The sequence below is a fragment of the Neobacillus jeddahensis genome (assembly GCF_000612625.1).
Classification (GTDB): domain Bacteria; phylum Bacillota; class Bacilli; order Bacillales; family Cytobacillaceae; genus Neobacillus; species Neobacillus jeddahensis.
In genome coordinates this window covers 115,343-158,753 of record NZ_CCAS010000004.1, presented here as the reverse complement: position 1 = coordinate 158,753, position 43,411 = coordinate 115,343, and the positions used below count along the sequence as shown (strand labels likewise).

48 protein-coding genes (1 of these 48 only partly in view) are annotated in these 43,411 nt (G+C 38.0%); 40 read left to right on the top strand and 8 right to left on the bottom strand.

Translation table 11 applies throughout. From position 1 onward, the window contains the following. A partial coding sequence (locus TY15_RS03330) for a biotin/lipoyl-containing protein (RefSeq protein ID WP_148335996.1) occupies positions 1-486 on the top strand: 486 nt, incomplete at its 5' end. Positions 487-520: 34 nt separating this feature from the next. Here TY15_RS03330 and TY15_RS03325 read toward each other — a convergent pair. After that, complete coding sequence (locus TY15_RS03325) at positions 521-1,429, bottom strand: COX15/CtaA family protein (RefSeq protein ID WP_040204768.1); 909 nt, start codon at positions 1,427-1,429, stop codon at positions 521-523. Between the two features lie 667 nt (positions 1,430-2,096). Between TY15_RS03325 and cyoE the strand changes: the two genes are divergently transcribed. The 7 genes from cyoE (at position 2,097) to TY15_RS03290 (ending at position 8,856) form a co-directional block, all read left to right on the top strand. Beyond that, positions 2,097-3,035, top strand: a complete 939-nt coding sequence (gene cyoE, locus TY15_RS03320; RefSeq protein WP_040204769.1) for a heme o synthase — start codon at positions 2,097-2,099, stop codon at positions 3,033-3,035. A 203-nt stretch (positions 3,036-3,238) separates the two neighbouring features. Next, complete coding sequence (gene coxB, locus TY15_RS03315; protein WP_040204770.1) at positions 3,239-4,297, top strand: cytochrome c oxidase subunit II; 1,059 nt, start codon at positions 3,239-3,241, stop codon at positions 4,295-4,297. A gap of 31 nt (positions 4,298-4,328) precedes the next feature. Beyond that, entirely contained in the window at positions 4,329-6,194 is a 1,866-nt protein-coding gene (gene ctaD, locus TY15_RS03310; RefSeq protein ID WP_040204772.1) for a cytochrome c oxidase subunit I, read from the top strand. Then, on the top strand, positions 6,194-6,820 hold the full coding sequence (locus TY15_RS03305) for a cytochrome c oxidase subunit 3 (RefSeq protein ID WP_040204773.1): 627 nt from the start codon (positions 6,194-6,196) through the stop codon (positions 6,818-6,820). Before ctaD ends, TY15_RS03305 begins: the two co-directional genes overlap by 1 nt. A gap of 1 nt (position 6,821) precedes the next feature. After that, entirely contained in the window at positions 6,822-7,157 is a 336-nt protein-coding gene (gene ctaF / locus TY15_RS03300) for a cytochrome c oxidase subunit IVB (protein ID WP_040204774.1), read from the top strand. 138 nt (positions 7,158-7,295) lie between these two features. Beyond that, positions 7,296-8,204, top strand: a complete 909-nt coding sequence (gene ctaG, locus TY15_RS03295; RefSeq protein WP_040204776.1) for a cytochrome c oxidase assembly factor CtaG — start codon at positions 7,296-7,298, stop codon at positions 8,202-8,204. A 187-nt stretch (positions 8,205-8,391) separates the two neighbouring features. After that, positions 8,392-8,856: a DUF420 domain-containing protein gene (locus tag TY15_RS03290; RefSeq protein WP_040204778.1), complete on the top strand. Its 465-nt coding sequence runs from the start codon at positions 8,392-8,394 to the stop codon at positions 8,854-8,856. 84 nt (positions 8,857-8,940) lie between these two features. On the opposite strand, the gene TY15_RS03285 is transcribed toward TY15_RS03290, so the two are convergent. Next, on the bottom strand, positions 8,941-9,300 hold the full coding sequence (locus TY15_RS03285) for a YugN family protein (RefSeq protein WP_040204781.1): 360 nt from the start codon (positions 9,298-9,300) through the stop codon (positions 8,941-8,943). Between the two features lie 191 nt (positions 9,301-9,491). Between TY15_RS03285 and TY15_RS03280 the strand changes: the two genes are divergently transcribed. Both TY15_RS03280 and TY15_RS03275 read left to right on the top strand, forming a co-directional pair. Then, on the top strand, positions 9,492-9,926 hold the full coding sequence (locus TY15_RS03280; RefSeq protein ID WP_040204783.1) for a CBS domain-containing protein: 435 nt from the start codon (positions 9,492-9,494) through the stop codon (positions 9,924-9,926). Between the two features lie 177 nt (positions 9,927-10,103). Then, complete coding sequence (locus tag TY15_RS03275) at positions 10,104-11,174, top strand: CAP domain-containing protein (RefSeq protein ID WP_040204784.1); 1,071 nt, start codon at positions 10,104-10,106, stop codon at positions 11,172-11,174. Positions 11,175-11,254: 80 nt separating this feature from the next. Here the strand turns inward: TY15_RS03275 and TY15_RS03270 are convergent, their stop codons facing one another. Both TY15_RS03270 and TY15_RS03265 read right to left on the bottom strand, forming a co-directional pair. After that, a complete protein-coding gene (locus tag TY15_RS03270; RefSeq protein ID WP_040204785.1) occupies positions 11,255-11,614 on the bottom strand; it encodes a hypothetical protein in 360 nt (119 codons plus the stop codon). Between the two features lie 13 nt (positions 11,615-11,627). Beyond that, a complete protein-coding gene (locus TY15_RS03265) occupies positions 11,628-12,113 on the bottom strand; it encodes a PaaI family thioesterase (protein WP_040204786.1) in 486 nt (161 codons plus the stop codon). Positions 12,114-12,286: 173 nt separating this feature from the next. On the opposite strand from TY15_RS03265, the gene TY15_RS03260 reads away from it, so the two are divergent. From TY15_RS03260 to TY15_RS03240, 5 genes are all read left to right on the top strand, one after another. After that, positions 12,287-12,694, top strand: a complete 408-nt coding sequence (locus TY15_RS03260; protein ID WP_040204787.1) for a YlbD family protein — start codon at positions 12,287-12,289, stop codon at positions 12,692-12,694. Positions 12,695-12,714: 20 nt separating this feature from the next. Further along, positions 12,715-12,954, top strand: coding sequence for a YlbE-like family protein (locus tag TY15_RS03255; RefSeq protein ID WP_040204788.1), 240 nt, complete (start codon positions 12,715-12,717; stop codon positions 12,952-12,954). A gap of 95 nt (positions 12,955-13,049) precedes the next feature. Continuing rightward, on the top strand, positions 13,050-13,496 hold the full coding sequence (locus TY15_RS03250) for a hypothetical protein (RefSeq protein ID WP_040204789.1): 447 nt from the start codon (positions 13,050-13,052) through the stop codon (positions 13,494-13,496). A 59-nt stretch (positions 13,497-13,555) separates the two neighbouring features. After that, positions 13,556-13,993 (top strand): YlbF/YmcA family competence regulator, encoded by a 438-nt coding sequence (locus tag TY15_RS03245; RefSeq protein ID WP_040204790.1) that lies wholly within the window; start codon positions 13,556-13,558, stop codon positions 13,991-13,993. 203 nt (positions 13,994-14,196) lie between these two features. Next, on the top strand, positions 14,197-14,472 hold the full coding sequence (locus tag TY15_RS03240; protein WP_040204792.1) for a YlbG family protein: 276 nt from the start codon (positions 14,197-14,199) through the stop codon (positions 14,470-14,472). A 29-nt stretch (positions 14,473-14,501) separates the two neighbouring features. Here TY15_RS03240 and TY15_RS03235 read toward each other — a convergent pair whose 3' ends face one another. Then, on the bottom strand, positions 14,502-14,891 hold the full coding sequence (locus TY15_RS03235) for a DUF7147 family protein (RefSeq protein ID WP_040204793.1): 390 nt from the start codon (positions 14,889-14,891) through the stop codon (positions 14,502-14,504). A 385-nt stretch (positions 14,892-15,276) separates the two neighbouring features. Between TY15_RS03235 and rsmD the strand changes: the two genes are divergently transcribed. Then, positions 15,277-15,837, top strand: coding sequence for a 16S rRNA (guanine(966)-N(2))-methyltransferase RsmD (gene rsmD, locus TY15_RS03230; RefSeq protein ID WP_040204794.1), 561 nt, complete (start codon positions 15,277-15,279; stop codon positions 15,835-15,837). Between the two features lie 12 nt (positions 15,838-15,849). Beyond that, a complete protein-coding gene (coaD, locus tag TY15_RS03225; RefSeq protein WP_040204795.1) occupies positions 15,850-16,332 on the top strand; it encodes a pantetheine-phosphate adenylyltransferase in 483 nt (160 codons plus the stop codon). A 76-nt stretch (positions 16,333-16,408) separates the two neighbouring features. On the opposite strand, the gene ylbJ is transcribed toward coaD, so the two are convergent. Beyond that, positions 16,409-17,620, bottom strand: a complete 1,212-nt coding sequence (gene ylbJ / locus TY15_RS03220; protein ID WP_040204796.1) for a sporulation integral membrane protein YlbJ — start codon at positions 17,618-17,620, stop codon at positions 16,409-16,411. Positions 17,621-17,828: 208 nt separating this feature from the next. On the opposite strand from ylbJ, the gene TY15_RS03215 reads away from it, so the two are divergent. Both TY15_RS03215 and TY15_RS03210 read left to right on the top strand, forming a co-directional pair. Further along, positions 17,829-18,608 carry a patatin-like phospholipase family protein gene (locus TY15_RS03215; RefSeq protein WP_040204797.1) on the top strand — a complete coding sequence of 260 codons (780 nt, stop codon included), beginning with the start codon at positions 17,829-17,831 and terminating at the stop codon, positions 18,606-18,608. 8 nt (positions 18,609-18,616) lie between these two features. Then, positions 18,617-19,639: a SepM family pheromone-processing serine protease gene (locus tag TY15_RS03210; protein WP_040204798.1), complete on the top strand. Its 1,023-nt coding sequence runs from the start codon at positions 18,617-18,619 to the stop codon at positions 19,637-19,639. A 28-nt stretch (positions 19,640-19,667) separates the two neighbouring features. Here TY15_RS03210 and TY15_RS03205 read toward each other — a convergent pair whose 3' ends face one another. Then, on the bottom strand, positions 19,668-20,885 hold the full coding sequence (locus tag TY15_RS03205; protein WP_042374060.1) for a nucleotidyltransferase: 1,218 nt from the start codon (positions 20,883-20,885) through the stop codon (positions 19,668-19,670). Between the two features lie 244 nt (positions 20,886-21,129). On the opposite strand from TY15_RS03205, the gene TY15_RS03200 reads away from it, so the two are divergent. From TY15_RS03200 to TY15_RS03185, 4 genes are all read left to right on the top strand, one after another. Continuing rightward, the gene (locus TY15_RS03200; RefSeq protein WP_040204799.1) at positions 21,130-21,654 is read left to right on the top strand and encodes a YceD family protein; all 525 of its coding nucleotides are present in this window, start codon (positions 21,130-21,132) and stop codon (positions 21,652-21,654) included. An 83-nt stretch (positions 21,655-21,737) separates the two neighbouring features. Next, positions 21,738-21,911: a 50S ribosomal protein L32 gene (gene rpmF, locus TY15_RS03195; RefSeq protein ID WP_040204800.1), complete on the top strand. Its 174-nt coding sequence runs from the start codon at positions 21,738-21,740 to the stop codon at positions 21,909-21,911. Positions 21,912-22,068: 157 nt separating this feature from the next. Beyond that, complete coding sequence (locus TY15_RS03190; RefSeq protein WP_244440876.1) at positions 22,069-22,830, top strand: enoyl-CoA hydratase/isomerase family protein; 762 nt, start codon at positions 22,069-22,071, stop codon at positions 22,828-22,830. An 82-nt stretch (positions 22,831-22,912) separates the two neighbouring features. Beyond that, positions 22,913-23,542: an RsfA family transcriptional regulator gene (locus TY15_RS03185; protein ID WP_040204802.1), complete on the top strand. Its 630-nt coding sequence runs from the start codon at positions 22,913-22,915 to the stop codon at positions 23,540-23,542. 73 nt (positions 23,543-23,615) lie between these two features. On the opposite strand, the gene TY15_RS03180 is transcribed toward TY15_RS03185, so the two are convergent. Next, positions 23,616-24,089, bottom strand: coding sequence for an N-acetyltransferase (locus tag TY15_RS03180; RefSeq protein ID WP_040204803.1), 474 nt, complete (start codon positions 24,087-24,089; stop codon positions 23,616-23,618). Positions 24,090-24,328: 239 nt separating this feature from the next. Here TY15_RS03180 and TY15_RS03175 point away from each other — a divergent pair, with 239 nt between their 5' ends. The 17 genes from TY15_RS03175 to murG all read left to right on the top strand — a co-directional run. Further along, on the top strand, positions 24,329-25,663 hold the full coding sequence (locus TY15_RS03175; RefSeq protein WP_040204804.1) for an acetyl-CoA carboxylase biotin carboxylase subunit: 1,335 nt from the start codon (positions 24,329-24,331) through the stop codon (positions 25,661-25,663). Positions 25,664-25,675: 12 nt separating this feature from the next. Then, positions 25,676-25,888 (top strand): acetyl-CoA carboxylase biotin carboxyl carrier protein subunit, encoded by a 213-nt coding sequence (locus TY15_RS03170; RefSeq protein ID WP_040204806.1) that lies wholly within the window; start codon positions 25,676-25,678, stop codon positions 25,886-25,888. Positions 25,889-25,910: 22 nt separating this feature from the next. Beyond that, positions 25,911-27,452: an acyl-CoA carboxylase subunit beta gene (locus TY15_RS03165; protein WP_042374057.1), complete on the top strand. Its 1,542-nt coding sequence runs from the start codon at positions 25,911-25,913 to the stop codon at positions 27,450-27,452. Positions 27,453-27,611: 159 nt separating this feature from the next. After that, positions 27,612-28,511: a 2-dehydropantoate 2-reductase gene (locus TY15_RS03160; protein ID WP_040204839.1), complete on the top strand. Its 900-nt coding sequence runs from the start codon at positions 27,612-27,614 to the stop codon at positions 28,509-28,511. Next, the gene (locus TY15_RS03155; protein WP_040204840.1) at positions 28,508-28,903 is read left to right on the top strand and encodes a DUF3397 domain-containing protein; all 396 of its coding nucleotides are present in this window, start codon (positions 28,508-28,510) and stop codon (positions 28,901-28,903) included. Before TY15_RS03160 ends, TY15_RS03155 begins: the two co-directional genes overlap by 4 nt. Before the next feature lie 87 nt (positions 28,904-28,990). Next, the gene (gene bshC, locus TY15_RS03150; protein WP_040204841.1) at positions 28,991-30,625 is read left to right on the top strand and encodes a bacillithiol biosynthesis cysteine-adding enzyme BshC; all 1,635 of its coding nucleotides are present in this window, start codon (positions 28,991-28,993) and stop codon (positions 30,623-30,625) included. 153 nt (positions 30,626-30,778) lie between these two features. Continuing rightward, positions 30,779-31,210, top strand: a complete 432-nt coding sequence (gene mraZ, locus TY15_RS03145) for a division/cell wall cluster transcriptional repressor MraZ (protein ID WP_040204842.1) — start codon at positions 30,779-30,781, stop codon at positions 31,208-31,210. A 62-nt stretch (positions 31,211-31,272) separates the two neighbouring features. Further along, complete coding sequence (gene rsmH, locus TY15_RS03140; RefSeq protein WP_040204844.1) at positions 31,273-32,205, top strand: 16S rRNA (cytosine(1402)-N(4))-methyltransferase RsmH; 933 nt, start codon at positions 31,273-31,275, stop codon at positions 32,203-32,205. Positions 32,206-32,265: 60 nt separating this feature from the next. After that, complete coding sequence (gene ftsL, locus TY15_RS03135; protein WP_040204846.1) at positions 32,266-32,622, top strand: cell division protein FtsL; 357 nt, start codon at positions 32,266-32,268, stop codon at positions 32,620-32,622. A 2-nt stretch (positions 32,623-32,624) separates the two neighbouring features. After that, entirely contained in the window at positions 32,625-34,865 is a 2,241-nt protein-coding gene (locus TY15_RS03130) for a penicillin-binding protein (protein WP_040204847.1), read from the top strand. Positions 34,866-34,998: 133 nt separating this feature from the next. Then, the gene (locus tag TY15_RS03125; protein WP_040204849.1) at positions 34,999-36,918 is read left to right on the top strand and encodes a stage V sporulation protein D; all 1,920 of its coding nucleotides are present in this window, start codon (positions 34,999-35,001) and stop codon (positions 36,916-36,918) included. A gap of 177 nt (positions 36,919-37,095) precedes the next feature. After that, on the top strand, positions 37,096-38,556 hold the full coding sequence (locus TY15_RS03120; protein ID WP_040204850.1) for a UDP-N-acetylmuramoyl-L-alanyl-D-glutamate--2,6-diaminopimelate ligase: 1,461 nt from the start codon (positions 37,096-37,098) through the stop codon (positions 38,554-38,556). 2 nt (positions 38,557-38,558) lie between these two features. After that, positions 38,559-38,996, top strand: a complete 438-nt coding sequence (locus tag TY15_RS03115; protein ID WP_040204852.1) for a hypothetical protein — start codon at positions 38,559-38,561, stop codon at positions 38,994-38,996. Between the two features lies 1 nt (position 38,997). After that, positions 38,998-39,975, top strand: a complete 978-nt coding sequence (gene mraY / locus TY15_RS03110; protein WP_040204854.1) for a phospho-N-acetylmuramoyl-pentapeptide-transferase — start codon at positions 38,998-39,000, stop codon at positions 39,973-39,975. Then, positions 39,976-41,328, top strand: coding sequence for a UDP-N-acetylmuramoyl-L-alanine--D-glutamate ligase (gene murD, locus TY15_RS03105; protein WP_040204855.1), 1,353 nt, complete (start codon positions 39,976-39,978; stop codon positions 41,326-41,328). Positions 41,329-41,387: 59 nt separating this feature from the next. Beyond that, positions 41,388-42,488, top strand: a complete 1,101-nt coding sequence (gene spoVE, locus TY15_RS03100; RefSeq protein ID WP_040204856.1) for a stage V sporulation protein E — start codon at positions 41,388-41,390, stop codon at positions 42,486-42,488. 167 nt (positions 42,489-42,655) lie between these two features. Further along, a protein-coding gene (gene murG / locus TY15_RS03095) for an undecaprenyldiphospho-muramoylpentapeptide beta-N-acetylglucosaminyltransferase (RefSeq protein WP_040204858.1) crosses the window boundary here: on the top strand, positions 42,656-43,411 show its 5' portion. It continues 348 nt past the right edge of the window; only the first 756 of its 1,104 coding nucleotides appear in the window; its start codon is at positions 42,656-42,658; its stop codon lies off the right edge, out of view.

Genomic DNA, 43,411 nt, shown 5'->3' with positions numbered 1-43,411 from the left:
TATATGAAGACGGTCGAACAATTTGGCGATATTTCGATGCTCGATACACCGACATTTTTATATGGAATGAGGCTTGGAGAAGAAATAGAAGTTGAAATTGAAAAAGGAAAAACACTAATAGTAAAGCTCGTATCAATAGGCCAACCACAAGCTGACGGCACAAGGATCGTCTACTTTGAGCTTAATGGACAACCCCGTGAGGTATTAATAAAAGATGAAAGTATCAAATCAACCATTGTAACAAGGCTGAAAGCAGATTTGAAAAATGAGCAACACATCTCTGCCTCTATGCCAGGAACAGTCATTAAAGTAATAGTAGAAAAAGGGGAGAAGGTTGAACGTGGTGATCATTTAATGATTACGGAAGCAATGAAAATGGAAACTACTGTTCAGGCCCCGTTCTCTGGGATTGTTAAAGAGGTATTTGTTTCAAATGGAGATACAATTTTGACAGGTGACCTGTTACTGGAATTGAAGAAATCATAATAAAAAAGTTGCCGGAGATTCACCGGCAACTTCTTTATTTGTAATTCCGCTTTGATCTTGAGTGTAAAAGCAGAAAATAACTTAATACCCCGAACAAACAAGTTATAAAAAAAGCATGTAAGAGAGCGATATATAGATTTAGTCTGCTGAAAATAATCAGAGCCCCAGCAATTACTTGTAAAGAAACAAGGATGAAAGCGATCATCCATCCCCAATAAAGGACCTTTTGTTCTTTGTAATGACGAATTGTTAAATAAAAAATATAGCCTATCCAGATAAAGATGAGACCAGCTGCAGCCCGATGGCCCATTTGTACCCATTCATACATGTTGGTTGGTAATGATGGGGCATCATTAAGACATAATGGCCAATCGCGACATACAAGACTTGCCTTCGTATGGCGGACTAAAGCACCTGTGTAGATTACAAGGTAGCTATAGATCGACACCCCCATAATGTGAAACCCCATTCGCTTATCAATGTAAAGTTTTTCGGCATCAAACTTCTTATCGATTTCAAAAATAAGAATGGTTAATAAGAAAACGGCTGCAAAAGAAACGAGAGAGATACCAAAATGAAGTGCAAGTACAAAACTGGATTGTCCCCAGATAACTGCCGCTGCACCGATCAATCCTTGTAAAACTAGAAAGAAGAAGGATAGTAAGGATAGAAACTTTGTTTCCCTAATATGACCAATTGCCTTCCAGGACCAAACTGATAGGACAAGAACCATGATGCCGCCAACACCGGACACTAGGCGGTGTGCCAATTCAATGACTAATGCTGGTGTTATTTCTGATGGGACAAGCTTCCCTTCGCATAATGGCCAAGACCTACCGCAGCCCATTCCAGAATCAGTCTTTGTGACTAAGGCACCACCAATTAAAATAAATATCATTCCGATTGTAGTGGCAACAGCCAACCACTTCAAAGAACGTCGCAAATAATTCACCTCTTATTAAAGTTCAATAATTTGTCATTGGATAAACTTGACAGTATAATGAATGCAAAAGTAACTAGATTTGAAAGTCCTTATTTATCATAACGAATTAAGGTCAAAAAGAACAGAATTTCATCATAGTTTTTTAGATATCTTTTTTAATTAAATAGTGGTAGATGAATAATATAAATATTTCACTATTATTATAGTGAAAACAGTTGAAACTTCAGTTTAATTCTGTTAGAAATAAAGATAAAACTAGTTATTTAGAATGATTCTATTTTAGAAGCTATAAAATAAAATAATATGAAATGAATGTCTTAAGCACCTGATTCAATGAAAAACTGAGAATAAGTACAATTATCTACACAGCAATAAATGTTAATTGGAAAGAAATCAATCGAATTCAGCTGTTGTCACAATTTAGTTTAAAATTATTCAAAAAAAGTTCACAAAAACATCAAAAAGTGTGATTTAATATACAGAGAAAGTGTTTTAAAAATCACTACTTACAACTGAATTTTCGGATTGCTCATTGTCACGAGTAATAAGAGAATCTTCATGAACTTTTAAATATTTTTGCTTTCTATTAGAGATGACGTAAATTAAGTGAGTATTGTTCACACTAGAATAGTGAATATTTGTTAGTAAGGATTAGGAGGAGAGATTTATGTCCAACACTAAAGGCTTTGGGGATCCTGCCATAGAAAATGGCACTGCCAGCCTTCATGCAACGATAGAAAAGACAACTGCTTGGAAAGATTTTATGGCTCTTATCAAAATTGGAATTGTAAATTCTAATTTAATTACAACATTTACGGGATTATGGCTAGCCCTTCATTTTTCAGGGATAAGCTTTTTAGGAAATCTAGATATTGTATTTTTTACAGTTGCAGGTTCTTCGCTAATTATTGCAGGTTCATGTGCTATCAATAATTATGTGGATCGGGATATAGACCCTCTAATGGAAAGAACAAAATCAAGACCAACTGTAACAGGGAAAATAGTTCCCGCAAAAGTCTTAGTTTTAGGTATTATACTTATTGGTCTGGGAACACTGTGTTTATTCTTTACTACGATGACTGCAACAGTAATTGGACTGCTTGGAGTTTTTAGTTATGTTTTCCTCTATACGCTTTGGTCTAAACGGCAGTTAGTGTCGAATACAATTATTGGTAGTATCTCGGGTGCCGTTCCACCATTAATTGGTTGGGCAGCAGTTGATGCAAACTTAGATATTATGGCATGGGCCTTGTTTGTTCTTATGTTTGTTTGGCAACCGCCACATTTTTATGCTCTAGCAATGAGAAGAGTAAATGAATACAGAGCTGCTGGCGTCCCCATGCTCCCAGTAGTGAAGGGCTTTAAAGTAACAAAAATACACATTTTAGTCTGGGTAACTGCACTGCTGCCAATCCCATTTTTTTTGACTAAATTAGGAATCCCATTTCTGATTCTAGCAACCGTTTTAAATGTCGGTTGGCTAGTATTAGGGATTTATGGATATAGGATCAAAGATGACATTAAGTGGGCAAAACTAATGTTTGTTTATTCTCTGCAATATTTAACTATTATTTTTGTAGCCATGGTTATAGTTACATTAATTTAGTTTTGCTTACGATTCTTCTAGGCGGGAGGGGGCTAAAATAACCTTTCGCCTCCTTAATAAAAGTTAGGCAGTGGGGCAGATGAGTTTTACTGTGTAAAGCAACTGACCTGATTTTTATTAATGAAGAAGAATCATCCTACATACTTCTTTGTCCGCACAAAATCATTTAGAATTCATTAGTGAAAGAGGGGTTTGATTAAGCTATGAAAAGGCTTGCAAAATGGCGTCTGATTCCGTTATTTGCGTTATTAGCGCTTGTACTCTCCGGATGTGGTAAACCATTTGTTTCAGCGTTATCACCAGCCGGTGAAGTTGCAGACATGCAATATGATTTAATGAAATTAAGTACCTATGTTATGGTGGGAGTAATCCTAATTGTAATGATCATTTTTGTATTAATTTTTGTTCGTTTTAAAAGAAAAGACGACAGGATTCCTAAGCAAGTTGAAGGAAGCCATAAATTAGAAATTATTTGGACAACAATTCCAATTCTGTTACTTCTAATTTTGGCAGTACCAACTGTTGCTGCAACATTTAAGCTTGCAGACGTGTCACCAATGGATAAAAAAGACTCGAAAGCATTAGTTATTAACGTAAGATCACATTTATATTGGTGGGATTTTGAGTATCCAGGTCAGAAGATTGTGACGAGTCAGGAATTAGTGGTTCCAACTGATGAGAAGGTTTACTTTAATCTTAAATCGATGGATGTAAAGCACTCTTTCTGGATTCCTGCAGTTGGCGGTAAATTAGACACGAATACAGAAAACATTAATAAATTCTGGTTAGAATTCGATGATAAACGTTCGAACGAAGCTGGAAATCTATTTTATGGAAAATGTGCAGAACTTTGTGGTCCATCACATGCTTTAATGGACTTCAAAGTAAAAGCAATGAGTCGGGATAAATTTGATGCCTGGGTAACTGCTATGCAAGATGTTAAAGAACCGCAAAAAGCAGACACAGATTTAGCTGCACAAGGACAGGAAATCTTTAATCAAAGTTGTATTGGCTGTCATGCTGTAACACCAGCAAACAAAATGCCTGAAACTGCTCGTCTAGCACCAAACTTAACAAATTTTGGTGACAGATCTCGAGTTGCTGGGATTCTAGATCACAATAAAGAAGAATTGAAAAATTGGATTCAAAATCCTGAAACGTATAAACCAGGTAATATGATGACTGGTAAGTATAAAGAATTGAATGATCAAGAATTAGATGCAGTAGCAGAATATTTAATGGGCCTAAAAGTTCAGGAATAAAAGGGGAATTGTTTGAAAGGGAGGTAAAATTGTGAGTACCATTGCTCAAAAAAAAGGATTTGGCGCAACAGTGTGGGACTTTTTAACAACAGTCGACCATAAAAAAATTGCCATCCTATATCTGATTGCAGGTGGATTTTTCTTCTTAGTAGGCGGACTTGAAGCAGTATTTATCCGTATCCAACTTGCAGTACCAAATAATGACTTTGTTAGTGCGGGTGCGTTTAATGAAATTATCACCATGCACGGAACAACGATGATTTTCTTAGCAGCCATGCCGCTGATATTTGCTTTTATGAATGCGGTAATGCCATTACAAATTGGCGCACGTGATGTGGCTTTTCCGTTTGTAAATGCATTAGGTTTTTGGTTATTCTTCTTCGGTGGAATTTTCCTAAACCTTTCATGGTTTTTGGGTGGTGCCCCAGATGCGGGGTGGACGTCATATGCCTCACTTGCACTTCATTCCAAAGGGCATGGGATTGATTTTTATGTATTAGGATTACAAATATCAGGGATTGGTACCTTAATCGGGGGGATTAACTTCCTTGTAACGATTATTAATATGCGTGCACCTGGTATGACATATATGCGGATGCCGTTATTTACTTGGACAACATTCGTAGCTTCTGCCTTGATTTTATTTGCTTTTCCTCCATTAACAGTTGGCTTAACATTAATGATGTTTGACCGTCTTTTTGGAGCAAATTTCTTTGACGTAACTATGGGCGGTAATACCGTTATTTGGGAGCATCTCTTCTGGATTTTTGGACACCCAGAAGTTTATATTTTAATACTTCCTGCTTTTGGTATTTTCTCGGAAATTTTTTCGATTTTTTCAAGAAAACGTCTATTTGGATATTCATCAATGGTGTTTGCAACCGTGTTAATTGGTTTCTTAGGTTTCATGGTATGGGCTCACCATATGTTTACTACTGGTTTAGGACCTGTAGCTAATGCCATCTTTGCTGTAGCGACAATGGCTATTGGGGTACCAACGGGTATTAAAATTTTCAACTGGCTATTCACGATGTGGGGCGGGAGCGTTAAGTTCACGGTACCAATGTATTATGCTTTCGGTTTCATTCCATCATTTGTAATGGGTGGGGTAACAGGGGTAATGGTTGCTACAGCTGCAGCTGATTATCAGTATCATGATACGTACTTTGTGGTAGCCCACTTCCACTATGTTATCGTCGGTGGTGTTGTATTAGGCATCCTTGCAGGGGTACATTTATGGTGGCCAAAAATGTTTGGCACAATGTTAAGTGAAACATTAGGAAAAGTAACTTTTTGGTTCTTCTTCATTGGTTTCCATTTAACATTCTTTATTCAGCATTTCTTGGGTCTTTGGGGAATGCCGCGCCGTGTCTTCACTTACCTTCCAGGACAAGGGTTTGACACTGCGAATATGGTAAGTTCGATTGGTGCAGCATTTATGTCCATTGGAGTCCTAGTTATGCTTTATAACATTATTATGACATCAGTGAAAAATGTTAAAGTCGGAAATGATCCATGGGAAGATGGAAGAACGCTTGAGTGGTCCATTCCATCACCGCCACCATTTTATAATTTTAAACAACTTCCGCTTGTACGCGGTTTAGATGCTTACTGGATTGAAAAAATGGACGGTAAAAAAGGGATGACACCTGCTGAACCACTTGGTGATATTCATATGCCAAATGGATCTTTCATCCCATTTATGATTGCACTAGGTCTATTCATTGCTGCTTTTGGTGCGATGTACCATGTGGATAAAGAAGCATGGGCATTACCTGTATTGATTATTGGCTTACTTGTAACGTTTGGTTCCATGTTTGTTCGTTCGATTAAAGATGACCACGGATTCCATATTCACAAAGAAGAATTACAGGATGAAAAGGGGGCTAAGGCATAATGCACGCTGAAGAAAAAATGACGTATGAAACATGGCCTGCAGAGCCGGAGAAATCGACCCTTGAAGCAAAAAATAAATTTTTAGGTTTTTGGTTATTCTTAGGGGGAGAGACTGTTCTATTCGCAACTCTCTTTGCTACCTATCTTGCTCTAAAAGATAAGGTGCCAAATACAAGTCAACCTTTGGCAAAGGATTTATTTGAGTTACCACTAACATTTGTTGCGACGATGTTGTTATTAACTAGTTCGATTACAAGTGTATATGCAATGTATCATATGAAAAACTTTGCCTTTAAGAAAATGATGCTTTGGCTAGGACTTACCGTGTTATTAGGTTTAGGTTTCCTAGGTCTTGAGGTATATGAATTTTCACATTATGTACATGAAGGTCATAAATTTACTAGCAGTGCGTTTGGATCAGCTTTTTACTCACTTGTTGGCTTTCATGGTGGCCACGTTGCCTTTGGTTTATGTTGGATTTTAACCTTGATGATTAGGAACTCTAAGCGGGGACTTAGTCTTTACAATGCTCCAAAGTTCTATGTTGCTAGCCTTTATTGGCACTTTATCGACGTAGTTTGGGTATTTATCTTTACAGTCGTATATTTAATGGGGATGGTGGGATAAGATGACAAATCAGCCATTAAGCTCAGGGAACCCAAGAGTTGATGTAGAATATCGCCGCAAAAAAAGCGCAGAGGAAATGCGCTATCAAGTTATTTCCTTTACGTTAATGATTTTCTTAACACTGGTAGCATTTGCTTCGGTTGCATTGAAAGGATTTACGGCATGGTTTACAGTACCTTTTATCCTGTTACTTGCCGCTGTTCAAGTGGTATTTCAGTTATTTTACTTCATGCATATGAGTCATAAAGGTCATGAAGCGCCAACACTTTTCCTATTTAGTGGATTGTTTGTTGGATTAACAGCAATATTGGCATTTTCCACCATTATTTGGTGGTAATGGTAAAAAAGAAAATCGGCGGTAAGCCGATTTTCTTTTTAGCTATAGAACATTATTTGAATTCGATTTTTTGCATCCTGAAAATTCTATGGATATAATAAAGACAAGTCTTTTACTATATATTGAGGTGAGATCAAGGTGCTTACGATAGATATTTTTGGTTTTAAAGCCCTTTGGAGCCCGTATTTTTTATTCTTATTAATGGCACTAACAGCTGCTTATTTTCTTATCACGATTAAATTCAGAGAAAAGTTTCAAGACAGTGAGCCATTAACGGTAAAACAAGCTTCTTTATTTTTAACAGCTATCATTTTGTTGTATGCCATTAAAGGTTCACCGCTTGATTTAATGGGTCATTTATTGTTTTACATTCACGGGATAACGATGGTAATTTTAGTCTTTTTAATTCCGCCGTTGTTTATTTTATCAATTCCTACCTGGCTATGGAGAGCATTCCTAAATGTGCGGGGAATAAACTCTTCATTTAAGTTTTTTACGAAGCCTATAGTTGCAGTAATCTTATTTAACGGTTTCTTTTCCTTTTATCATATTCCACTAATTTTTGACCATGTTATGCAGAACCTATATTTCCATGCAGGCTACTCTATTTTGTTATTTGTTTTAGCAATCGGTTTGTGGTGGTCATTAATTAGTCCGCTTCCTGAATATCAACCATTAAGTGGAATTAAAAAAGTTGCCTATATCTTTGGAAACGGTATTTTAATCACTCCTGCCTGTGCTTTAATCATTTTTTCAGATACCTCTCTCTATGCCACATACCATGACCCGAAAGTTTGGAGCCAAGTTATGAGCTTATGTGTAGGGTCATCTACGTTTGCCAATTTGAATATTAGTGGCCCAGAGTTATTTAGCTCGATGTCATTAGTTGAAGATCAACGATTGGGCGGCGTCGTGATGAAAATTATTCAAGAAGTGATTTATTCCGTTGTATTAGGGCAAGTATTTTTTGAATGGTATCGGAAAGATCAAGAAGAATCTGAGCGTGAATTGAACAAACAAATATTGAATCCTCCATTGGTTGAATAAAACCTCCATTCAATTGGGGGTTTTTTTGGCAGATAGGAAAGTATAAACTTTCCTATTATGCATAAGTGCAACTACGCCTCTGTCTTCGCCAATCGGCGAGTTTTCTTTATAAAATAAGTATTAATTGAAATGGAAAGGGAACTAAACTAAAATGAGGGTAGAACATTTGAAAAGAGAGGAAAAATAAATGAATTCTGTACCTGTTTTACCTACGATTAGTACCTCCTTTATTGTACTAAGTGCAATAATGGTTGCCATTGGCTGGTGGCAAATAAAACAAAGAAAAATTGATGCACATAAAAAAACAATGTTTCTTGCGGGAGTTTTTGCTCTTATTTTCTTTATCATTTATGCATCAAGAACGCTGTTTATTGGGAACACTTCATTTGGTGGACCTGATGATATTAAGATCTATTACACAATCTTTCTAGTGTTTCATATTACACTGGCTACGATTGGGGCTGTGTTTGGGATTGCATCGTTAACCACAGGGTATAAAAATAAACTAGCCACTCATCGAAAGCTAGGACCAATCACTAGTTTCATATGGTTTTTTACTGCCATAACAGGGGTTGCTGTGTATCTGTTGTTATATGTCATCTATCATGGCGGTGAAACAACCTCAATGCTCAAAGCCATTCTTGGTTTTTAAGTTGGAATAGAAAATAGCATCATTCTAAAACTGTTCTAATGAAAAAAGGAAGGGCGCATGATAAATGCGTCCTTCCTTTTTTGCTTACAAAGCAAATGTACTTACTTCTTCAGTTACTTTTTCAAGGATCTTTTTACATTGATTCACAAGCGAGCTAGGGAAGTTCTCGCCTTCACCATACTCAACGCCATGTGGATAATAATGTTTACCTAAAAGCGGTGTTAACAATTGAATGGTCGCCTTAAAAGTATCGACGTCACCTTCAACCGCATAACCTTGAACACGTAAATAAAATACCCCTTCTTTTAAATCGAATTTACGATCATATGTAACACGATCATAATCCCATTGACCTGCTCGAACTAAACCGTGTTCATTCATGACATCATCAAGTCGATTTAAATCTGCTTTTAAGTTGTCAATTCCAGTATTCTCGAATTTCATCCTAAATCCCTCCTGAAAACGATTGCCTTACCCCTATGTTTACTATATTGGTATTACAGCAAGTATAATTCATTTTAATAATAGTTGAAAATGTTCCAACTTGCAATGGATAGATTCAATCGAATAAATCAATCTTAATTGGTAAAAGCTTATAGTTGTTAGCTAATTAAAAAAGCTTGGAGGCAAATAGTATGGAAAAAATCCGTGATATAATGACAGATGATGTAGAGTGCTGTACATTATTAGATAATATGTTTGAAGTTGCCGTTAAAATGAAGGAACTAAATGTTGGAGCCATCCCCATTGTCGATCAGGAAAAAATTGTTGGAATGATAACAGACCGAGATATTGTCGTAAGGGGAGTGGCGGAAAAGCATCCCGGTTCCACTAAGGTAGAGGATATCATGACTAACGAGCTTGTATCAATAAATCCTGACGCCTCTAGTAAAGAAGCTGCAACGCTAATGGCGGAACATAAAATTCGCCGATTGCCTGTGGTGGAGAATGGAGAGCTAATTGGGATTGTGTCACTTGGTGATTTTGCTATTCATGATATGACTGACAACCAAGCAAAAGAGGCGCTCACGGAAATCTCAGAGCAAACCTTTGATGGAGCACAAAATTAATAATATTATTTAAATATTGAAATTCTTCTCTTAAAACAGGTACAGATTGTACCTGTTTTATTTATAAATAGTGTATTTATCAGACATTTTTGATAATGTCTATTACTATTCAAGATATTAATGATATAATTATTTTATCAATACATATAATGATAGAAAAAGTAATAGAGAGGGTGAATGCCTCTGCGAAACCTTATGAGAATATTGATCCTTTCTGTAGTCTTCCTCACCATTGGCTTTTATGTAAGTACCAATGACAAAGGTGATAATAATGTATTAATCAAGGAAGATCATACCTTGGAAATGGAACAACCATTGCCGAAAGGTACTGATAATCAATCCACCTCGTTAGATAAACCAAAAGAAGGTTTAGCTCTATTAATAGGACAAGACGTGGCTAACCTTGAAAAGGAACTCGGAGCCCCCGTTAGAATTGATGAATCCTTATATGGCTATCAATGGTATATTTATAATCAGAGCTATGATCAATATTTGCAGGTTGGGGTAGAAAATAAACGAGTTGTGACCATTTTTGCGATTGGAGAAACCCTTGATGTTGCACCATTTGAAATTGGACAACCGGTAGAGGAAATATTTAATACGCAATTTTTTGATACCAATATTAATCTTGAATTAAATGGGAATTCCTATCAATTCGAGCTAAATGATACGGATTTAAATCTGCGTCCCATGGTTCGATTGGGAGATATTTATGTTCAACTCTATATTGATAAGTTTACTGGCAACCTCTCGAGTATTCGTTTCCTTGATGCTGAAACATTGGTTAAGCAAAAACCATATGAACTTAGTTATAGTGGAGAGCTCATTGAACCCCCTGTTATTGACGAAGAAAAGATGTTGATTATCGAGCATAGTACAGAAAAGGAGATTTTTGATCTAACTAATGTTTTACGAGTAAGGCACAAATTAAAACCGTTAGAGTGGGATCAAATGACTTCGGAGGCCGCCTACGGCCATAGTAGAGATATGGCGGAAAATGATGACTTTTCTCATACATCCAAAAAATTTGGAGACCTTGCCAATCGGCTAAAGACGGCGAAGATCGTCTATCAGGCAGCGGGGGAAAATATAGCAGCAAATTATTCGGATGGTCCTGCTGTTATTGAAGGCTGGCTAAATAGTAAAGGACATCGAGAATCATTATTAAACAAAGATTACACCCATCTCGGGGTTGGGGTATATCAAAAGTATTATACCCAAAACTTCATCCAAAAAGTGGAACAATAGAGGATAGTCAAGTGCGTGTGCTTCGACTGTAGATGGGGAGCGGATAATAGCATATAGGAAGTGAAAAAAGGTGAATCATATCACCTTTTTTCACTTTCATATTGGCTAAATAAAAATGTATTACCTTCCCAGCCTCCGTAGGCATGAATAACATCACCTATAGTGAAAGAGACTAATTTAAAGTCCTTCGTAAGCGGGGTAATCTTTTTAGCTGTGATAATTTTGGTGGAGCTTTGCAGCTCCAATGTTTGAATATAGATGTAACGGTGATAATAAAACCGTTGCTTTTCTTCGATAATACTTTTTACTTTACCTCTAACAATTGCTTCCGGGCGAACATGGCCGGTAGCTAGCCATTTAATGTCTTGCTCTTTCATCTCTCTTTTTGTCCGCCAAAAAAAATATAGACAAATGACTGGGACCACAACGGCGGTAACCATTTGAGTGTCCCTATTATGCTTTCTTTATAATAAAAAAAGTACCTGTTGCATAGGCGATTTTTTTTCCATCACTTCGATAAGCCTCCCCAGAAACAACCAGTGTTTGGCTTCCTTTATGAATAATTTCGGATTTACAGCGAAGCGTCTCCCCGATTCCCGGAGCAATATAATGAATGTTTAGTTGGTTTGTAACTGCTCCATAACCTTCTGGCAGCTGTTTATTAGCTAATACCCCCATAGTGGTGTCGAGAACTGTGGCCGTAATTCCACCGTGAACGATATCCAGATTGTTTTTAACAACAGGATTAATTGGAATCGTAATTTCACAGGAATTTTGGTCAAACCTTGGTTCCATGTGTAGGATTCCATCAATAAAAGTGTTCCTATTTCGACTAATCTTTTTTTTGACGCCCTCTAAAAGGCTTTCAATAACAAGTAAGTCTGTTTCTGAACCGTTTTCAAGACATGATTCTAATAATTGACGTAATTCTTCTTTCATACATAAACCTCTTTCTTCATTGTAAGTAAAAGCATGCAGCCGGTAAGTATTATGAAGACATCTTACCACTTAGTTGCATATTAATAAATAATTTCAGCTTATTTGATTTTTCACATTTCATCTTTTCCTACATATTGTATTATTGGCGATCAATATGGGCAGAGGTGATAAAAATGACGCAAAAAAAATTGCATCCTTCCGTGCTCCAATTTAAAGAGTTTGTTAAAAATCATCCGAATATTATTAAAGAGGTTCGAAATGGAAAAGCAACCTGGCAGGAGTTATATGAGGATTGGTACTTATTAGGGGAAGAGGATCAACGGTGGGAATCCCAAGGCACAGAAGACAATGCTTCAGAACCAAATCTAGCTACTGATTCCAAGGGAGAATGGATGTCTAATGTTATGGGTATGGTCAAAAAAATGGACCCTAGTCAAATGCAAAACCACATTAATAACATAAGCCAGGCCTTGGGAGCAATCCAAGGTGTTATTTCACAATTTCAAGGTGGTACTAATAATACCTCAATTGGTCCGCAACAAGAAGGACCAAAGCATCCATTTTCATTTCGGAAAGATTAACTGAAGGGAACGGTCAACTAATGAGAAGAGATGTACTTGAATATTTAGAACGGCAAAAGGATCTTAAAAAATTTGTTCGAGAACAGCCTCAATGGTACCGGAAGCTATCAAGAAATCCATATGATTTACAAAATTTAGAGATTGCATCACTACATTACTATAAGAAGACTATTCCTGATCATGTTGAAAAGTTTTCTAATAGTGTCCAAATGGCATCAATGATGTATCATATGTTTCAAGCGATGAAAACTCAAAATTAACAAACGACCACATTGACTATATGTGGTCTTATTTTTGGAGGATGACTAAAAAATAATAAGGAGGTGTACAATACAGCATAAAGGAGTGATGGGGTTTGAAAAGGCTCATACCACTATATATTCTTCTCTTTCAATTAATGGTAATCATGGGAGGATGTCAGCAGGATTTTCTTGAATCAAATACGAAACCGAGAATTCTCCCACATAAAATGAGTTTTTTGCAGGATGATATTGTCTCGGTCTATTCACAAGATACACCAGCAATTCCTTCTCTTTTTGTACAGCATGAAATAAAGGGGAATCAAGTTTTGGTTGAATGTATTGTAAATGGGATCAGCTTTCGAGAATCAGATCGGTCACAGAAGAAAGTCGGTAAACTAGTTGTCTGGGTGGATGGAAAGAGAAAATCAGAGGTTTCTTCAGCAGCGTTTATCATTAAAGGTCTTTCACCAGGGAGCCATAAATTAAAACTTGAAATGGTGAATCTCGAGAATGAGTCTTACGGATTAGCGAAGGAATTTATGGTAAATATCCCTAGATAAAGTGAAACTTTCGCTTTCCACCTGATTTCATGGTAAAATGTCATTGGAGGTGGGCGTAAGTGCTTGCTACGTTAGAAAGAATTGAGTTAGTGGAGAATGCTGAAGGCTTAGCTAGGATGGTATTAGATTCAGAAATAGTCGAACAATACCAAATCTGTTTATATAAAATGCAAAATAACAAGGAAACACAGCGGAAAATCAACCAATTTGTCAACCTAAAGGAACTTTTTGATGAGGTTCAACGCTTCGGAAAATATCACCCTGATTATAAAAGGGTCATGCTCCAAATCCGCGAATATAAAAGGGAAATGGATTTAGACCCGCTTGTTGCTGAATTCAAGTTGGCAGAAAATGATTTGCAAAGTCTCTTGGACGAGATTAGCATCATGATTGGCAGCTCAGTTTCAGAACATATCAAGGTGCCAACAGGGAATCCCTTCTTTGATAGTGGCCATGGGTCAGGCTGTGGTGGCGGTGGCAGCTGTGGATGTGGGTGAAAAAATCAGCTTACCTCAAGCTGGTTTTTTTATGTTCCAGAATGGAGAAAGCCGATTGCAAAGTAATCCAGTTTGGTTCTAAATCCATATAAATCACCATAATCGTATATTATGTCGGTAGTGAACAAAGTTTGAATTGAAATAGACAGTTTTAATGTGCTAGACTTATGTAAAATGATGGTTTTGCTGAAGGGGAAAAAAGTATGTTTGTTCAAAGACAAGGTTTAGTTGTTTGGCTTTACTCTCTAAAACAAGCTAAAATGCTAAGACGATTTGGAAATGTGCACTATGTTTCAAAAAAGCTGAAATATGTCGTATTGTATTGTAATCAAGAAGAAGTAGAGGGGATAATGGGAAAGTTAAATTCTTTTTCATTTGTCAAGAAGGTAGAACCTTCGTATAAGCCATATTTAAGAATGGAGTATGAAAATTCAGCTCCAGATAAAGCGAAGGAATATGATTATAAAATGGGTATATAAAAAGGTGAGGGTACTGAATCCCTCGCCTTTTATTGTAGTGGCAATAAATAGTGATTTAATCTTAAAATGCCAATTAGATATTGATAATATAGTTGCTTTTCATGAAAAATGGTTGACGGCTTCACCGATAATTCAATTATTTGTTTGCCTAGATCATTGGCCATTTGGGAAAAGAGCTCAAACCGCTTATTAGGGATTGCATTTGGATTTGGAATACCTTCACGACAAATGTACAGCGCTTGGAACTTTCCTGGATTTGTTGGTTTTAGAACTACTACTAATGAAGTGTGTTCTTTTGAGTCTATTATTGTATGAAGAGCAATCATATGCTGAAGTCGGTGTTGATTGGACCTAGCAAGTTCAAGTAGTTCATAAAGATCTGAATAACCTTCTCCTAGTTCAATAAAACGTTGCATCAATTAAAAAACGCTCCTTTATTATGCGATCATTCCTAACTACTTTAACACTATTTAATCAAATAATACATAAAAAAAACCCTGCAGAATATTCTGCAGGGTCCTTCTACATCCTCATAAAGGATAGAAGGCAAAGGGAGAGGAGAAACCGGAGGAAGAACTTATGGGGAAACGTAAGTCTTCTCCGCGGTTGGCAACAACATCCTCGAATTGATGTTGTTAATTACATTATTTCCACAACCCAAAAGCTTATACGTCTTTTTTATAAATTTTCAAAATGGAAAATAAAACAGAAGAAAAGATCATCAGAACAGATTGTCTCTCATTTATAAATTATGGTAGGATGTATTAAGAAAAATTATTTCCAAAAAAATGTGGTGATTTGTTCGTGAGAGTGGTTTCAGGTATATGTAAAGGAAGACCCCTTAAGGCTGTTCCAGGAAATACAACCCGTCCGACAACAGATAAAGTAAAAGAAGCTTTATTTAATATGATTGGTCCTTATTTTGATGGTGGAATAGGCTTGGATCTATTTGCTGGCAGCGGCGGATTAGGCTTGGAGGCACTTAGTAGAGGCTTAGAGAAGGTTATCTTTATTGATCGGGAGTCAAAAGCTATCCATGTAATCCAAGAAAATATTAAAGCATGTAAATTCGAGGAGACTAGCGAAGTTTATCGAAATGATGCAGATCGAGCGTTAAAAGCCCTTATAAAAAGAGGGATTTGTTTTGATTACATATTTTTAGATCCACCATATAAAAAGCAACAGTTAATTAGTTTAATGGAGAAAATGGATCAGCAGGATTTAGTAAATGCCGATGGAATTGTCGTCTGTGAACATAGTTTTGATGTGGAGCTACCACATTCGATAGGAAGATTTAACAGAATAAAACATGAAAAGTATGGGATCATTGCTGTGACGATTTTTTCGAAAATCAGCAACGAATAAGGGGGAGTCAATTTGACTAGAATAGCTGTTTGTCCAGGGAGCTTTGATCCAATAACATATGGCCATTTAGATATCATTAGAAGGGGTGCTAAGGTATTTGATATGGTTTATGTGAGTGTAATGAACAATTCATCAAAAAACCCGTTATTTAGCGTAGAAGAGCGGATTAATCTTATAAATGCTGTTACAAAAGATCTTCCCAATGTAAAAGTCGATGAACATTCAGGTTTATTAGTTGATTATGCAAAGGCTGTTAATGCTAGTGCTATTATTCGCGGGCTGCGGGCCGTCTCTGACTTTGAGTACGAAATGCAAATTACCTCAATGAATAGGGTATTAAATGAGGATATTGAAACCTTTTTTATCATGACCAATAACCAGTACTCTTTCTTAAGCTCAAGTATTGTGAAAGAAGTAGCGAAATATAACGGTGATATTTCAACTCTTGTTCCACCTATTGTTGAAAAGGAATTGCGCAAAAAGTTTAAACAATAACTGCGAATAACGCCTGTTTCCCACTGGTTGAGAGAATATATGATCAAAGTATGTAAGAAGAGCTAGGCGAAAAAGTCTAGCTCTTCTTTAATCGAGAAAACAGAATTAGAATGTATACGAATAGGGAGCAGATGGTGATAAGTGGTCCAAGCTCAATCATTTTATGGTAAAAATGATTCGCCCAAGAACCATCTCCAAAAAAGCTGACGGGCAGGGCATTGGATGGTTGTTCATTACTATTAAAGCGAATGTAAATCGGCTTCCACAAAATGAAGGCAAATAGGCTGGCGAAGATTCCTTGGATGATTCTTGCGATAAAAAAGGGTTTAAAACGAATATCTGTCTGTGCAAGGATACTGGCAACTTGAGCTTGGACACTAAATCCGCTAAAAGCAAGGATAAAACTTGTGATCATGGCTTTTTGTAACAAGGTTGCATCTTGGATCTGACTTGTTAATTGGCTCCCAAGCGTGATCTCAAATAAGCCTGAAATAAACGGAATGCTTAATACTTCCGGGAATGATAGTGATGAAAACAATACTTCAACCGATTTTGCCAGCATGGCCGTAATATGTAAATGGTAAAGAAGCTTGTTAATCACAGAGAACAAAATTATAAAGCCGCCTACCATTAACAAGGTTTGAATTGATGAATTTACCGCATCACCTAATAGTTTGCCGATTGGGCGTTTGTCTTTTAATCTTGTTTGATGGAGGGCAGAAAAGGCAGATCTAAGTTTGAATTTGCTTTTCTTAGCGACATTGTCAGGAGATTCCTTTCCATAAAACCGCATCATAATACCAACGCAAATATTCCCTAAATAATGGGCTAGGGCAAGGAGGACACCCAAATGAGCATTGTAAAAAAATCCGACAGAGACTGCTCCAAAAATAAATAAGGGGTTTGATGAATTGGTAAAAGAAACCAGCCTTTCTGCTTCAATTTGAGTTAATTGCCCTTCTTCCCTTAATCTTGCCGTAAACTTAGCACCGGCAGGGAATCCAGATGCCATCCCCATTGCCCAAACAAAGCCGCCAACGCCTGGTACCTTAAATAATGGCCTCATGAAGGGTTCTAATAGTACCCCGATAAACGTAACAACCCCAAAACCAATCAACATCTCAGAGACAATAAAAAAGGGTAACAACGAAGGAAAGACAATTTCCCACCACATATTAAGGCCGCGAATGGAGGCATCTAATGATTCCTGTGGGAAGGTAATAAGTGAAGCAGCAAAAATAATGACGAATATGGATAAAAAAATGGTCTTTAGTTTGGAGCGAAACAATGAAGGAACCTCCTTCCAAGCAAATGGCTCAAATTGTGCAAATCAATATTATCAATGATAAAATAGACATTATTCACACTAGTCGTATTGATTCCTTGTCCTCATATAACTCAAATATACTCATAGAACGGTAATTTAGACCATAAGATTGAACGAGATTTCTCATTTGGTCTATTCATTATTCATTATTTAGTAGGAGGTTATTGGTATGGGGCACCCAAAAATAGGTTTGGCGCTTGGTTCGGGTGGTGCGCGAGGGTTTGCTCATTTAGGTGCCATTATGGCATTGAAAGAGGCTGGAATACCAATTCATCTAATGGCTGGCAGTAGTATGGGGGCGCTTGTAGCGAGTTTTTACGGAGCGGGGATAGAGTTAGAGCGGTTATATAAATTATCAACTGCTTTTAAACGAAAGTATTTCTTGGATTTTACAGTTCCTAAAATGGGCCTCATTTCCGGGAAAAAAATTAAGGAATTTATTAAGGTTTTTACTCACGGGAAGAACATCGAGGAACTTTCCATTCCTATAGGAATTGTGGCTACTGATTTAGTGACAGGCGAAAAGGTCATTTTTCGAACCGGACCTGTTGCTGATGCGGTAAGAGCAAGTATCTCTATACCGGGAATTTTTGTTCCTGAAAAATATAATGGAAGAATTTTAGTGGACGGTGGTGTAACCGACCGTGTTCCGATTTCGGTTGCAAAGGATATGGGCGCAGACATTGTGATTGCAGTAGATGTTTCAAGAGTAAAGTGGAATGCTGAGATTACCACAATTTATGATGTTATCATGCAGAGTATTGACATCATGCAAACAGAAATCATTAATACCCGGGACAATTCTGCTGATGTGATCATCCGCCCCCCTGTTGAAATGTTTAGCTCACGTGCTTTCACTAACATTGAAGAAATTATTACTATAGGGAAAGAAGAAACAAGAAAACAATTAAAACAAATAGAAAATGTCATTGAACAGTGGAAGGGGTAACATTAGCAATGCGTAAAAAAATATTATTTGGATCCTCACTTTTGTTGATCCTTATTCTGGCAGGTGGGATGTATTTTTCATTGCCCTATTATGTATCTAAACCGGGAATGGCAAAAGAACTGGGGCCCATTATTACGGTTGAGGGTGGCAATAAGGATGAAGGAAACTTTATGTTGACAACCGTTAGAATGGGGAGGGCAAATATCTATTCTTATTTGGAAGCAAAGATACGAAAATATGAAGAACTATATCCATTGGATATGATTTTATATGACAAAGAAACTGAGGAAGAATATAATGCAAGGCAGTTACACTTGATGGCAGGCTCAAAATTAAATGCGATTGAAGTTGCATATAAAAAAGCGAACTTACCTGTTGATTACAAATATAACGGGATCTATGTTGTTCAGGTGGTTCCGGGAATGCCGGCAGAAGGAAAACTTCACGCAGGTGATCGAATATTTAAAGTAGATGGGCATGAGTTTCTTTCTTCAGAAAAATTTATCGACTATGTTGGCAAAAAACACGTTGGCGATCAGGTCACATTAACTTACGCAAGAAATAAAAAAACCAATACCGTCTCCTTACCTCTACAGCCATTTAAAGAGGATCCCACTAAGATTGGCATAGGAATTTCACTAGTGGATGATAAAGAGATAAAGGTAGATCCAAACGTAAAGGTGAGGACGGATGAAATTGGCGGTCCGTCAGCAGGCCTTATGTTTTCATTGGAGATCTATAATCAATTAACAAGTGAGGATTTAACGAAGGGGTATCAGATCGCAGGAACAGGAACAATTGATGAAGCTGGAAAGGTTGGGCCAATCGGCGGAATCGATCAAAAGATTGTGGCTGCAGATAAAGCAGGCGCTGAATACTTTTTAGCTCCTAATGAGAATGGAAAAAAAGATTCCAACTATCGTGTTGCTAAAAAGACTGCGAAGGATATTCATACAAAAATGAAAATCATTCCGATCGATACCTTTGATGAAGCTGTTGAATATTTAGAAAAACTACCAGATAAGAAGTAAAAAAGATGGTGCATTGCGCCATCTTTTTTTACTCAACAAATATCGGTGGCTGTTTGAATTCCTGACTAATCAGATCATTTTTTGCGGAATTTGGAACCCCAAGTGAATAAATTCGGGCAGCCTTCAAGTCAAGCTGAATTTCCTTTTCCTTAAATGATGAAAGTTTAGAAACGACGGGAAGGTGGAATTCCTTTTTTCGCTTGTTCAAATATTCTTTACCCTTGGTGCTCATTCCTAAAAGTCTTAAATAAGTGGCTCCTTTTGCAGAAAGGAGTGCCATATCACTTTTTTTGGTATTCGTTAAAATATGAACACATACCCTTTGAAGTCTCGTCCAAGTATAGCGCTTTGTTTTTATTTTTTGCATAAATTCCTGAAAACTGGATGACCCTATGGCAGCAGCTAATAATCTGTTCTCTAGCCCCTCTTCGACCTCATAAATTTCTTTTAATTCATCAGGGCTCGATTGGAGAAGCCGAAATTGCAGATAGCTCCAATAATTTTCCCATGAATGAAAGGTTTGGTAGCGAAGAAGATATTCACTTAGTAATTGTGATGTGGGCGGAGGGACAAATGGCTCAATGGTTATAGTGGCTTTTCTAGGTGCGAAAATTGCTTTTCGAATACTCGTCGCACTTGCAATCGTTTCAGAGGTAAAACACTCATCGTGATAGTCAGCGTTTCTTCGTGAGACTGTTAATGGCCTTAGTGCACTCTTTTTTTGTAGAATAGCTTTTATGTATTCAAGCCCTAGAATATTATTTGGTTTAGCTAGGTCTAAATAGTTTTCGGCATTGCCTAATTGCTGAAAAGCAAGGGATTGCGCTTTTGGATAACTGACGCCAGTTTTCATGAAATGATAAATATTTTCCTGAAAAGGGACTTTTTGTTCCTCTAAGAATTGAATCGTTCGGATAAAAGTGGAAATGTCGCCGCTTTCACTTCCAAAACAAAGGGATTCACAGCAAGCCGCATCTAATATGGACACAGCCCCTTTTGCAAAAGTTTCAGCCTTCTGTACAGCGAAGCCATAGGGGAGTTCGAAGACGATATCAACTCCATTTAATAACGCCATCTTTGTGCGGTACCATTTTGAAACAAGCGCCGGCTCTCCTCGTTGTAAAAAATTACCACTCATTACCGCGATAACAACATCTGCCTGGGCGGCTTGCTTGGAAACGTCAATATGATAGGCATGTCCATTATGAAAAGGATTGTATTCGACAATTACGCCAACAGCTTTCATTAACAGCCTCCTTTTAAGAAATTTATTACCCATTATAGCAAAATTATAAGGAAATCAATCAATAATTATGTTAAGATGTTGTAGATGTTTGTAAAAGACTTAACTGGATACACTATTAATGGTAATCTCTTTTTTTAGTAGATCCAATTTAGCGAAAAAATCACCTGACGAGGTGTAAAGAAAAAACATTGACAAAAATATTATCGAAGGCTATAATTACCTTTGTTGCCTTGGGGTGATTCAATTGAAATGGACATTAAGTCAATTACAAAAATATCGAAACAAGGATTTTTTGATTGATGAGACAATTCGTGTGGACGAGATTAAGCAAGATGATCCGACGATCCGCGAAGTGTCACCGATGCATATTACTGGTCGGGGAGATATCGATTCAACGAAAGTGACATTCCATTTAAAAATCGAAGGTCATTTAATTCTTCCTTGTTCTCGTACTTTAGTGGATGTTAAACTTCCAATTAATGTCGAAACAACTGAAACTTTCCTCTTTCAAGGTTCAGTTTATGAAACTGAAGAGGAAACTTATCAAGTAAAAGGCGATGTGATTGATGTTATGCCAATCATTCGCGAAATTCTTTTACTTGAAGTTCCAATGCAAGTATTTTGCGAAGATGTTGAGTCTGAAGAAGCGGCCCCGCAATCCGGTAAGGATTGGGAAGTTATTCATGAAGAAGACCAATCGAAAAAGATTGATCCGAGACTAGCAGGACTTGCAAAGTTTTTTGACGAAAACAATTCTTCCGAATCATAATCGGCAAATCTAAGAAGCAAAGTGAAGAACCAGTAATCCTGGCCTTCATTACTTTCTTAATACTCTTTAAGGAGGTGGGAAGAATGGCTGTACCTTTTAGAAGAACTTCTAAAACTGCAAAAAGAAAGCGCCGTACTCATTTTAAATTAAACGTACCTGGTATGGTAAGTTGCCCAAACTGTGGTGAAATGAAACTTGCACACCGCGTATGTAAAGCTTGCGGAACATACAAAGGAAAAGAAGTTGTTAACGACTAATTTCCATTAGGATAAGAAGCACAAGGAGCTATATGCCCTTGTGCTTTTGTCGTTTCTAGAAAATTTCATATATCTTTTACATACATAAGATTACTTTATGAGACTGCTGCAATTTTGATTGGACAACGTAAAAACCATGAAAAGGGGACGAGGGAGATTGTCTTATTCAATTGTAAAAAAGGAAATGGGTTATCTTTTATTTACGATTATGAGAAGTGAAAAAAGAAACGCCATCAATTATGAGGTGATGGAAGGACTAGCAGAAGTGATCGACATGGCAAGAGATAAGGATATAAAGGCGTTGATGATAACGGGATCAGGCGATCGTGCATTTTGTTCGGGTGGAGATTTGTCGGTTTTTCACGCTCTTCATACAAAGGAAGAGGCCTATCCGATGCTTTCAAAAATGGCTGCTATTCTGTATGAACTACTTACCTTACCTATCCCAACGGTGGCACTCCTAAATGGAACAGCAATTGGCGGTGGTTGTGAGCTGGCAATATCCTGTGATTTCCGTTTGGGGCGTAGGGGAATTCAAGCGGGATTTGTACAAGGACAGCAAGCAATCACAACAGGCTGGGGTGGGGGTTCCATTCTAGCAGAAAAACTTCCAGCGCCGAGTGCCATGAGGATTTTAATGGAGGCAGAGCTGCAACCAGCTGAAGGTTTAAAAAAAGTGGGTTTTTTTAATGGCCTCTTTGAAAATGATCCTATTGAAGCCGGTGAGAATTTTCTTCGTAAAATGATAGCGAAGGATGTGAGTGTACTCCACGCCTATAAACAAATTTGGATCAGAAAATGGGAAGAAATGAAGCTGCATGAAAGAATAGAGGAAGAGGTTAGAAATTGTTCATTCTTATGGGAAAGTGAGGCCCATCATCACTATGTAAACAAGTTTTTGAATAAAAATGGTGAATAAAGAGTAAAAGACAACTTTTGCTGAAGTCTATCTTTTCTAGTAGATGCATATGTATTATAAAAACACTAGGAGGGATGAACTGATGTCACCAACTCGACAAGATGCATGGTCCCAGGATGAGGATTTATTACTTGCTGAAGTTGTACTGAGACATATCCGCGAAGGTGGTACACAATTGCAGGCATTCGAGGAAGTAGGCAAACAGTTATCGCGTACTTCTGCAGCCTGTGGTTTTCGATGGAATTCATATGTCAGAAAGCAATATAAAACAGGTATTGAGCTTGCAAAGAAACAACGAAAAGAATTAAAAAAACAAGATATTCCTGTTGAGGCTGAGCTTATCCATGAGCCAGCAAAAGTGGAAAATGTACAGTCACCGCCTGGTTGTGAACAGGGAAGTAACATCACCTTTCCGGTTGTGATCAATTTTCTAGAGAGTCTGTATCAGCAAGTGGAAGCCTCATCGAGTTTGGTAGACGATAGGGTGGAGTCCTTGGAAAAAATTAAAGAGTTAGAAAAGAAAACATATTATTTGGCAGCGGAAAATGAAAGATTGTCTAAAAATTTGAAGGCGATTGAGGAAGATTACCGTTCTTTAATTGAAATTATGGAAAGAGCCCGAAAAATGGTGGTCCTACAAGATGAAGATAGACAGCAAAAAGTAAAGTTTCAAATGGATAAAAACGGAAATCTAGAAAGAGTAGAAAAGTAAAAAAAGCGGACGCTGTCCGCTTTTTTTATTTTTGAGAACTTATTGTTTTGACCTTAAGAATTGCGCATTTTGTTTATTTAAATTGTGCTTCAACCCCTTCAGGATACCATACTAATGGATTTTCGCCACGGTCACGCTCCATATCGTATTCCACATTGGAGAAGCCCATCTTTTCCCAAAAAACACTTGATTGAACTCTCGGGTTTGTTTTGATAGGAAGTCCGAAGCTCTTTGCAAATTCTACAAGTTCCTTTCCAAATCCCTTACCTTGATATCCAGATAATACCTCAAGCTTCCATAATTCTAAATAATTCTGTGGAGGATAGAAATACCGGTCAAATTTTGCATCAATTTGATATAAACTCATTCGAGCTACTAGTTTGTCCCCGAAATATACACCATAAAAGGGTGACTCACTAGCATTATCAATCATATTTGCTTCCAGATCTTCAAGCATCGACAACTCCTGGATGCCGTATTCCTTAAACTTTTTAAATTCTTCTAATGTTTTAAAGTTAATTTTTAGTTTCTCCACTTTTGCCACCATCCATTACCCCCTAAGAAAATGATAACTCTACAAACCTGTATATATTCAATAGATATTGAATAACATGAAATGAAATAATTTTTGCATTATTCGAAATGGATTATGATAAGTATATAACAAAAAGACAAAAAATTCTTCAAATAACTATCGGAAGCGTTTTCAAAATTTGCAGGAAATTCCGAGAATGATGTAGAAACCTATTTAAGTGGGATCAAACGGGGGATGAAAGGGGAAAAGATGTGCAAAAAATTTTAATTGCCAATCGAGGAGAAATTGCCCTTCGGATTATTAGAACCTGTCATGAGATGGGGATTGAAACGATTGCTATTTATTCCGAAGCTGATAAGGAAATGCCTTTTGTCAAAGCGGCAACAAAGGCCATCTGTGTCGGGGAACCACCAGTTACTAAGTCCTATTTACAAAAAGAAAAAATATTGGAAATAGCAATAGACGAAAAAGTAGATGCGATCCACCCGGGATATGGTTTTTTATCAGAAAATGCATCCTTTGCCAAGCAAGTAATCGACCAAGGGATTATCTTTATTGGACCAAGGCCAGAGACGATTGAATTAATGGGAGATAAAATTGTTTCACGACAAACAATGGTGGGGGCAGGGGTTCCAGTTGTTCCTGGGAGCGAAGCAGGTTTACAGACTGTCGAGGAAGCATGCAGTCTTGCTGAAACCATCGGTTACCCTGTCATGCTTAAAGCTAGTGGGGGTGGTGGTGGAATCGGTATGATCCTTTGTGAGAATGAGCAAGCGCTCGTTAAGTCTTATGATTCGACAAAATCGAGAGCAATCGCTTATTTCGGTTCCAGTGAAGTTTTTATTGAAAAATATATTAAGGATAGTCGACATGTGGAAGTACAGGTGTTTGGTGATAGTACGGGGAACATCATCCATATGTTTGAAAGAGATTGTTCCATTCAAAGAAGACATCAAAAGGTGATTGAAGAATCTCCTTCGCCATTTTTGTCTGAACAGGTTCGACAGAAACTATTTGATACAGCGATTAAAGCAGCACGTGCCGTTGATTATACGAATGCAGGAACAATTGAATTTATCGTTGATCCAAATGAAAATTTTTATTTTTTAGAAATGAATACACGTTTGCAGGTAGAACATCCTGTTACCGAATTGATCACGGGTCTTGACTTAGTCAAATGGCAAATTCTTGTGGCCCGTGGGGAGAGATTGCCGTTGTTACAAACAGCAATCACTTCCACAGGTGCAGCTGTTGAATTTAGGGTATATGCTGAGGATCCTGTTCGGTTCTTACCATCACCAGGGAAAATTACTACTTTGAATTGGCCCGAAGGAGAAGGAGTGAGAGTTGACGCTGGATATGCTGAAGGAGGAATGGTGACCCCGTACTATGACCCAATGATTGCAAAATGTATTTTTTATGGAGACTCACGACAAGATGCATTGAAAGTGGCAGAGGGCTTTTTTAACGAATTGAATATTGAAGGAATCAAAACAAATGTACCACTTTTCGTTAAGATCCTTGGAAGCAATGACTTCCAAAAAGGAATATATACAACCAACTTTTTGAAAAACTTAGTGGGATAAGGAGTGTTAAAAATGAAAGAAATCACAGCATCAATGGCAGGTACAGTATTAAATATTTTTGTTGGAACAGGGGCTCAGGTAAGTCCGGGGCAGGAAGTGGTCATGTTAGAATCCATGAAAATGGAAATACCAATCGAGAGTGGAATTGAAGGAGTAGTCCAACAGGTAAAGGTCACAGCGGGTGATTTCGTTAATGAAGGCGATGTTTTAATTGTTCTAGAATAGAATTTCCTAGAGGAGGAGCATGATGGCAACGGTAAATACATTAAATGACCAATTGCATGAGAATAGAAAAAAAATTGAAGCAGGTGGCCATCCGAAATATCATGAGAAGGCAAAAGAGCAAAAAAAGCTATTTGTTCGTGAACGATTGGCGTTATTATTTGATGAAGGAAAATATGAAGAGGATGGTAAATTCGCTAACTGTCAGGCAGGTGACCTGCCTGCGGATGGGGTTGTAACAGCCATTGGGAAAATAAATGGTCAGACAGTATGTGCCATGGCCAACGATTCGACCATTAAAGCTGGCTCTTGGGGCGCACGGACTGTAGAGAAAATCATTCGGATCCAAGAAGTAGCTGAAAAATTAAAGGTGCCCCTGTTCTATTTAGTTGATTCGGCTGGTGCAAGAATCACGGATCAATTAGAAATGTTTCCGAATCGACGTGGAGCTGGGAAAATCTTTTATAATCAAGTAAGGCTATCTGGGATGATTCCTCAGGTTTGTATTCTATTTGGACCATCAGCAGCGGGTGGAGCCTATATCCCGGCTTTTTGTGATGTAGTTATAATGGTTGACCAAAATGCATCCATGTATTTAGGTTCTCCACGTATGGCTGAAAAGGTAATCGGTGAAAAGGTATCACTAGAGGAAATGGGTGGTGCCCGCATGCACTGTTCAATCAGTGGCTGTGGGGATGTTTTGGCCTATAGTGAAGAGGAAGCAATCGAATCAGCTCAAAAATATATTAGCTATTTTCCTGCTAGCTTTCAAGAAAAGACAAAAAGAAGGGTTGGAGTGGCAGCAAAGGAAGGCCGTGACCTAGAATCAATTATTCCAGAAAATCAAAATGCACCATTTGATATGCTAGAATGTATTGATCGATTAGTAGATCAAGAAAGCTTTTATGAGATTAAAAAATTATTTGCACCGGAAATAATAACGGGCATGGCTAGACTCGATGGCAGGGCAGTTGGGATTATTGCTAATCAACCTAAGGTTAAAGGTGGAGTATTGTTTGTTGATTCTGCAGATAAAGCAGCAAAATTCATCCAGCTTTGCGACGCCTTTCATATTCCATTATTATTCTTAGCTGATGTTCCTGGATTTATGATTGGTACGAAGGTAGAACGTGCAGGGATCATTCGTCATGGTGCTAAATTAATTGCCGCGATGAGCTCAGCAACTGTACCGAAAATTTCAGTCATTGTTAGAAAAGCATATGGGGCAGGCCTTTATGCAATGGCAGGTCCTGCGTTTGAACCCGACTGCTGTATTGCCTTGCCCACTGCCCAAATCGCTGTAATGGGGCCCGAAGCAGCAGTGAATGCGGTTTATTCAAATAAAATTAATGAAATTGAAGATCCGAAAGAAAAAATTGCCTTTGTCCAAGAAAAACAACGAGAGTATAAAGAACATATTGATATTTATAAACTAGCCTCGGAGCTAATTGTAGATGAAATTGTCGCACCATCAGAATTAAGAGACGTACTTATTCAGCGTTTTGTCTATTACGAAACAAAAGAAATGACCTTTAGCGTCAGAAAACATCCAGTTTATCCAGTATAATGTTTATTGGCCCTTTTCTACAGTTCCGTGAAAAGGGTCGTTTTTTTTGCATCTTGTTAACAAACAATCGATCTCTTCTGATAAAATATGAGAAAGTATTAACGAAGACGGAAATTCTACATGCAATAACAGAATTAATTTGATAAATGAGGGGTTAACATGAAGGTCGGGATTATCGGGGCGGGCTCCATTGGATTATTATATGCTGCCTACATAAGCAAAATTTATGATGTAATCATTTATACCAAAACATCAAAGCAAGCAGCTGAAATAAATGAAACGGGTATTTTACTACTAAAAGGGACCGAAAAAAGAACTTCTTTTGTTAAGGCTCTGCCCATAACGGAATGGAAGGGAGTAGAAGATCTAACTATAGTGGCTGTTAAACAATATCAGCTTCCGTTAATCATCGAGAAAATAAACCGACTATCAGCCATTCCTAACCTATTATTTTTACAAAATGGGATGGGGCATTTGAAACTGTTAAAAGAAATCAAGAGAACAAATGTATATGTAGGTTCAATTGAACATGGAGCACTTAAAGAAAATTCATTTACAGTTAGCCATAATGGTGAGGGTGTTACGAATGTTGCTGTTTTTAGTGGCGATGAACTGTTTTTACGACAATTTGCAACGAAGATCTCAAATGAATTTCCAATTGTAGTTCAAAGAGATTATTATGGCATGCTTGTGAATAAATTGATGGTCAATGCCGTCATTAATCCATTAACAGCGATCCTTCAAGTGAAAAATGGGGACTTAATTGAAAATACAAGTTATTTTCATGTCGTAAAACAAATTTTTACGGAAATTTCCTATATTTTAAACCTAGATCAACCAGAGGAAAAGATCCAAGTAGTGGTGGATATTTGTAAGAAAACAGCAAATAATCGATCCTCGATGCTAAAAGACATTGAAGCAAACAGAAAAACAGAAGTAGATGCTATATTAGGGTTTTTATTGGATGAAGCGATTCTTCAGGGAAAGAAGGCACCACAAATAGAAAATCTATATTATATGGTAAAAGGAAAAGAAATAGCCGGGGAGGAGTTTCAATGAGTACTCTTATCTCTGCTATTTTAACGTTTTTTTTTACCATACCATTCTTAGGTTCTGTTCTTGTCTTTTTGGTAATAAAATTAATCACAAAAAATACGCGGGTTTCGCTCCTTAAGGCATTGGACTATACAACCATCTTATTTATTATTTCTGTACATTTTTTAATCATTACGCTATTGGGAAAATCATTATTTGGGTTCATATTATTAATCATGATACTTGTTGCAATGATGTTTGTGTTTGTCCATTGGAAAGTAAGAGAAGAAATTGTTATGAAAAAGGTTTTAAAAGGCTTTTGGCGTTTTAGTTTTATTTTATTTTTTCTTGCCTATATCACCCTAACCTTTTATGGTTTAGTTTCTCGGGCCATCACCTTTTCTTTTTCCTCTTAATTTGAAGCAAAAATTTTCTTTAAATAGGGTAGGAAGTGGTATACTCTTAAAAGAATGAATCTGGTTGATCAGAAAGGATGTACATGAATGGAGATTCTAAATCTCTCTTTACCAGCAACTAATCGGTTTGCTTCGAATTACTTGGAACAATCTGCTGATATCCAGCCTTTTTTTCATTATCGTTATAATCATTTACAAGAAGATATGAAAAGAATAGCTGAACTTAGCAACAGACAGTTTCCCCGAATGGAGGTTGCTGCTCACATTGAGGGCTTTATGGAACGATTTCCATCTTCAGAGGCTGTAAAGAAATCACTAGAAAAATTAAAATCAAATAATAGCGTTGTTGTTATCGGTGGTCAGCAGGCAGGAATCCTGACAGGACCGTTATATTCTATACATAAAGTCATTTCGATTATTAAATTAGCGGAACAAAAAGAGCGTCAGTTAGGAATTCCTGTTGTTCCAGTTTTTTGGATTGCCGGTGAAGACCATGATTTTCAAGAAGTGAATCATGTGTTTGTGCCTGCCAAAGGGAAAGTGGATAAATGGGCATACCCAGAAAAAGTCTTGCAAAAAAGAATGGTGTCCGATATTCAGCTGAACAAAGACCTTTGTCTCTCATGGGTCGAAAATGTTATCGAGAATTTTGGCGAAACGGAACATACGAATAACCTGTTAGCGTTTGCTGAAGCACAAATTGTTAAATCAGCTACCTTTGTAGACTTCTTTGCGAATATTATCATGGAGTTATTTAAGGATCAGGGGCTATTAATTGTGGATTCTGGAAACAAGGAATTTCGCTTGTTACAAAAGGGATTCTTTAAAGAACAAATTGGTCACCATGATGCGATAACTTTTTCTTTATTAGAGCAACAAAAGCTAATTGAGAAAAAAGGATTTCCGATAACAATTGAAGCAAGTGAAACAGCGGCAAATCTCTTTTATTATGACCAAAAAAGTAATGATCGGATTTTGCTTGAGTTTGATCCTGTAACAAATCGATTTGTGGGGAAAAGTGGTGCTGTATCTTTCTCGAAAGAAGAATTAATGGTGCTCGTAGACGAGAATCCAGCCTTATTAAGTAATAATGTGGTGACACGTCCCCTCATGCAAGAATGGCTGTTTCCGACAATTGGTTTTATTGCAGGTCCAGGAGAGATCTCTTATTGGGCTGAGCTTAAACTTGTGTTCGAACATTTTCAAATCCAAATGCCGCCAATTGTCCCACGCTTAAATATTACCTTTTTAGATCGTTCGATTGAAACAGACATTACAGAATTGCTGTTGGACCTGACTAATGTCTTAATGAACGGTACTGAGAAGGAAAGGAAGGCATTTTTAGAAACAATTAAAGATAAAGAAATAGAACAATTATTTTCAAGTACAATCGAACAGGTAAGCAAGCAATACCAACAGATTGAGGTTAAAACTGAACAGCTTAACCCTGCGCTGTTGCCGTTGCTGAAGAAAAATGAAAATTATGTCTTAAAAGAGATTAATTTCTTGAAATCAAAACTTGAAGAAACTGTTAAGTTGAAACACGACGTTTTACTTAAGAAATATGACCGTGTCGATCTTGCTTTAAGGCCAGATGGATTCCCGCAGGAGCGCGTGTGGAATATATTTTATTATTTAAATCAATATGGTTTAAACTTTATGGATAATATTATGGCTGGCAATTTTGAATTTGATGGCCGCCATAAGGTTATGAAAATATAGAAAAACTTCACTCGATGTGAAGTTTTTCTTTTTTTTACCAAAAAACTAGTTATAAAAAAGGATTTTAATGAAAAGGGGGCGAATAGTTAAAAAATAGGTGGTGGAAAGTGGGGGAATGTGGTACATTTTTAATAGAAAGTGGGGGTAATGGGTATGTTCATGGGTGAGTACCATCACAGCATTGATAGTAAAGGCCGATTGATTGTGCCATCCAAATTCCGTGACGATCTTGGCGACATGTTTATCATTACACGTGGATTGGATCAATGTTTGTTTGGTTACCCAGTATCAGAGTGGGGGCTTATTGAAGAAAAACTAAAAGGCTTACCTCTGACCAAAAAAGACGCCCGTGCTTTTACTCGATTCTTCTTTTCAGGCGCAACAGAGAGTGAACTAGATAAACAAGGAAGAGTCAATATTCCTGCACCACTTTTGCAATATGCAAAGTTGGAAAAAGAATGTGTGATTTTAGGTGTTTCCAATCGAATTGAAATTTGGAGCAAACAGATTTGGGAAGAATATTTTACACAGTCTGAAGAATCTTTTGCCGAAATAGCAGAAAATATGATTGGCTTTGATATATAATGGGAAAGTTATATTAATATATTTTCTCATATATCGTTCGATTGGAAAAGGAAGGTACGTAAATGTTTGAACATACAACTGTGTTATTAAATGAAGCTGTTGACGGATTGAATATTAAGTCAGATGGGATTTATGTCGATTGTACTTTAGGCGGTGCGGGTCATAGTTCTCTTATTCTTTCGAGACTAGGCGAAGGCGGTAAACTATATGCCTTTGATCAAGATGAAACAGCAATTGCGAATGCTAAAGTGAAGTTAGCTGAATATGGAAATCGACTAGAAATAATTAAAAGCAATTTTTTAAATCTTAAAGAAGAACTTGAATCTCGAGGGATTGATAAAGTAGATGGAGTTCTTTATGATCTTGGTGTTTCATCGCCGCAGCTAGATACGCCAGAAAGAGGCTTTAGTTATCATCATGATGCCCCGCTCGATATGAGAATGGATAATGAAGCAGACATCTCTGCCTACGATGTCATTAATCATTGGGCATATGAGGATTTGGTGAGGATCTTTTTTCGCTATGGTGAGGAGAAATTTTCAAAACAAATTGCACGAAAAATTGAGGCAGCACGCGAAATAAAACCAATCGAAACAACATTTGAATTGGTTGAATTAATCAAGGATGGTATTCCCGCACCGGCAAGAAGAAAGGGAGGACATCCGGCAAAGCGAATCTTTCAAGCAGTTAGAATAGCTGTAAATGATGAATTAGCCGTATTTGAAAAATCGTTAAATCAAGCGATTGAACTATTAAATTGTAATGGTAGAATCAGCGTGATCACCTTTCACTCCTTGGAGGACAGAATTTGTAAGGCTACGTTTAAGAAGGCGAGTGAAATCCCTGAATTACCTCATGGGTTACCTATCATCCCAGATGAGTATAAGCCTATTTTAAAGCTAGTATCACGTAAACCAATTCTTCCTTCTGAAGAAGAATTAGAACAAAATAATCGCGCTCGGTCTGCAAAGCTTAGAATTGCAGAGAAACTATAAAAATGCTTCAGCCTCTTAACTAGGAGGCTGAGGTCCAAAAAAAAGCTGGAGGGGAAACGTTTGGGTAATCTTGCCAGGGAATATTTAGAACAACAGCAACAGGGAGAACAGTCAGTTCAAATCAAAAGTCAAGTTAAAATTAAAAAGTCCTGGCTCACTCCAGGGGAAAAAATTATCGGTGTCGTATTTGCTGGGTTTGTCTGTTTCGGAGCGGTTCATCTTATTTCAAATCAGTCTAGAATATACGAAGTAAACAAGGATATCCAAACAATGGAGACAAAGATTGATGAACAACAAAAGGTCAACGGTGATCTGAAAGTTCAGGTAAGCGAGTTAAGTTCATATGACCGAATTTTTGAAAAGGCAAAGAAAATGGGTCTATTTGTGGATGAAAATAAGGTCAAGGTTGTGGAGTAGAGATGAATAAGAAACAGCCATATATGAATGTAGGAGCAGCCTTTTTATTTGGACTATTCGGCTTGCTCTTTTTTGTATTACTTTGTAGGTATTTTTCCATTCAAATCACTGGAGAAGTTAGCGGCCAGCCCCTTGCTGCAAAGGCCCAGCAGAAATATGGACGGGAGGGGACGCTTCTGGCTACGAGGGGAAACATTTATGATCGAAACGGTGTAGTGGTTGCGGAAGATACAGCCTCTTATAAGCTTATTGCAATTTTGGATAAAAGGATGACAACAGATCCAAAGAAACCACATCATGTTAAGGATGCTAAAAAAACAGCACAAGAACTTGCTAAGTACATTAAAATGGATGAATCAGAAATTTATCGGATTCTATCGGACGGAATGAAAAATGACAAATTTCAGGTCGAATTCAGTAAGGCAGGAAAGGATATTTCCTATGAAACGAAGACAAAAATAGAAAAATTAGAGCTCCCTGGGATTACTTTTTCCCGAGATTCCAAACGCTTTTATCCAAACGGAATATTTGCTTCCCATGTCGTTGGCTATGCTGACAAGATTGAACAAAAAGATGAAACGTTTAAATCTGTTGGGAAAATGGGGATTGAGCAAGAATATAATGATGAGTTAACTGGAAAAAATGGCACAATTAATTATGAGAGTGATTTGTGGGGGTATATCCTGCCTGATGGAAAGGAAAAAATTACGGCTGCACAAAATGGACATGATGTGTATTTGACCATTGATCAAAAGATTCAAACCTTTTTAGAAGATGCGATGGATAATGTTGCAAAGGAATATAACCCGAAAAAAATTATTGCCGTTGTTGCAGACCCGAAAACCGGGGAAATACTGGCAATGGGGCAACGGCCATCGTTTCAACCGAAGACAAAAGAAGGCATTGAAAAAAGCTGGCATAATGAAGCAGTTGAAACTTCCTTTGAACCAGGTTCAACGATGAAAATCTTTACCTTGGCTGCAGCTGTCCAAGAAAAGGTATTTAATCCGAATGAAACCTACCAATCTGGATCCTATAAGGTAACGGATAAGGATCAAGCGATCCATGACCATAATGGGTCGGGCTGGGGGACAATCACTTTTCTTGAAGGTGTCCAACGATCTTCGAATACGGCCTTTGCAAGAATTGCAAAGGAAAAGTTAGGGTTTGAAAGGTTCAGGGAATATTTAACGAAATTTGGTTTTGATAAGCCAACTGGGATTGAACTTCCAAATGAGACATCTGGGAAAATTCAATTTACCTATCCGATTGAAAAAATTACCACTGCTTATGGTCAGGGTACAGCGATTACACCAATCCAACAAATACAAGCGGCTACAGCTATCGCGAACAATGGCAAAATGATGAAGCCGCATGTCTTAGAGAAAATAGTTAATCATGATTCAGGGAAGACAATCGAGAAGATTTCGCCGGAGGTTGTTTCAACGCCGATTTCTTCTGAAACAGCGAAAGAGGTTCGAGATATTTTGGAAACAGTCGTTACCTCGCCTAAAGGTACTGGGGGCCGCTACAAGATTGATGGATATAGTGTAGCAGGTAAAACAGGGACAGCAAACATTCCAGGTCCTAATGGTAAATATTTATCTGGAGCAAACAATTATATCTTTTCTTTTCTAGGGATGGCACCTAAAGACGATCCGGAATTAATTGTTTATGTAGCTGTTCAACAGCCTGAACTGAAAGGCCTGGATGCTGGTCAGGGGGCCATTCCGGTTTCAGCTATATTTAATCCTGTCATGAAAAATAGCCTCCACTATTTAAACATCCAGCCAACGGTTCTGGAAAAGACAGAAAAAAATAAATTGCCGAATCTTAAAGACCAATCGGTAGAAGAAGTAGTGAATCAGCTTAAAGAACAAAACTTCGAAACCGTTGTGCTCGGGGGCGGTACAAAAGTAGTGGGGCAACTGCCTAAAGCGGGGACAACCATTTTAGAAGGTGAAAAGGTGGTCATCCAAACAGATGGGGATTTAACCGCACCAGATATGACTGGATGGTCGCTTAGAGATGTTATGAAAGTATCTAACCTAGCAGAGTTAAAATTAAGTTCTAAAGGCAAAGGGTTTGTCACTCAGCAAAATATAAAATCGGGCGCTCTCTTGCACAAAGGTGATTTTCTGATTGTTAATTTAAAATCTCCAGAAGAACAATGGAACGACGAAGATAAGAATGCAAAAGATGATGGCGCTGAGGAAGGCAGCGAAGGAATGGCGCAAGATTAACGAGGAATCCCGCTTGATAAGCGGGATTTTTCCTGTTTTTGGTCTAGTATGGACGTTCTATTTGAAAAAGTACAGGCATATAAATGAACGATAATATTTAATGAATGCAGGATAAAGGAGGATCATTCATTGTATGCGTGTTTCTAATGTAACTGTCCGAAAACGGCTAATGATTGCACTATTTGTTGGGTTCCTAACCTTCTTAATTATTGATGTGCGTCTAGGATATGTCCAATTTGTCCTTGGTGATACGCTGACTGACAGTGCAAAAGGTTTGTGGAGTCGGAATATCCCTTTTGAACCTGAGCGAGGACAAATTGTGGACCGTAATGGAGTAGCTTTAGCAACAAATATTAGTGCTCCAACTGTTTATGTCATTCCTAAGCAAATAAAAGATCCGGCAACCACTGCAGAAAAACTGGCAACGGTGTTGAATATGCCTAAAGACAAAGCCTACCGAGAAATTACCAAAAGTGCATCGTCGGTAAGGATTAAAGAAGGCAGAAAAATATCACATGAAAAGGCAAAAGAAATTAGGGCACTTGGCCTTGATGGCGTCTATATTGGTGAAGATTCCAAACGGCATTATCCAAATGGGAGCTATCTTTCGCATGTGCTTGGGTTCACTGGTATCGATAACCAAGGGTTGATGGGACTTGAGCAATACTATGATAAGGAATTAAGTGGTGAACGAGGAGCAGTTAAATTTTATGCCAATGCCAAAGGTGAAAGAATGAACCAAATGGCAGATGATTATGAACAGCCTGTTAAGGGGTTAGATTTAAAACTCACAATCGATTCGAAAATACAAACAATAATGGAAAGAGAACTGGACATTGCTGCGGCGAAATATAATCCAGATGGTATGGTTGCCATTGCGATGAACCCAAACAACGGTGAAATTTTAGGGATGTCGAGTCGTCCAACATTTGATCCAGCTAATTTTCAAAATGTCCCACAAGAGGTATATAATCGAAATCTCCCTGTATGGTCAACCTATGAGCCAGGCTCTACTTTTAAAATTATCACTCTGGCCGCAGCACTAAATGAAGGCAAAGTTGACTTGGAAAATGATCATTTTCATGATTCAGGTTCGGTCCAGGTAGCTGGAGCAAGGTTGAAATGTTGGAAAAGGGGAGGACATGGTGACCAGACGTTCTTAGAAGTGGTCCAAAACTCATGTAACCCTGGTTTCGTGGAGCTTGGAGAACGGTTAGGGAAAGATAAGTTGTTTAAATATATTAAGGATTTTGGCTTTGGTCAAAAAACAGGTATTGATTTGCAAGGAGAGGGAACAGGGATCTTATTCAATATGAATCGGGTAGGGCCTGTTGAGCAAGCAACGACTGCTTTTGGACAAGGGGTTTCGGTAACCCCCATCCAACAGGTTACGGCTGTATCTGCGGCAATAAATGGAGGGATATTATACAAGCCCTATATCGCCAAAGAGTTAATTGATCCTGTTACGAAAGAAGTGGTGATGAGAAATACCCCGGTTGAAAAAAGACGAGTGATTACGGAGGATACCTCTAAACAAATTCGCCAAGCCCTTGAAAGTGTGGTTGCTCAAGGAACAGGTGGGAAGGCATTTGTTGAAGGGTATCGGGTCGGGGGAAAAACAGGAACCGCCCAAAAGGCGCAAAACGGAAGATATTTAGAAAATAATTATATCGTATCCTTTGTTGGTTTTGCCCCAGCAGACGATCCTCAGATTGTCGTCTATGTTGCTGTTGATAATCCCAAAGGGGTAACGGCTTTTGGTGGAACAGTAAGTGCTCCAATCGTTGGGAATATTATTAAGGATGGTTTAAGTGCCCTAGATGTTGAGCCACGGAAGGACCAAATTGAGAAAAAGGTAAAATGGCCAGACTCTCCATTATTGACCTTACCAGACTTTGTAGGTTTGTCAAAAAGTGAATTACAAGAGCAGCTAATTAATTTAAAAATTGATGCCAGTGGGGAAGGGGATGTCGTGGTTAGACAATCACCTAAACCAGGAACAAAGGTGAAAGAGGGTTCGAAAATTAGACTTTACTTTGGAAAAGGTGAATAAAATAGCTAAAACAATCATTTTAGGCGGCCGGAATGTTTTCCGCCGCCTAAAATTTTATGAAGCTTTAATAACTAAATAGCAAAATCAATTATTTTAATGTAAAATAAGATGGAACTTTCGTAAGATGACCTTTAGAGGTAAATAGATTTGTACGGTTATGAGAGGATTTGAGAGAAAATGAAGCTGCAAAAGCTACTTGAGTATTTGCATCCGATTCAACCCTATATGGGTGAAAATCCGGAAATTACATCGATTGAAAACGATAACCGTAAGGTGCAAAATGGAAGCTTATTTATTTGTATCAAAGGCTACACTGTGGATGGCCACGATTTTGCTGAATCCGCAGTTAAACAGGGGGCTGTAGCGATTCTCGCCGAGCGTCCGTTAACAGTGGATGTGCCTGTGGTAATCGTTAATGACACAACAAGAGTAATGGCGGTGCTCGCTGACGCTTTTTATGGACAGCCAACGAAAGGCTTACATTTAATTGGAATCACCGGTACCAATGGGAAAACGACTACCAGTCACTTAATTGAAAAAATATTCGCAGATGTGGGGAAAAATACAGGACTGATTGGCACGATGTATACGAAAATTGCGGATCAGACATTTGAAGCTAAGAATACCACTCCGGAAAGCTTGACACTCCAAAAAACGTTTAAACAGATGGTAGATGCTGGTGTGAATTTGGCTGTCATGGAAGTCTCTTCTCATGCCCTTGATTTAGGGAGGGTTCATGGCTGTGATTATGACGTTGCTGTGTTCACTAATCTAACACAAGACCACCTAGACTACCATAAAACAATGGAGGAATATAAACGCGCCAAAAGCTTATTATTTGCTCAGCTTGGTAATGCCTTCGACCATAAAAAACCAAAATTCGCCATATTAAATGGAGATGATCCTGCCTCAGAAATGTATAGGAGGTCTACTGCAGCGCACGTAGTTACATACGGAATTGATCAAGATGCAGATCTTCAAGCGAAAAATATAAAAATGACGCCGAGAGGCACAAAATTTGATCTTGTCTTAAAGGGTGAACAGTTTCCCATCAATATGCAGTTGATCGGTAAGTTTAGCGTATATAATGTATTAGCAAGTATCGCTACTGGATTAGTATCTGGAATTGAACTAGAGGAAATCATTCATTCAATTGAATGTGTTGAAGGGGTATCAGGAAGATTTGAACTTGTCAATGCTGGTCAAGACTACACGGTGATTGTTGACTATGCCCATACACCAGACAGTCTAGAAAATGTGTTGAAAACGATTCAGCATTTAGCTGAGAAAAGAATTTTCGTGATTGTCGGCTGTGGTGGTGATCGCGATCGTACGAAGCGGCCATTAATGGCGCAAATTGCTTGCCGTTTTGCAACAGACACTATTCTCACGTCGGATAATCCTAGAAGTGAAGATCCACTAGCGATATTGAAGGAAATGGAAGCAGGGGTGCAGGGCGACGCATACCAAGTGATACCAGATCGGAAAAAGGCGATACAGGCAGCGGTGAGCCAGGCATCTACGGGTGATGTTATTTTAATAGCTGGTAAGGGTCATGAAACCTATCAAATTATTGGCAAGGAAGTACATGATTTTGATGATCGGCTTGTAGCTAGGGAAGCAATTGAGGAGAGATAGGTATGTTTTTAGCTTTGCAAGATGTGGCAGGTTTATTTCATAACAGTAAGGGAATCCAGGATGATATGTGGTTTCATACTGTTACAGATCATGCGCAAACGGTTCAGCCCAAAGGGTTATTTATTCCAATGAATGAAGGATCCGGAGAGCTATTAGATGCAATAGCAAATGGAGCAATTGCTGCCATTTGGGAGCAAGAAAGAGAGCTTCCTCGATATACACCTAGTCAATTTCCAATCTTTTTTACAAATGATCTGGCAGATGCAATGAGAGAATTAATCATGCTTTATAGCAAAAAAATAGATGGAGATACAAATAAACAGATGGAAATAACTAACTTTAAATTAACAAATAAAATGCTTCTTAATAAAAATAAACAAACATATGATATAGCTGTCATAATTGATAAGCTGATGAATAACAAGGAAAGGAGGGGATAAAATGAAGGAGCAAGTTATTTTTTTCACAATTATTATGGGCTTTTTGGTTTCGGTGTTACTGTCTCCGATTTTTATTCCCTTCTTAAGAAGATTGAAATTTGGACAAAGCATCAGGGAGGAAGGTCCTAAATCACATCAAAAAAAATCGGGAACACCGACGATGGGCGGTGTAATGATTTTATTCTCTGTTATTATTACTACCTTGGTGATGATAGGGAAATTTTCAGAAGAAATCCCCGTTTCTGTGTTTTTACTTCTGTTCGTGACATTTGGGTTTGGACTGCTAGGGTTTTTAGATGATTTTATTAAGGTTGTATTAAAACGAAACTTAGGGTTAACGTCTAAACAAAAGCTCCTAGGTCAAATTATTATTTCTGTCATTTTTTATCTTATCTATAAACATACAGGTCAATCTACAGAGATTACGTTACCTTTTGGGGATTTTAGCTTTGATTTAGGTTGGTCCTATGTATTTTTAATTATCTTTTGGCTGGTTGGCTTCTCTAATGCTGTCAACTTAACTGATGGCCTTGATGGGCTGCTGTCGGGAACGGCGGCCATCGCGTTTGGGGCATTTGCGGTCTTGGCTTGGAATCAGAATGAGTTTGAAATTGCGGTTTTTTCGGTTGCAGTCGTAGGTGCCGTTTTAGGGTTTTTGGTATTTAATGCCCATCCTGCAAAAGTATTTATGGGTGATACTGGATCCTTGGCGCTGGGAGGTGCCATTGCAGCCATTGCTATTTTAACGAAATTAGAGATTTTGCTCATCATTATTGGCGGCGTTTTTGTTATTGAAACATTATCCGTTATTCTTCAGGTAGCTTCTTTTAAAACTACTGGGAAACGGATTTTCCGTATGAGTCCCTTACATCATCATTATGAATTAGTGGGATGGTCGGAATGGAGAGTTGTCGTTACATTTTGGAGTGTGGGTTTAATATTAGCGATACTAGGTATCTATATCGAGGTGTGGATGTAATTGAAACAGATTGAAACTTATCAACATAAAAAGATTCTTGTCCTTGGTTTGGCTAAAAGTGGGGTAACTGCAGCTGCTCTACTACATAAGCTTGGAGCATTTGTCACAGTTAATGATATGAAACCATTATCGGAAAATCCCGAGGCTCAAGGTTTATTAGAACAAGGAATTAAAGTGATATGTGGGAGCCACCCAATCGAACTTCTTGATGAAGGGTTCGAACTTATTGTGAAAAATCCAGGAATCCCCTATTACAATCCCATGATTGAAGGAGCTCTTGAAAAAGGAATCCCTGTTATAACAGAAGTGGAGCTTGCCTATCAAATTTCTGAAGCACCGTTTATTGGGGTCACAGGAACGAATGGAAAAACAACCACGACAACACTTGTCTTTGAAATGCTAAATGAAGGAAAAAAACAGCCATTAGTAGCTGGTAATATTGGAACCGTTGCTTCTGGAGTTGCGGAAGAAGCGACAATGGAAAATACGATTGTTATTGAATTATCTTCATTTCAACTAATGGGAATTGAAACTTTTAATCCGAAAATAGCGATTATCACCAACCTCTATGATGCCCATTTAGATTACCATGGCACCAGAAAGGAATACATTTCAGCTAAGGCGAACATCACGAAAAATCAGACCGAACTGGAATATTTAATTATCAATGCTGACCAAGAAGAAACAATGGAAATCGCTCGCCATTCTAAGGCGAAGATTATCCCTTTTTCAACAAAGCGTGAGCTGACAGATGGTGCGTTTATTCGGGATGGCTGGATCATGTTCCAAGATGAAAAGGTAATGGAAATTAGTGAAATAGCCCTACCCGGTGTACATAATCTCGAAAATATCTTGTCCGCCATGGCAGCAGCTAAACTCTCAGGGGTAGAAAATAACGCGATCCAAGAGGTGCTCCGAACCTTTACTGGTGTCAGGCACCGGTTGCAATATGTCGATGCAATAAATGGAAGGAAATTTTATAACGATTCAAAGGCCACGAATAGTTTAGCTACGATTAAGGCTATTACAGCTTTTAAGGGATCAGTGGTTTTACTTGCTGGAGGATTAGATCGTGGTAATGAATTTGATGAATTACTTCCCTATTTGAAAAATGTTAAAGCTTTAATAACATTTGGTCAAACTGCACCAAAGATTGAACGGGTTGGGCATATGGCTGGAATAAAATTAATCAGTCGTGTCGATAATGTTGACAAGGCAGTACCTGAAGCATACCGTATCTCTGAACCGGGTGACGTCATTCTATTATCTCCTGCTTGTGCAAGCTGGGATCAATATAAAAGTTTTGAAGTCAGGGGAGACATTTTTATCGAAGCGGTGCATAAGCTTAAGTAAGGGCTTGTCTCACCTATGGTTCTGCTAAGCCCTAAAACTCGTAGTTGAGGTGGATAGTAGTGCCGACAAAGAGAACAACCCCTGATTTTATTTTAATGATTGTAACATTTACGCTATTGGCAATCGGGCTCATAATGGTTTACAGTGCAAGTGCTATCTGGGCTGAATATAAATTTCAGGATGCCTTTTTCTTCGCAAAAAGGCAGACCCTGTTTGCAGGGGTCGGAATTGCTGCCATGTTTTTTATCATGAATATTAATTACTGGACATGGAGGACTTGGGCGAAGACGATTCTAATTGTGTGTTTTTTCCTACTAGTTCTCGTCTTGATTCCTGGAATTGGAAATGTGCGCAATGGTTCGAGAAGCTGGATCGGGGTAGGTGCTTTTTCGATTCAACCCTCCGAATTTATGAAACTAGCCATGATTTCGTTTTTGGCGAAATACCTTTCTGAGCGGCAAAAGGTAATAACTTCGTTTAAAAAGGGGCTTGTCCCTTCACTAGGTCTTGCCTTTATTGCCTTTGCCATGATCATGCTTCAGCCTGATTTGGGTACTGGTACCGTAATGATGGGGACTTGTGTTGTGATGATTTTTATTGCAGGCGCTCGGATTCGACATTTTGTCTTCCTTGGACTATTAGGAGTCGGAGGATTCATAGGCTTGATTGCATCAGCTCCATACCGGATAAAGCGAATTACCTCATTTTTAGATCCGTGGTCGGATCCGTTGGGAAGTGGCTTTCAAATTATTCAATCACTCTATGCGATTGGCCCTGGCGGATTATTTGGATTAGGTCTTGGTGAAAGCCGTCAAAAGTATTTTTATTTACCAGAACCACAGACGGATTTTATCTTTGCAATTCTATCGGAGGAATTAGGATTTATTGGCGGCTCATTCATCTTGCTTTTATTCGCATTATTGTTATGGCGGGGAATCCGCATCGCACTTGGTGCTCCAGACTTATACGGCAGCTTCCTTGCGGTAGGAATAATAGCCATGGTAGCCATCCAAGTTATGATTAATATCGGTGTTGTAACAGGACTTATGCCAGTGACGGGTATTACATTGCCCTTCTTAAGTTATGGTGGCTCTTCGTTAACATTGATGTTAGTCGCCATTGGCGTTCTTCTTAATATTAGCCGTTATTCAAGGATTTAAAAGGATACCCTGTTCGGTGCAGGGTTCTTTTTATTTATTATAGGAAACAAAATGATATTTATCTTATCTATGGTTTCATTACATTTAGATAACATTCTTTTTTCTTTCGCTTTTTTACTTTTGATTTTATAGTAGAATAGGTTTAGCAACTTTTTAGAGGTGAGAAAATGAAAATAGTAGTTAGTGGCGGCGGGACTGGCGGACATATTTATCCTGCCCTCGCATTAATAAGAGAAATTCAAAAAGAGAACAATGATGCGGAGTTTCTATACATAGGTACCAAAAATGGCTTAGAGAGTAAACTTGTTTCGAGAGAAAATATTCCATTTCAATCCATTCATATCACTGGATTTAAAAGAAAGATTTCCTTCGAAAATGTTAAAACCATTTTTCGATTTCTAAAAGGTGTAAGGGATAGTAAGAGAATCCTTAAAGAATTTAATCCTGATATCGTCATTGGGACGGGCGGATATGTTTGTGGCCCAGTAGTCTATGCGGCTACGCAGCTTCATATCCCAACGATTGTTCATGAACAGAATAGTGTTCCGGGACTTACGAATAAATTTTTAAGTAGATATGTCAATAAAGTAGCTATTTGTTTTGATGAAGCAAAAGAATATTTCCCAAGCGATAAGGTTGTATTTACAGGCAACCCACGTGCCTCAGAAGTGATTGGTAAGGATGGAATTAAAGGACGCTTGTCGACCGGTCTTAGTACAACCAAACCGACTGTGTTAATTTTTGGCGGCAGCCGTGGGGCAAGACCTATTAATGAGGCAGTCGTTAAAGCCTTCTCAGCATTGGCAGAAAAACCTTATCAGATTCTTTATATTACTGGTGATGTGCATTTTGAGGATGTTAAAAAGGAAATAGAGTTAATTGGTAATCCGAAAAATGTAGTGATTAAACCATTTGTTCATAAT

What these genes read in the sequence shown, in the direction of transcription:
- TY15_RS03265 (WP_040204786.1), bottom strand. Translation starts at nt 12,113, where the DNA reads ATGAAAGAAGAATTACGTCAATTATTAGAATCATGTCTTGAAAACGGT.
- TY15_RS03215 (WP_040204797.1), top strand. Translation starts at nt 17,829, where the DNA reads ATGGGGCACCCAAAAATAGGTTTGGCGCTTGGTTCGGGTGGTGCGCGA.
- TY15_RS03285 (WP_040204781.1), bottom strand. Translation starts at nt 9,300, where the DNA reads ATGAAATTCGAGAATACTGGAATTGACAACTTAAAAGCAGATTTAAAT.
- TY15_RS03305 (WP_040204773.1), top strand. Translation starts at nt 6,194, where the DNA reads ATGCACGCTGAAGAAAAAATGACGTATGAAACATGGCCTGCAGAGCCG.
- TY15_RS03160 (WP_040204839.1), top strand. Translation starts at nt 27,612, where the DNA reads ATGAAGGTCGGGATTATCGGGGCGGGCTCCATTGGATTATTATATGCT.
- TY15_RS03165 (WP_042374057.1), top strand. Translation starts at nt 25,911, where the DNA reads ATGGCAACGGTAAATACATTAAATGACCAATTGCATGAGAATAGAAAA.
- TY15_RS03240 (WP_040204792.1), top strand. Translation starts at nt 14,197, where the DNA reads ATGTTTGTTCAAAGACAAGGTTTAGTTGTTTGGCTTTACTCTCTAAAA.
- TY15_RS03155 (WP_040204840.1), top strand. Translation starts at nt 28,508, where the DNA reads ATGAGTACTCTTATCTCTGCTATTTTAACGTTTTTTTTTACCATACCA.
- rpmF (WP_040204800.1), top strand. Translation starts at nt 21,738, where the DNA reads ATGGCTGTACCTTTTAGAAGAACTTCTAAAACTGCAAAAAGAAAGCGC.
- TY15_RS03185 (WP_040204802.1), top strand. Translation starts at nt 22,913, where the DNA reads ATGTCACCAACTCGACAAGATGCATGGTCCCAGGATGAGGATTTATTA.
- bshC (WP_040204841.1), top strand. Translation starts at nt 28,991, where the DNA reads ATGGAGATTCTAAATCTCTCTTTACCAGCAACTAATCGGTTTGCTTCG.
- mraY (WP_040204854.1), top strand. Translation starts at nt 38,998, where the DNA reads ATGAAGGAGCAAGTTATTTTTTTCACAATTATTATGGGCTTTTTGGTT.
- TY15_RS03290 (WP_040204778.1), top strand. Translation starts at nt 8,392, where the DNA reads ATGAATTCTGTACCTGTTTTACCTACGATTAGTACCTCCTTTATTGTA.
- mraZ (WP_040204842.1), top strand. Translation starts at nt 30,779, where the DNA reads ATGTTCATGGGTGAGTACCATCACAGCATTGATAGTAAAGGCCGATTG.
- ctaF (WP_040204774.1), top strand. Translation starts at nt 6,822, where the DNA reads ATGACAAATCAGCCATTAAGCTCAGGGAACCCAAGAGTTGATGTAGAA.
- TY15_RS03260 (WP_040204787.1), top strand. Translation starts at nt 12,287, where the DNA reads ATGACGCAAAAAAAATTGCATCCTTCCGTGCTCCAATTTAAAGAGTTT.
- rsmH (WP_040204844.1), top strand. Translation starts at nt 31,273, where the DNA reads ATGTTTGAACATACAACTGTGTTATTAAATGAAGCTGTTGACGGATTG.
- TY15_RS03210 (WP_040204798.1), top strand. Translation starts at nt 18,617, where the DNA reads ATGCGTAAAAAAATATTATTTGGATCCTCACTTTTGTTGATCCTTATT.
- TY15_RS03255 (WP_040204788.1), top strand. Translation starts at nt 12,715, where the DNA reads ATGAGAAGAGATGTACTTGAATATTTAGAACGGCAAAAGGATCTTAAA.
- coxB (WP_040204770.1), top strand. Translation starts at nt 3,239, where the DNA reads ATGAAAAGGCTTGCAAAATGGCGTCTGATTCCGTTATTTGCGTTATTA.
- TY15_RS03275 (WP_040204784.1), top strand. Translation starts at nt 10,104, where the DNA reads ATGCCTCTGCGAAACCTTATGAGAATATTGATCCTTTCTGTAGTCTTC.
- TY15_RS03280 (WP_040204783.1), top strand. Translation starts at nt 9,492, where the DNA reads ATGGAAAAAATCCGTGATATAATGACAGATGATGTAGAGTGCTGTACA.
- TY15_RS03115 (WP_040204852.1), top strand. Translation starts at nt 38,559, where the DNA reads ATGTTTTTAGCTTTGCAAGATGTGGCAGGTTTATTTCATAACAGTAAG.
- TY15_RS03120 (WP_040204850.1), top strand. Translation starts at nt 37,096, where the DNA reads ATGAAGCTGCAAAAGCTACTTGAGTATTTGCATCCGATTCAACCCTAT.
- TY15_RS03170 (WP_040204806.1), top strand. Translation starts at nt 25,676, where the DNA reads ATGAAAGAAATCACAGCATCAATGGCAGGTACAGTATTAAATATTTTT.
- TY15_RS03180 (WP_040204803.1), bottom strand. Translation starts at nt 24,089, where the DNA reads ATGGTGGCAAAAGTGGAGAAACTAAAAATTAACTTTAAAACATTAGAA.
- TY15_RS03130 (WP_040204847.1), top strand. Translation starts at nt 32,625, where the DNA reads ATGAATAAGAAACAGCCATATATGAATGTAGGAGCAGCCTTTTTATTT.
- TY15_RS03125 (WP_040204849.1), top strand. Translation starts at nt 34,999, where the DNA reads ATGCGTGTTTCTAATGTAACTGTCCGAAAACGGCTAATGATTGCACTA.
- TY15_RS03205 (WP_042374060.1), bottom strand. Translation starts at nt 20,885, where the DNA reads ATGAAAGCTGTTGGCGTAATTGTCGAATACAATCCTTTTCATAATGGA.
- cyoE (WP_040204769.1), top strand. Translation starts at nt 2,097, where the DNA reads ATGTCCAACACTAAAGGCTTTGGGGATCCTGCCATAGAAAATGGCACT.
- TY15_RS03270 (WP_040204785.1), bottom strand. Translation starts at nt 11,614, where the DNA reads ATGGTTACCGCCGTTGTGGTCCCAGTCATTTGTCTATATTTTTTTTGG.